Genomic DNA, 55,546 nt, shown 5'->3' on the forward strand with positions numbered 1-55,546 from the left:
CCGAAGCGGGTTGGGAGGGTTGTTGGGGCCGGAGGCGCGGATGTTCGCGGTGGGCTCCGGCATGGCGTACCTCGCGTTCGGGCACGCGCGCCCCGACGACCCCGGACGGGGGGCCGCGTTAGTCGCGGCCACCGGCAGCTTCGCCGCGATCAGCACCCTGCTCGGCACCCCGCTCGCCGGCGCCTTCCTGCTGCTCGAGGCCACCGGCGTCGGCGGGCTGCTGGCCACGGCCGTGCTGCTGCCCGGGCTGCTCGGCGCCGGGATCGGCGCGCTGATCTTCACCGGCCTCGACGAGCTGACCGCCTACGGCACCTTCTCCCTCGCCATCCCCGACCTGCCGGCGGCGGGCGCGCCGACCGTCGCCGAGTTCGGCTGGGCCGTCGTCATCGGGCTGGCGGGGGCGGTGCTCTGCGTGGCGCTGCGGTGGGCGGCGCTGCGGTTGCGCGACGGCGTCGGGCGGCGCCCGGTGCCGTCGACGGTCGTCCTGGGTCTGGCGATGGCCGGGCTGGCCATCCTCTACGCGAGCGCCACCGGCCACGAGGCCGCCGACGTCCTCTTCTCCGGGCAGGCGGCGCTGCCGGGCGTGGTCACCGACTCCGCCTCGTACTCGGTCGGGGCGCTGCTGCTGCTCCTGGTGTGCAAGGGGCTGGCCTACGTGGCCGCGCTGGGCGGCTTCCGCGGCGGCCCGACCTTCCCCGCCATGTTCCTCGGCGCCGTGGGCGGCGTCGCGCTCTCGCACCTGCCCGGGCTCTCGCTCGTGGCCGGGGTCGCGATGGGCCTGGGCGTGGTGACCGCGGGCATGCTGCGGCTGCCGATGACCGCCGTCCTGCTCACCGCGCTGTTCCTCGGCTCGGCCGGGTTCCCCGTCCTGCCGCTGGTGATCGTCGCCGTCGTCGTCTGCTACGTCACCGTGCTCCGGTACGTCACCGTGCTCCGGCTGGGCCCGTGAGATCTCGCCTCGGGTCGTGTCTGAGCTCCACGGCGCCGCCGTCCTCGGCACGACTCGACCCGTTCGTGCCTACCGTGTGCCCACGAGCCTGCGGTGGGCAGGCTCGATGGACTGCGCCTACCGGGGAAGCGCAGACGACAGCGGCCGCCCGGTCACGAGAACCGGACGGCCGCTGGAGCTGGAGCGCCGGCCCGACGTCGCCCCACGGCGAGTGGCCGCACGCAGCGGCGGCGCGTGGAGCCCCGGGGCAGCCCGGAACCGGCGGTGGGCGAGCCGCAACGGGGACGGATCGACCACCTCGGCCGAGGCCGGACAGCCCCGGCGACGCCGTCGCGCGGCCGCCCGCTCAGCTCTGGACGGCTGCGGCCATCACCTCGTCGAAGTCGTCGAGCTCGGACCCGGCGTCCCGGTCCCCGTTCGCCCTGTGCGCCGGCGACGTGCCGTTGCCACTCCCCGGGCGCAGGGCGAGCGGCCGCTCGCCCGGTGGTAGCGCGGCCGGATCGGCCTTGCCCCACTCGCTCTCGACGTCGCACAGCAGCGCCTCGAGATACGCCCGCAACTGCACCCGGCACGCCGTGGCGAACGTCTTCAGGTAGGCCACCTGCTCCTCGAGCTCCTCGGCGCTGCGGCGGGTGTCGGAGCCCGACGTGTCCCCGTCCCGACCCGCGGTGATCTTGGCGGCTGCCTCCTGGGCGGCCTGGATGATCGCGCCGGCGTTCTCCCGCGCCAGCCGCACCTGCTCCTCGTAGCGCACGCGGGCCTCGATGGTCATGTTCCGACTCAGGCCCTCGGCCTCGGCGACGTAGTTGTCCGCCGTCTGCTGAGCGACGGAGAGGATCCGCACCGCCTGTTCGCTGGGGGACACGGGCGTGGCCACGCCGTCGAGCTGCTGCCTCAGGGCGTTGACCTCGTCGCGCAGCTCGGCCTTCTCCGCGATGAGGCGGCCCACCTCGGCGGCCACCCGCCGCAGGAACCCGTCCACACTCGCCTCGTTGTAGCCGGGGCGGAGCACGGAGCCGCGCTCGAGGATCACGGTGTTGATGTCGTTGGGGGAGAGCCGCCGGCCGCTGTGCCCGGCAACCTGGGGATCGCTCATGCCGCCACCTTCTCGTCGTCGTCATCGATGCTGGGCCCCGGTCGGCTAGGGGCGAAGACCTCGGTACGGATGCGGTCGGGACGCAGACCGTGCCCGACGAGCCGGGACACGGTGTCCTCGACCATGGCGGGTCCGCCGGCGATGTAGGCCTCCCGGCTCAGCCACGGCCCCTGCCGCAGGACGACGTCGGCGATGTCGCCCTGCTCCAGGTCCGACTCCTTGTCCTCGGAGACCGCGAGCGTGACCGTCAGCCAGGCGTGCCGCTGGGCCAGTCGGGCGAGATCGGCCCGGTCGTAGAGGTCGCCCTCGGTCCGCGCCCCGACGAACAGGTCCACCCGTCGGGCGGGCCCCCGGCAGGCGATCTGGTCGATGATGGCCTTCAGCGGGGCCAGGCCGGTGCCGCCGGCGACGAGCAGCAAGTCGCGATCGGACTCGGCGCCCAGGGTGAGGTTGCCGACGGGCGGGCCGAGGCGCAGCACGTCCCCCACGCCGACGCCGTGCACGAGCGCGGAGCTGACCGGGCCGCCGGCCCGCGCCTTGACGTGGATCTCCAGCTGGCCGTCCGGGCGGGGCGCGCCGGCCGGCGAGAAGTAGCGCCACAGCCGCGGCCGCAGGTCGGACTCCACGGAGATCGACTGCCCTGGCAGGTAGCTGAACGGCGTCCGCGGCTGCAGCCGCACCACCGCCACGTCCACCGTGCGGCGCTCGTGCTCGACGACGTCCGCCTCCCACCAGGGCGGCTCGGACGCGGCCGCGTCGGCCGCCTCGGTCATCACCTTCGCGACCAGCTCGTAGGCCGCCGTCCAGTCCGCCGCGAGTTCGGCGTTCCACCCGTCGTCGAACCGCTCCAGGGTGGCCAGCAGGCTGGCTCCCACGGCCGGGTAGTGGTCGGCGACCGTGCCGAACTTGCGGTGGTCACGGCCGAGTTGCTGCAGGAGCGGCACCAGAGCATCGAGGTCGTCGACCCGGGCGACCACCTCGCCCAGCGCCGCGAAGAGCCGGTCGCGCTGGTGGGCCATCGAGACGGGGAAGAGCTTCCTCACCTCCGGGTGGCACAAGAATAGGTGAGAGTAGAAGTACAGCGGCACCTCGTCGCCGGCCGCTGCGGCCTTGGCGAAACTGGCGCGCATCGCGGGGATGTTCACGTGCCCTCCTCCCTGGGCGGGGTCCAACGCACGGCTCGGGTGGGACAGAGGCGGATTAATCCGTTAGCCGCGCGGTGGGGCAAGGTCCCGGGCCGCCGGATCCGGCCTGTCCACCATGTGCAGTAGTCCCGCTGGACCGGGCGGCGCGCCCGGCGCGCCCGGGGCGCCGCTGCCCCTGCGGTACGCCCCGCATCAGCGCGGACGGGTCGCATCCGCCCCGCCGTACCGGCGCTGACCGGCGCATCAGCGCGTTGCGGTGGACCGGGCGTCGCGTGACCGGCCCGTCTCCCGACCCGCTCGCCACAGCTCACGGCGGACGGCAACGCCCGGCCGGGCGCGCCACGCCGACGTGCCGCCCCGACGCCGCCTGCGCTCGGGCCGGTGCGCTCGGTTGCACGGCGAAGGGCCCGCGGGGCCGGCGGCTCGGCCCCTTGCAGGGAGGTCGCTCCGCACGGTGCTCTGACCTCCCGGTTCGCCGGTCCGATGTGCGCTCGGGCGCCGGTCGTAGGGAACTACTGCACATGCATGAGCCGGTTCGCGATGCCGGGGATCCGTGGGAGGAAAGGCCACGTCATGGCCTGGACGAGGGCTCGCGCAGGATCCCATGCGGTGGGTAGCGCCTCGGCCGTGGACCGTCGGCCGGGCCGATCCCACCGACGATGTCCATCTGCGCCGATCCCATCGGCGCGCCGCGCTCCCAGCGCTTCCGGAACTCCCGTCGCCGACGCGCGCCCGGCCCGCCGCAGCGCCCGGGACACCCCCGACCCGCTCGGCGCCGGCACCACCGCGCGGCGGGCCAGCTCCACCACGATCCGCCGCGGCCCCCAGGCCGGGTGCTGCCGGCGCTGCCGAGCACCACCGGGCCGGCCACTCGCGCACCGTCTGCCGGGCCACACCCCGGTGCTGGGCCACCGCGGTCCCCTCGTGCCCCTCGGCGATCACCGCCGCACGGCCAGATGCCGGTCCGCCACGCCCAGCTCCCGCACCGCGCGAGCGTCAGGATCAGCCGACACAGCTGTCAACCACCAACCGAGACACTGTCGCGCCTCACCCGATGCCCGCAGGCCGAGCACCAGGCGGACAACACATCGAGCGGGTGGGGCGGGTGGGGCTCGAACCCACGACCGGCGGATTATGAGTCCGCAGCTCTGACCGGCTGAGCTACCGCCCCGCGAGCACTGACGACGATGCCACAGCGGGCCCGCGTTCAGTCGCGCCGCCCCCGGCGCCGCCACCAGGCCCGCGCACCCCAGGTCACGGCGGCGAGCAGCGCCACCCCGGTGATCCAGCCGGCCGCCTCCGCCCGCTGCGGCCCGAGCGGGCTGAAGACCGCCGATCCGATCGCGTAGCCGACCACCACGACCGAAAATGCGGGCACGGCCAGGACGAGGAGGAACACAGTTCGCTCTTCGGCCCCGCCCCGGCCGCCGGATGCACCCCGTCCCGCACCATGGACCGGTGCGGGCGGCGGCGGAGCGGACCTGGGTCCGCGCGGGCGCCCTGCTGCTCGTCCTCGTCGCCGGCGGGGTGGCGGCCCTCGTCGTCGACCTGCCGTCGCTGGAGGTGGTGCGGGCGCGGCTCGACGCCGCCGGCAGCCTCGGCCTCGTCGTCCTGTCGCTGGCGCTCGGCGTCGCGCTGCTGGCGCCCGTGCCACGCACCGCCATCTCGGTGCTCATCGGTGTCGTCGCCGGGTTCTGGCCCGGCCTCGCCGTGGCGCTGGGTGGCGCGATGATCGGGGGCCTGGGCGCCTTCGCGCTGAGCCGGTGGCTGGGCCGCGACGCCGCCACCCGGCTCGCCGGCCGGTGGGTGGCGCGCGTCGACCGGCTGGTGGGGGAGCGGGGCTTCGTCCCCGTGCTCACCGCCCGGCTCATCCCCGTCGTGCCGTTCACGCCGCTGAGCTACGCGGCCGGTCTCACCATGATCCGCCCGGTGCCCTACGCGGCCGCGACGGCGCTCGGGGTCGTCCCGGGCACGGTCGTGCAGGTGGGCATCGGGGCCGCGGCGCCGCTGATGGTCGAGCAGGGCACCGTGTTCACCGTCGTCCCGGCGGTCGTCGCCGTCCTCGTCGCGGCCGGGCTGGTGTGGCGACGACGCCGCCGCCGGACCGCGCCCGACGAGGGCTAGCCGCGGCCGAACAGCCGGCCGAGCACCCCGCCGGCGCCGCCCATCGTCCGGGCCGCGAGCTGGAGGATCGGTCCGCCCGGGATCCCCGGCACGGCCTGAACGATCGGCGCCAGCCGCAGCAGCCCCGGGACGTCGTGCACCTTGAGCCGGCGGCGCGCCACGGCCGGGACCGGGTTGGCCCGCCCGGACGCCGCCTCCAGCAGCAGGTCGGCCGCGGCCTCGACCGCGGCGCCGTCGACCCGGCCGGCGGGCACGCGGGTGACCGTCCAGCCGTCCCGGTCGGCCGCGAACCGCCAGCCGCCGTCCGGGGTGGCCAGCGTCGCCCCGCCGGTGATGCCGCACGACGCGGCCAGCGCGCCGGTCACGTCGGCGAGCGCCGCGAGCCCGGCCTGCAGCACGTCCTCCGGCACGGGGGGAGCGCCGGCGTCGGCCAGGTCCAGGCCATGCACCGCCAGCTCGTAGGCCTGACCGAGGACGACGGAGAGCAGCGGGAGCCGCCCGACCACGGAGACCGTCGGTGCCGTGTCGAGCTCGACCGGCTCCTCGGTCAGGTAGCGCTCGGTGGCGTCGCGGTTGCGGCGCAGCCCGGCCAGGACCTCCGCGCGGGAGGCGGCGCGGTGGGCGGCGGTGACGCGGGCGTTCACCGCGTCGACGTCCGGTTGCTCCCCGGTGCCGCCGGACCGCGCGGACGCGATCAGGTCGGCCATGGCCGTGTTCTCCGGCCACAGGCCCAGGTGGACGCAGACCTCGTGCGCCCGCCAGCCCGGCAGCCGGCTCCGGCGGTCCAGGTCGACCTCCGCTGCCTGGGCCAGGAAGGCGTCCCACGCGGGCAGCACCAGCGCTGCCACCTGCTCGCGCCCGCTCCCGGCCATGCCCTGCCGGCGCGCGGCGTGCTCTGCAGCCATGGGTGCGGGCTACCCGCCGCCCGCGGGTGGCAGGCCTGTGAGCCTCGGCACGGCGCCGGCGTGCGGCGCCACCCCCCGACGGGTGAGACCGGTCAAGGACGGCGGCGCCCCTCCCGATCCTCCGCACGTGGCAGGACCGACAGGGGTACCGCAGGCGGGACCGGGGCGCAGCCGCGCCGTCCCGCGGCTGCTCGCCGCCCTGCGGACCGCGCTCTACCGGCGGCTGGCCGAGGACGACGACCGCGCCGCCTACTGGGTGCGTCATGTCAGGACCGGCATCGTGCTCAGCGAGGCCGGCGGCTGGGCGGTCATCGGCTACTGCCTGCTGACCGACTCCCCCGCGCGCGACTCCCTGGTCGTGTTCGGCATGGCGACCGCCGTCGTCGTCCTCACGCCCTGCCTGCTCCTGCTGCCGCTGGCCGCGATGATGCGCGACGCCCGCGGCCCGTTGCTCTTCTACTCCTGGAGCGTCGGTGTCACCGCCATGGTCGGCGTGGGCACGCGGATCGACGGCGGTGGCGCCAGCCCGCTGTTCGCCCTGCTGTTCCTGACCCTCGCCTACATGGCGTTCACCTACACCCCGGGCGGGGTGGTGCTGGTCGGGACCGCCATGGCCGCCAGCTACGTGCTGATCGCCCTGCCGGACATCACCCTCGCGGTGCTCTTCATCGCGGTGGTCATGGGTGCGTTCACCCTGGTGTGCGCCATGGCGTCGGCGAACTACTGGCGCGCCCACGACCGCCAGGTGGAGCTCATCCGCACCCAGCAGGCACTGGCCTCCACCGACCCGCTGACCGGGCTGTGCAACCGGCGCGCCTTCCTCCGCCGGCTCGAGCTGGCGCTGGACGAGACGTCGACGACGGTCATCTGCCTCGTGGACCTCGACGGCTTCAAGAGCGTCAACGACCGCGAGGGGCACGGCGCCGGTGACGCGGTGCTGCAGCAGGTGGCGCAGGCGCTGGCCGCGTCGGTCCGGGAGTCCGACACCGTGGCGCGGCTCGGCGGCGACGAGTTCGCCGTCCTGGCCGAGGTGAGCGCGGCGCTGCCGGCCGACTCCCTGGCCGAGCGGCTGCGCGACGCCGTGGCGCTCGCCGGCCGGTCCGTCGGCGTCACCGCCAGCGTGGGCGTCGCCGAGGTCTGCGCCGGGGACGACGTCCTCGACCTGCTGCACCGCGCCGATGCCGCGATGTACCGCGCCAAGACCGCCGGCGGCGACCGGGTCACCGTCCCCAGCGCCTGACCGCTTGCCGCCGGCCGCGCACCGGGTCAGCCTGGGGCCGTGGCGCGCAGCGGGAAGTCCCTCGGCACCGTCGTCCGGTGGGACGACGACGCCGGCCGTGGCTGGATCGACGTCCCCGACCTGCCGGGCGAGCAGTGCTGGGTGCCGGCGTCGGTCGTGCACCGCAGCACCGGGCGCGACGTCCTCCGGGCCGGGCAGGTGGTCGAGGTCGAGTGGGAGGAGACCCCGGACGACGGGATCCGTGCCGTCCGGGTGACGCCCCGGGAGGACCTGCTGATCCCCGGCGGCTGACTCAGCTCGGGCGCAGCTCGCCGGTCTCGACCATGCGCTCGGCCACGTCGCGGACCTTGGTGTTGCTCTCCATCGACACCCGGACGAGGGCCTGGAACGCCTGGTCCGCGGTGAGCTTGTAGCGCTCCATGAGGATGCCCTTGGCCTGGTCGATGACCGCCCGCGAGTCCAGCGCGACCCGCAGGTGCTCCACCCGCTCGACGGCGGTGGAGTAGAGGTACATGTTCGACACCGGGACGACGGCGTAGGAGGCGAAGCGCTCGGCCAGCGCCCGCGCGGCGTCGTCCGAGGGCGCGATCCCGCGCAGGTAGACGTTCAGGCCGCCGCCCACGTGCTCCTGCACCGGGAGGGGCACGGAGAGCACGCTGCGGCACCCCTGCTCGGCCGCGCGGGCGGCGAACTCCGGCCACCGGCCGTCGGCGCCGGTGTCGGGGCAGGCCGCCGGGCGGCCGGTGGACGCGGCCTCCAGGCACGGGCCGGCGCCGAGGGCGTACTGCACCTGGTCGAGGTCGAGGGCCAGGTCGTGGCTGGAGGCCACGGTGCGCGGCCGCTCCTGCGTGAGGATGGTCACCGAGGTGGCCGGGTCGGCGGGCAGCACCCGGGCGGCGACGTCGGCGACCTGCTGGACGAGCGACTGCAGCGAGTGGTCGGCGAAGGACAGGCGGCCGAGCTCTTCGAACGCGCGCTGGACGGCATCCGGGTTCGGGTCGGGGCGGGTCACGATCGTTCCTCGGGCGGGCAGGGGCGGACTCCCCACGACCTTGAAGGGAGCCCGGCGAGCGGGGATGTCCCCGCACCGCACGCCGGCTGTTGGACGCGCTGCGGACTGGACGTCACTCTAGCGGCCGGTACCGATCCGGTTCGGGCGGGTGGGGCGTCGACGCGTCGGCCCGTCGTCGGCGTGTCACCGGGGGGCAGGGGGCGCCGTCCGTTACGCTGCGTGAGCGCCGGGCGGCGTGGCTCGACACGCCGTCGAGACGCGTCGGCGGGTGGCTTGACACCGTTGCGTCGAGCGTCCACGGAACCAGATGGCTTGCTGGACGACGGGCCACCGGCCGTGGTATGGCCGCTGACCAGCGCTAAAGCGCATACCACGTCACCTTGCGTCACTTTCGCCGCTTCCGCCTCATCCGCACTGGCGCGACAGGGTCACCATCGTGCAGACTGTCTGCGGGAGCCCTGCTCCGTCATTGCCGAATACAGCGCGTCACCGAATCGATGGGTCCGTAGGGGAAGACGAGACCGATCGAGTCGATGGAGGTGCCTCGTGCAGCGACGGTCTACCCAGGGTGTCGTCTTCGTGCACGCGTGCCCGAAGGCGCTGTGCCAGCACGTCGAGTGGGCGCTCGAACGCGTCGTCGGCGCGCCGGTCTCCCTGTCGTGGGCCGAGCAGCCCGCGGCGCACGGGTCGTACCGTGCCGAGGTCGCCTGGACGGGCGCGCCCGGGACCGGTGCGAAGCTCGTCGCTGCCCTGCGCGCGTGGCCCATGCTGCGGTTCGAGGTGACCGAGGAAGCCAGCCACGGCAACGACGGCGAGCGCATGTCCTACGTGCCCGGTCACGGTGTGTACCGCGCGCCCACGAGTGCCAACGGCGACCTCGTGGTGACCGAGCAGCAGCTGCGCCACCTGGCCGCGACCGCCACCTCCATCGAGGCGTTCCGGCACGGGGTCGACGAGCTCCTCGGCGCCGCCTGGGACGCCGATCTGGAGGTCTACCGGCACGCCGGCGACGGCAGCCCGATCACCTGGCTGCACCAGGTCGTCTGAGGAGAACCTGCAGGTCACGATCCGACTACGACACACCCGCGGGGGGCGGGCAGCCGTCGTAAGGTGAGAACCCGGTCGTCCGGACGCCGTCGGGGAAGCGGCGTCCGGGCGACCGTTCCACGTCCGCGGCCGCCCACCCTCGCGGTGTGGTCGCCACCCTCGCCGCCTGCCGCGCGGGCCGCGACCACCCCGTGCGGGTCCACCGTGGCCGCCGCTGCTTGACCGTGCCGCCGTCCGTGAGGCCGGGGCATGACGCGGCTCAGGAGGCGACCGCCCGGCTCCACCCGGCGACCGACGTGGCCCGGCCCGCCGCAGTCATGCCCTCGGCACGTCCTCCCTCACGGCAACAGGTCCTCCCTCACGCTGCGACGCGAGGGAGGACCTGTCCGGATCAGGTGAGCTGATCGTGGCCGGGGCTACAGCGGGATGTTGCCGTGGGCGCCGCGGCCGGCGGGAGCCGACGCCAGTGCCTGCACCAGCCGGCGCTTGGTGTGCGACGGCTCCACCACCTCGTCGACGACGCCGATCTCGCGGGCCTTGTTCACCCCCCCGGCGATCCGCTCGTGCTCGGCGGCCAGCTGCTCGTGCAGCGCGTCGCGCTCCCCGGGCGGGGCGGCCGCCAGCTTCTTGCGGTGCAGGATGCCGACCGCGGCCTTGGCGCCCATGACGGCGACCTCCGCGCCCGGCCACGCGAACACCGCCGTCGCGCCCAGCGAGCGGGAGTTCATGGCGATGTAGGCGCCGCCGTAGGACTTGCGCGTCACCAGCGTCACCCGGGGGACGACGGCCTCGGCGAAGGCGTGCAGCAGCTTGGCGCCGCGCCGCACCACGCCGTCCCACTCCTGCCCGACGCCGGGCAGGTAGCCGGGGACGTCGACCAGCACCACGAGCGGGACGCCGAACGCGTCGCACATCCGCACGAACCGGGCCGCCTTCTCGGCCGATGCCGAGTCCAGGCAGCCGCCCAGCCGCAGCGGGTTGTTGGCGATGACGCCCACCGTCCGCCCGGCGATCCGGCCCAGCGTGGTCACGATGTTCGGCGCGAACCGCGGGTGCAGCTCCAGCCCGGGGGAGTCGAGGACGGCGGCGACCAGCGGCTTGACGTCGTAGGCCCGCTGCGGCTGCTCGGGCAGCAGCGCCCGCAGGTCGACGTCCGGCTCGTCCTCGGCCGGCGCGAAGGTGCCCTGGTCGGCCAGCAGCGACACCGCCTGGCGCGCGGTCTCCAGCGCGTCGGGCTCGGACTCGGTGACCACGTGGACGACGCCGGAGCGCCGGCCGTGGGTGTCGGGCCCGCCGAGCTGCTCCTGGTCGACCACCTCGCCGGTGACCGAGCGGACGACGTCCGGGCCGGTGACGAACACCCGCCCGGCCGGCCCCATGATCACCAGGTCGGTGAGCGCCGGGCCGTAGGCGGCGCCGCCGGCCGCGGGGCCGAGCACCACCGAGATCTGCGGGATCCGGCCCGACGCCCGCACCATCGCCTCGAAGACCTCGCCGACGGCGTGCAGCGCGACGACGCCCTCGGCCAGGCGGGCGCCGCCGGAGTGCCAGATGCCGACGACGGGCACGCGCTCGCGCAGCGCGGCGTCGATGGCGTCGACGATGTGCCGGCAGCCGTCGACGCCCATGGCGCCGCCCATGACGGTGGCGTCGGTGCAGAAGGCGACGGTCGGCGTCCCGGCCACGGTGCCGCGGCCGGCGACGACGCCGGAGGTGTCGCGGCCGACCAGCAGCTGCAGCGAGCCCTCGTCGAAGAACCGGCGCAGCCGGTCCTCGGGGTCGCGGGGATCGGGTGCGGTGGGCGGGGTCGGGGGAGCTGCCTGCAGGGTGGTCATGCGACCTCCACGGAACCGGGCTCGGGACGGGACTGCCGGGCGCTCACGCCGTCGTGAAGACCAGGGCGATGTTGTGGCCGCCGAAGCCGAAGGAGTCGTTCACGGCGGCGGTGAGCTGCGCCTTGCGCGGCTCGTGGCGCACGATGTCGAGGGCCTGGACGGCGGCGTCGTCGTCCGGGTCGTCGAGGTTGGCGGTGGCGGGCACGACCTGGTCGCGCAGCGCCAGGATGGTGAACACCGACTCGAGCGCGCCGGCGGCGCCGAGCAGGTGGCCGGTCTGGCTCTTGGTCGCCGTCACCAGCACGTGGTCGCCGATGGACGAGCGGATGGCGGCCGCCTCGGCGGTGTCGCCGACCGGCGTGGAGGTGGCGTGCGCGTTGACGTGCCCGATGTCGGCGGGGGAGAGCCCGGCGTCGCGCAGCGCCGCGCCGATCGCCCGCCCGGCGCCCTCGCCCTCGGGGTGCGGGGCGACCAGGTCGTAGCCGTCGGCGGTGGCCCCGGCGCCGGCCAGCCGGGCGTGCACGGTCGCGCCGCGCCCGCGGGCGGAGTCGGCCCGCTCGAGCACCAGCGCCGCGGCGCCCTCGCCCAGCACGAACCCGTCGCGGGCCTTGTCGAACGGCCGCGAGGCGCGGTGGGGCTCGTCGTTGCGGGTGCTCATCGCGCGCATCGCGGCGAAGCCGGCCATCGGCAGCGGGTGGATGCACGCCTCGGCGCCGCCGACCAGGACGACGTCGGCGCGGTCGAAGCGCAGCAGGTCCAGGCCCCAGCGGATCGCCTCGGCGCCGGAGGCGCAGGCGCTGACCGGCGCGTGCACGCCGCCCTTGGCGCCGATGGCGAGGCCCACCGCGGCGGCCGGGCCGTTGGGCATGAGCATCGGGATGGTGAAGGGGGAGACCCGCTTGGGGCCCTTCGCCTCCAGGACGTCGTCCTGGCCGAGCAGGGTCAGCGCGCCGCCGATGCCGGTGCCGAAGACGACGGCGATCCGCTCCGGCGCGACGTCGAGCTCGGCGGCGCCCGATTCGGCCCACGCCTGCTCGGCGGCGACCACCGCGGCCTGCTGGCTGCGGTCGAGCCGCCGGGCGCGGACCCGGTCGAGCTGCTCGGACGGGTCGGTCGCCATGCGGGCCACCAGCTGGGCCGGGTAGTCCTCGGCCCAGTCGTCGGTGATCCGCTCGACCCCCGACCGCCCGGCCAGCAGCGCCTCCCACGTGCTGGCCACGTCACCGCCGAGCGGCGTGGTGGCGCCGAGGCCGGTGACGACGACGTCACTGGTTGACGTGCTCATCGCTATGTCCTCTCAGATGGCCGGGCGATCGGGATGAGGCCTCAGCCTTGGTTCTTCTCGATGTAGCTGATGGCGTCGCCGACGGTCTTGATGTTGCCGAGCTCGTCGTCGGGGATCGCCACGCCGAACTTGTCCTCGACGGCGGTCGCGATCTCGACCATGGACAGGGAGTCCACGTCGAGGTCCTCGGTGAAGGACTTCTCGGGGGTGGCGTCGGCGGGGGTGACGCCGGCCACCTCCTCCAGGATCTCGCCGAGTCCGGCCTGGATCTCCTGGGTGCTGGCCACGCGGGGTCCTCTCTCTCGGATGGTGGCGGCGCGCCGCGGTGGCGCACCACCGTCGTCCGGGACGGGGTGTCCCGGCAGATCGATGGTTCAGGGCAGGCGCAGGACCTGCCCGGCGAAGGTCAGCCCGGCGCCGTAGCCGAGGACCAGGCACAGGTCGCCCGACTTGGCCTCGCCGGACTCCAGCAGCGCGGTCAGCGCCAGCGGGATCGACGCCGCCGAGGTGTTGCCGGACTGCACGATGTCGCGTGCGACGACGGTGCGCTCGGGCAGGCCGAGCTTCCTGGTCATCGACTCGACGATGCGCAGGTTGGCCTGGTGCGGGGCGAAGACGTCGATGTCCTGCGGGCCGACGCCGGCGGACTCCATCGCCTGGAACAGCGTCTCGGTGAGCTTGGTGGTCGCCCAGCGGTAGACGGCCTGGCCGGCCATGGTCATCGTCGACTTCCCGGCCGCGATCTCGATGGCGTTGTGCTGGTCGCCGTCGCTGCCCCACGCGACCGGGCCGATGCCCGGCTCGTCGGCGGCGCCCACCACGGCCGCGCCGGCGCCGTCGGCGAAGATCACCGCGGTGGACCGGTCGTTCGTGTCCGTGACGTCGGTCAGCCGCTCCACGCCGATGACCAGCGCGTTGCGCGCCGACCCGGCGCGGATGGCGTCGTTGACCAGGCCGAGGGCGTAGCAGAAGCCGGCGCACCCGGCGTTGAGGTCGAACGAGCCCGGCCGCGGCACCCCGAGCCGGTAGGCGATCTGCGGGCCGACCCCGGGGATGGGCGCCCGCAGGCTGGCGCTGGCGGCGACGACGAGGTCGATCTCGTCGGGGGCGAGGCCGCTGGCCGCGATCGCCTTGCCGCCGGCGGCGACGGCCATCTCGACGAGCGTCTCGTCCTCGCCGGCCCAGCGCCGCTCGGCGATGCCGACGCGGGTCTGGATCCACTCGTCGTTGGTGTCCATGACCTGGGCCAGCTCGTGGTTGGTCACCCGGCGGCGCGGCCGGTACCCGCCCAGGCCGAGGATCCGCGCGCCGACGGCGCCCTGGCTCTGCTGGATGCGAGCGGTCATGCCGAAACCTCCGGGTAGAGACGGGCCAGCGGGTCGCCTGCGTCGACCAGGTCGCCCTCGTGCACGAGCCACTCGGCCAGTACCCCGTCGTAGCCGGCCGAGACGTGGACCTCCTCGCGGCGGCTGCGGACGACGCCCAGCGGCGTGCCGGCCGGCAGCCGGCTGCCCTCGGCGACGTCGGCCGGGCTGACGGTCCCGCGCACGGGCGCGACGACGACCCGCCAGTCGGGCAGGTGGTCGGGCTCGGGCCGGCCGCGCTCGGCGGCGATCAGCTCGCGGGCGCGGTCGAGGTCGGCCGGGCTGCTGACGGCGAGGATCTCGATGTCGGCGCCCTTCCACTCGCGCTTGGCCAGCCCGGCCAGCGCGCCGGCCGGCGGCAGCTCGATCGCGGCGGTCACGCCCAGGTCGCGCATCGTGGCCAGGCAGGCGTCGAACCGCACCGGGCTGGTGACCTGGCTGACCAGGCGGGTGAGCGCCTCGGCGCCGCTCTCGACCGCCGCGCCGTCGGCGTTGGACAGCAGCAGCCTGCTCGGGTCGGCCGGCCGGAGCCCGTCGACCAGGCCCTCGAGCTCCTCGCGGGCCGAGCCCATGTAGGAGGTGTGGAAGGCGCCGGCCACGGACAGCGGCATGACCCGCGCCTTGGCCGGCGGTTCGGCCTTGAGGGCGGCCAGCCCGTCGAGCGGCCCGGCGACGACGACCTGGCCGCCGCCGTTGTAGTTGGCGGCCTGCAGCCCGTGCCGCTCCAGCGCCGCCGCCAGCTCCTCGGGGTCGCCGCCCAGGACGGCGGACATGCCGGTCGGCGTCTGCGCGCACGCGGCGGCCATCGCCCGGCCGCGGACGGCGGTCAGCGCGATCGCCGCCTCGACCGACAGCACGCCGGCCAGCGCCGCGGCGGTGAGCTCGCCGACGCTGTGCCCGGCGATGACGACGTCGCGCCCGGCGTGCGGGCTGTGCACGACCGGACCGGGCAGGCCGCCGAGCTCGCGGGCGATGAACAGGCTCATCGCGACCACCAGCGGCTGGGTGACCGCGGTGTCCTTGATCGCCTCGGCGTCACCGGTCGTGCCGAGGGTCAGCAGGTCGGCGTCGGCGATGGCCCCGGCCCAGCGGAAGAACGGCTCCGCGCCGGGGAGGTCGAGCCAATCGGTGAGCATCCCGGGCTTCTGGGCACCCTGTCCGGGGGCGAGGACGGCCAGCACGTCTTTCACCGTGCCAGGGATCACCGGCGTCCGCGCCGGGGAGCGGCACGAAAGCACACCGCTGATCTTTGGAAGGTTCCCACAAAGCACACTCGGCGGACGCGCGGATCCGGCCCGGATCGTGGTAGAGACCACACTGGTGTGACCAGCGGGACGAAAGGCACTCAGTGCCAGAGGGAGCTGTCCCGGCCCAGCTGCGCCAGCGCCAGGGCGACCTGCAGCGTCCAGCTGCCCCGCGGATCGGTCGCCGACACCCCGGTCAGCTCCGCCGCGCGCCGGAGCCGGTAGCGGACGGTGTTGGGGTGCACGAACAGCGCCCGCGCGCTGGCCTCCAGGTTGCCGCCGCCGGCGAGCACCGCCCGCACCGTCTCCAGCACCTCGCCGCCGGCGGTCTGCAGGGGTGCGGCGATCCGCTCGGCGAGCGCGGCGCGGGCCAGCGGGTCGCCGTCCAGGGCCCGCTCGGCGAGCAGCGCGTCGGCGGTGACCGGTCGGGGCGCCCCCGGCCAGGCCGGGGCGGCCCGCAGGCCGGCCAGGGCGGCCGCGGCCGACTCGGCCGCGCGGCCCAGCCCGTCGACCACCGGGCCGACCACCACCGGGCCGGGGCCGAACTCGTCGCTGACCCGCTCGGCCACCGACTCCAGGTCGCCCTGCCCGCCGAGGACGACGACGAGCTGGTCGGCGTGCACCCCGACCAGCACCTCCGCGCGCATCGAGCGGGCGGCCCGGCGCACCGCGGCGTGCGCGTCACCGGCCCCCGGCGCGGCCCCCACCAGGACGACGACCGGGCTCATCGTGGCCCAGCCGAGCGCCGCCGCCCGCCCGGGCAGCTCCTCGGACCGCTCGCCGCGGACCAGCGCATCGACGACGAGCGCCTCGAGGCGGGCGTCCCAGGCACCGCGGTTCTCGGCGAAGCTGGCGTAGACGTGCGCGGTGGCGAAGGCGACCTCGCGGCTGAACGTCAGGACGGCGATCCGCAGCGCCTCGGCGTCACCGGGCTCGGCCACCGAGGCGACGTGGTCGTCCATCACCTCGACGGTCACCTTGATCAGGTCGACGGTCTGCCGCAGCGGGACCGCCCGCACCAGCTCGCGCGGCGCGGCGCCGAACACCTCGCCGGTCAGCCTCGGCGGCCGGCCGGGGTTGCGGCACCACTCGACCAGCGAGGCGATGCCGTTCTGCGCGACCAGCATCACCCACGAGCGCTGGTCGGCCGGCATCGCCCGGAACCACGACAGCTGCTCGTCCATGCGCGCCACGGCCTGCGTGGCGAGGGCACCCGAGGCGCGCTCGAGCCGGCGCAGCGTGGCGTCGCTCGGCGGGCGGTTGCTCACCCGGCCGGTCACAGTGCGGTCCTCCCCGTCGAGTCGTCCCCGGTCAGCGTGTCACGCCGTCCCCCGTCGGGGAGAGTGGACCCGTGGACGTTCCCCCGGACGGTGCCTCGCCGGTCGCCCGGCGCCGTGCGCTGGTCGCGGCCGCCCTCGGCTACCTCGTGGTGGCCGTGCTGGGCGCGGGCGTGCTGGCCGGCTTCGCGCCGCAGGTGGACCTCGACGGCGTGGTGAGCGAGGCCGTCTACGCCGGCGACGACCGCGCGACGGGGCTGGACGGGCTGCTGCAGGTGCTGACCGCGCCCGGGCTCTCGGCCTTCCGGGTCCTCGTGCTGCTCCCGGTCGTCGTCTGGCTGGTCCTGCGGCGGGCCTGGTGGGTCGCCGCCTGGGTGCTCACCGCGACCGTCCTCGTCGGGCCGCTGACCACGCTGCTGAAGGAATTCTTCGGCCGGGTGCGGCCGGACTTCGACGAGGGGGGCGCGCGGCTGGACTCCCTCAGCTTCCCCAGCGGGCACTCCTCGGGGATCGCCACGCTGGTCACCGTGGTGCTCGTGCTCCTCTGGCCGCTGGTCGGCGTGGCCGCGCGGCGGGTGTGCCTGGCGGCGGGGGTCGCCCTGGTCGTCCTGGTGGGGCTGACCCGGCTGTGGCTGGGGGTGCACTTCTTCTCCGACGTCGTCGGCGGCTGGGCCTTCGGGCTGGCCTGGACGCTGACCGTCGCGCTGCTCTTCGGCGCCCTGCCCGGCGGCCGCGCGGCGCTGCCGGTCCGCCGCGACGCGGCGGTGGTCCCGTGAGCCTCGACCAGCACGTGGTCGCCGCGCCGGACGACGGCTCGCTCGGGCCGCTGCTCCGCCTGGCCGACGACCGGCTGGGCGCGGGGGAGGGCTACGGGCGGCACGAGCACCGGGCGGTCGACGTCGTCGCCGTCGTCCTGGCGGGGTCCCTGCGGCACGCGTGGGGGGACGGCGCCGAGGTCGCCACGGGCGACGTCGCCGTGCTGCGGTCCGGCGCCGGGCTGACCCACGACGAGGTGGCCGGCGACGCAGGCGTGCGGGTGCTGCAGGCCTACCTGCGCGCCGCCGACCCGGCGTCGCCGCCGTCGCACGCGGTGCACCGCGCGCCGCGGGGCTGGGTCGACCTCGGGCGGGACGACGCGCGGCTGTGGGTCGGGCCACCCGGCCGGGCGCCCGAGGGGCAGCTCACCGTCGACGGCGGCGGGCTGGCCGTCGTGTGGCGGCTGGCGACCACCCGGCCCGACTGGGCCGCGTTCTGAGGCGGCGGCGAGACTGGGGAGCATGCCGACCAGCGCCGCCGACCTCCTCGCCGCCGCCTACTCCGACGCCGACCGCACCATCGACCTGCGACGCCGGCTGCACCGCCGGCCCGAGATCGGGCTGCACCTGCCGAACACGCAGGCCACCGTGCTGGAGGCGCTGCGCGACCTGCCGATCGAGGTGACCACCGGCCGCTCGACCAGCTCGGTGGTCGGCGTGCTGCGGGGCGCGCGCCCGGGGCCGACCTTCCTGCTGCGCGGCGACATGGACGCGCTGCCGGTGCACGAGGACACCGGCCTGCCGTTCGCCTCGGAGGTCCCAGGGGCGATGCACGCCTGCGGTCACGACACCCACGTCGCCATGCTGCTCGGCGCCGCGCGGCTGCTCGCCGACCGCCGCGACGAGCTGGCCGGGCAGGTCGTGTTCATGGTCCAGCCGGGGGAGGAGGGCTTCCACGGCGCCCGCTACATGCTCGACGAGGGGCTGCTCGACGCCGTCCCCGAGGCGCCGGTGAGCGGGGCGTTCGCGCTGCACATCTCCTCCACGTTCGCCAGCGGCACGATCAACGTGCGGCCGGGGCCGATGATGGCCGCCGCCGACCAGTGGCGGATCACCGTCAAGGGCCGCGGCGGGCACGCCTCGATGCCCTACACCGCCAACGACCCGATCCCGGTCGCCGCCGAGATCGTGCTGGCGCTGCAGACGCTGGTCACCCGCCGTGTCGACGTCTTCGACCCGGCGGTGGTCACCGTGGCGCACCTGGAGGCCGGGTCGACGAGCAACGTCATCCCCGACTCGGCGTTCCTGGAGGGCACGATCCGCACGCTGTCGGCGGAGAACCGGCGGATGATCGTCGCCGCCGTCGAGCGGGTGGCGGCCACCATCGCCGCGGCGCACGAGATGACCGCCGAGTTCGAGCACGTCGAGGGCTACCCGGTGACCGTCAACGACGCCGGCGCCGCCGCGGTCGTGCTCGACACGGCCGCCGCGCTGCTCGGCCCGCAGGCCGCCGCGCCGATGGCCGCCCCGCTCATGGGCGCCGAGGACTTCTCCTACGTCCTCGAGCGGGTGCCGGGGGCGCTGGCCTTCCTCGGCGCCTGCCCGCCCGGGCTGGAGCCGGAGACCGCCCCGGCCAACCACTCCAACCTCGTGGTCTTCGACGAGGAACCGCTGCCCGCGGGCGTCGCCCTCTACGCCCGCATGGCCCTGGACGCGCTCGCCGGCTGACGGTCACGGAGTCCCAGGGCGCGGAGAACGCCGCCCCGGGACTCCGCACCAGCCGTCACGTCGCGGGGCTGGGGTCCGACCGCTCCTCCTGCGGGGCGGCCTGCACCTCGCGGACCTGGTACTTCTCCACCGCCTGCCGGACGACGTCGCGGTCCAGCCAGTTCCAGTCGGCCAGCGAGGCGAGCGTCCGGACGACGATCGACTCGGCGTCGACGTGGAAGTGCCGGCGCAGCGCCGGGCGGGTGTCGGACAGGCCGAACCCGTCGGTGCCCAGCGACCGCATGCCGTGCGGCGCGTACGGCGCGATGAGGTCGGGGACGGCGCGCATCCAGTCCGACACCGCGACGACGGGGCCCTCGGCCTCCTGCAGCCGCTGCGTGACGTACGGGACTCGGGCCTCCTCCTCGGGGTGCAGGAGGTTGTGCTCCTCGGCCTCGACCGCCTCGCGGCGCAGCTCGGTCCACGAGGTCACCGACCACACGTCGGCCGAGACCCCCCAGTCCTGCGCCAGCAGCTCCTGGGCCCGCAGCGCCCACGGCACGGCGACGCCGGAGGCGAGGATCTGCGCCTTCCTGCCGTTCTCGACCTGCGGCCCCTCGGCGTACCTGTACATGCCGGCCAGCAGGCCCCGCACGTCCAGGTCCTCCGGCTCGGCCGGCTGCGAGATCGGCTCGTTGTAGACGGTCAGGTAGTAGAAGACGTCGGGGCTGCGGTGGCCGCCGAGCGGGCCGCCCGGGTCGTTGCCGTACATCCGCAGCAGCGCGTCCTTCGTGATGTGCGCGACCTCGTAGGAGAACGCCGGGTCGTAGCTCACCACCGCGGGGTTGGTGTGCGCGAGCAGCAGCGAGTGCCCGTCCTCGTGCTGCAGCCCCTCGCCGTTGAGCGTCGTCCGCCCGGCGGTGGCGCCGAGCAGGAAGCCGCGGGCCATCTGGTCGCCGGCCGCCCAGAAGGCGTCGCCGGTCCGCTGGAACCCGAACATCGAGTAGAAGATGTAGATCGGGATCATGTGCTCGCCGTGCGTGGCGTAGGAGGTGCCGACGGCGGTGAACGACGCCGCGGAGCCGGCCTCGTTGATGCCCTCGTGCAGGATCTGCCCCTGCTGCGACTCCTTGTAGGCCAGCATCAGCTCGCGGTCGACCGAGGTGTAGCGCTGGCCGGCCGGGTTGTAGATCTTCTGCGTCGGGAACAGCGAGTCCATGCCGAAGGTGCGGGCCTCGTCGGGGATGACGGGCACGAACCGCGGGCCGAGCTCGGGGTCCTTCAGCATCTCCTTGAGCATGCGGACGAACGCCATCGTCGTCGCCACCTCCTGCTTGCCGGAGCCCCGGCGCAGGATGTCGACCGCCTTGTCGTCGGGCGCCTTGAGCGGCTTGGCGTCGGTGCGCCGGCGGGGGAGGGAGCCGCCCAGCTGCCGGCGGCGCTCGAGCATGTACCGCATCTCGTCGCCGTCCGGGTCGGGCTTGTAGTACGGCGGCAGGGTCTTGTCGAGCGCCTCGTCGGGGATGTCGAGGTAGAGCCGGTCGCGGAAGGCGGCGAGGTCCTCGGCGGTCAGCTTCTTCATCTGGTGGGTCGAGTTGCGGCCCTCGAAGTGGCTGCCGAGCGTCCAGCCCTTGATCGTCTTGGCGAGGATGACCGTCGGCTGGCCCTTGTGCTCCGCCGCCGCCTTGTAGGCCGCGTAGAGCTTGCGGTAGTCGTGCCCGCCGCGGGAGAGGTCCCAGATCTCCTTGTCGCTCATGTGCTCGACGAGCTTGCGGGTGCGCGGGTCGCGGCCGAAGAAGTGCTCGCGGACGAACGCGCCGTCCTCGGCCTTGTAGGTCTGGTAGTCGCCGTCGGGCGTCTGGTTCATCAGGTTGACCAGCGCGCCGTCGCGGTCGGCGGCGAGCAGCGGGTCCCACTCCCGACCCCAGATCACCTTGATCACGTTCCAGCCGGCGCCGCGGAAGAACGACTCGAGCTCCTGGATCACCTTGCCGTTGCCGCGGACCGGCCCGTCGAGGCGCTGCAGGTTGCAGTTGACGACGAAGGTGAGGTTGTCCAGCTCCTCGCGCGCGGCCAGGCCGATCGCGCCGAGCGACTCGGGCTCGTCCATCTCGCCGTCGCCCAGGAACGCCCAGACGTGCTGGTCGGAGGTGTCCTTGATGCCGCGGGAGTGCAGGTAGCGGTTGAACCGCGCCTGGTAGATCGCGTTGATCGGGCCGAGGCCCATCGACACGGTGGGGAACTCCCAGAAGTCGGGCATCAGCCGCGGGTGCGGGTAGCTCGACAGGCCGCCGCCGGGGTGGCTGACCTCCTGCCGGAAGCCGTCGAGCTGGTCCTCCGAGAGCCGGCCCTCGAGGAAGGCGCGGGCGTAGATGCCGGGGGAGGCGTGGCCCTGGAAGTAGATCTGGTCGCCGCCGCCGGGGTGGTCCTTGCCGCGGAAGAAGTGGTTGAAGCCGACCTCGTACAGCGACGCCGAGGACGCGTAGGAGGAGATGTGCCCGCCGACGGCGATCCCGGGCCGCTGGGCCCGGTGCACCATGATCGCCGCGTTCCAGCGGATGTAGGCGCGGATGCGCCGCTCGACGTGCTCGTCGCCGGGGAACCAGGGCTCGCGCTCCGGCGGGATCGTGTTGATGTAGTCGGTGCTGCGCAGGGAGGGGACACCGACCTGCTGCTCCCGGCTGCGCTCGAGCATCTTGAGCATCAGGTAGCGGGCGCGGCCGCGTCCGGCGTGGTCGACGACGGCGTCGAGGGACTCGACCCACTCCTGCGTCTCATCAGGGTCGGTGTCGACCAGCTGGCTGGGCAGCCCGTCGGTGATGACCGCGCGGGGGGTTACTGCGTCGCGGGCGGGGTCGCCGTCCGACTGCTGCGGTGCGCTCATGCCCCCATCGTCTCCCGTCAGGGGTTCCGCCGTCACGTGAGGCACCCGGGTCCTGCCGATACGCGGCCGTACCGGCGCGTCCGGCGGCGCGACGGGCGCGGCAGGAGGCTTGCGCCCGGGCTCCCATGGCCTACGCTTCCGCCCAACGCGCCCGACCGGTCGGGCCCGAGGCAGGAGCGAGAGGGGTGACATGACCAGCGTGCGGGCTCTCCTCCCGCCGGTCGTGTCCGCCGTCGCCGCCGGGCCCGCCGCCCCCCTGGTCCCCCCTTGCGGGTGCGCGTGATCCCAGGTCCGCGCGCGTCGGAGCGTCCGACCGTGCACCATGTCGCAGACAACCGGTCAGCAGGAGACCGTTCCGTGGAGGAGCAGCAGGGATGAGCGTCGACTCGGGCAGCGCCGGCATGGCGGCCCGGCTGGGCATCAAGCCGGGCATGGTCGTGCAGGAGCTCGGCTGGGACGAGGACGCCGACGAGGACCTGCGCGACGCCATCGTCGAGGCGGCCGGCAGCGAGATGGTCGACGAGGACACCGACGAGGTGGCCGACGTCGTCGTCCTCTGGTGGCGGGAGGACGACGGCGACCTCTTCGACGCGCTCACCGACGCGCTGACCTCCCTGGCCGACGACGGCGTCGTGTGGCTGCTGGTGCCCAAGTCGGGGCGGCCGGGGCACGTGGAGCCCGGCGACGTCACCGAGGTGGCGCCCACCGCGGGCCTGCAGCAGACCAGCAGCATCTCCGCCGCCAAGGACTGGTCCGGCATCCGCCTGGTCACCCCGAAGACCGCCCGCACGCGCCGCTAGGCCCTCGCTGCGGCGCTCCGCGGCGCATGGGGCACGATCGGGCGCATGACCCTCTCCGTCGGCGACACCGCGCCCGAGTTCAGCCTCCCCGACCAGGACAAGCAGGTCGTCGACCTGGCCGGCCTGCGGGGCGCCCCCGTCCTGCTGGTGTTCTACCCCTTCGCCTTCTCGGGCCTGTGCACCGGCGAGCTGTGCCAGCTGCGCGACGAGCTGGCGGTCTACACCGACGCGGGCGTGCAGGTGCTGGCCATCAGCACCGACCCGGTGTTCAGCCTCAAGGCCTTCCGGGAGAGGGAGGGGTTCGAGTTCCGGCTGCTGTCGGACTTCTGGCCGCACGGGGCCACCGCGCAGGCCTACGGCGTCTTCAACGAGAAGGCCGGCATGGCCCTGCGGGCGACCTTCCTGCTCGACGCCGAGGGCACGGTGACCTTCGCGGAGGTGAACAACCCGGGCGACGTGCGCGAGCAGTCCGGCTGGAAGGACGCCGTCGGGAAGCTCGCGGCCTGATCCTCTCGCCGCTCGGAGCCCCCCTACTCTGAGTGCGCGGGGCGCGTAGCTCAGCGGAAGAGCTCTCGCCTTACAAGCGAGCGGTCGCAGGTTCGAACCCTGCCGCGCCCACCTTCGTTCCTTCGCCCGCGGTTGAGCGCCACCTTCGCGGGTAACGCTCGTTGCGCCTGACAGCGGGGAACTCCAAGACACAGGTAACTCGGATCGTCGAGGAAGACGGTGCGACGGCGATGGCGCTCGCGTTCGACCAGTCCCAGCGGGACACCGACGGGCCGCGGCACGCGGCCCCGACCGGCCGGCCGGTGCAGCCGCCGCCCTGGCGGCGGCGGAGGTGGCCGTGGGTGGCCGCCGGGCTCGTCCTGGTCAGCGGGCTGCTCGCGCCCGCGGCCGGTGCGGACGACGAGCTGGAGGCCGTGGCCGAGGTGAACGACGCCTCCGTGCCGTGGGACGTGGCGCGCGAGTGGGCCGTCGCGGAGCTGTCGGCCGGCGCGCCCGAGGGGGCCACGACGCTCGCCGCCGCGCCCACCCAGGCGCCGCAGCCCGCGCCCGCCGCGGCACCGGTGATCACCGGCCTGGCCGCCAACGGCATCCCCAACGTGGCGCTCAACGCCTACCGGGTGGCCGCGGCGCGCATGGCCGACGCGCAGCCCTCCTGCGGCATCGACTGGTCGCTGCTGGCCGGCATCGGCCGCGTCGAGTCCAACCACGGCCGCTTCGGCGGCGCCACGCTGAACCCCGACGGCACGTCGACCCCGCAGATCATCGGCCCGGCGCTCGACGGCGGGCAGTTCGCCTACATCGGCGACTCCGACGGCGGCGCCTTCGACGGCGACACCCGCTTCGACCGCGCCGTCGGGCCGATGCAGTTCATCCCGACGACGTGGCGCTCCTACGCCGTCGACGGCGACGGCAACGGCGTGGCCGACCCGAAGAACATCAACGACGCCGCGCTGGCCGCCGCGCACTACCTCTGCGTGGCCGGGGGGAACCTGCGCACCGCCGCCGGGCAGCGGGAGGCGGTCTTCGCCTACAACCACTCCGACGCCTACGTCGCCCAGGTGCTGGCCCTCGCCGCGGCCTACGCGGGCGGCATCCCGGTCGCCGACCTGCCGATGCACGGGCCCACCAGCGGCCCGCTGCCGGCACCGACGCGCTGGTTCGCCGCCCCGGCCGCGCCCGGCCCGGCCATCGGCGCGAGCGACACGACGAGCTCCCCGCCGGAGGTCACCCGCGCCCCGGCCGCCGGACCCGCCGCGGCGCCGGCCCCGGGCGCGCCCGCGCCGGGCGCCGGCGGGGCCCCCGCACCCGGCACCCCGGCCGGCAGCGGCGGGAACGCCGGGACGCCGTCGTCCGGCGGCGGCACGGCCCCACCGGCCGGGTCCGGCGGCACCGGCGGCGGCTCGACCGGGGGAGGCACGTCCGGCGGCGCCCCGGCACCCGCCCCGGCCCCGGCGCCCGCGCCCGCCCCGGCACCCGCGCCGGCGCCCGCCCCGCTGCCCCTGCCGTCGGCGCCGCTGCCGGTGCCCGTCCCCGCGCCCGCCCCGGCGCCGGCCCCGCTGCCGCCGAACCCGGTGACCGACGCGGTCGAGCAACTGGTCCCCGGCGTCACCTGCGGCCTGCTGGGCCTGCCGGCCTGCCCGTGAGCCCGCCCGTGCCCGACGACGTCGCCCTGCGCCCGGGCCGGCCCGAGGACGCCGCCGTGCTGGCGCGCGTCCACCACGCCGCCCGCGCGGCCGGCATGCCCTGGCTGCCCGACCTGCACGAGGAGGCCGAGACGGTCGGGTGGATGCGCGGCGTCGTCCTCCCCGAGCAGCAGGTCTGGGTGGCCGAGCGGGCCGGCGTCGTCGTCGGCTTCGCCGCCGTCCACGAGGACTGGCTCGAGCAGCTCTACGTCGCTCCCGACGCGTGGGGCACGGGGGTGGGCCGGGCGCTGCTGGAGGCGGCCCGGGCCGCCCGGCCGGAGGGGCTGCGGCTGCACGTCTTCGCCCGCAACGAGCGGGCGCGGCGGATCTACGAGGCCGCCGGGTTCGTGCTCGTCGGCACCGGCGACGGGTCGGACAACGAGGAGGGCGAGCCCGACTGCACCTACGCCTGGCGGCCGTCCGGCCGGGTGTGCGGCTAGGCCGCGGCCTCGTCCGGGGTCGCCGGCCGCCCGTCGGCGGCGTCCGCCGGGCGCGGGAAGGCCGGGCGCAGGAACAGCGGCGGCCGGAACGGCGACCAGGTGCCCTCGGGCTGCGCGAGCCGGTCGGCGATCGCCCAGATGGCGGCGGGGTGGTGGCCGAGGCCGAGGTGGCTGGCCATGACGGCGATGTTCTCGCAGCGCTCGCCGGGCAGGTCGAGGCAGGTGCGCCAGTGCACGATGCCGTCGAAGTGCGAGTAGATCGACGTCGACGGCACCGGCAGCGGCTCGGCCTCGCTCTCCAGCGGCAGCGTGCGGTGCTCCACGTGCAGGTGCGCGTAGCGCGCGAAGACCTTCGTCGCGCGGCTCTGGCCGTCGTGCTGCAGCCGGAACGGGCTGCCCAGGGTGATCACCTGGCGCACCGACTCGGGGCTGCGGCGGGCCAGGTCGCGGGCGAAGATCCCGCCGAGGCTCCACCCGATCAGCGTCACCGGCCGGCCGTAGCGGTCGGAGAGCTCCTCCATGCGGTCGCGCAGGCCCGTGACGCAGGCCGCGGTCGGGCCGATGTTGCGACCGAGGCGCCAGCCGTGCACCCGGTAGTCCAGCCGGCGCAGCACCCGCCGCAGGATCCGGGTCGAGGCGTCGTCGGCGAGCAGACCGGGCAGCACCAGCACCGGGTGCCCGTCGCCCTTGGGCAGGCGGGGGAGCAGCGGTCGGGCGGCCAGGAACAGCCCGAAGTCGGCGGCCGCCCGGGTCGGCTCGCTCAGGTACAGCGGGAGCCCCGGGCTCCGGTCGTGCCGTCGCGCCACGTCGCCTCCCGTCGTCCGGCCCCTGGTACAGCCCTGTACCAAGATGGGGTCCGCGTCACACGCAGGACTCATCGGCGTCGTCCGGCCCCAGTGTGACCGGCGACACGTCCGCAGAGGAGGAAGATGGCCGCGCCGCTCGGAACCAGCCGCACCCTCGACTGGGACGGCCCGGTCCACGTCGTCGACTACGGCGGGGACGACGCCGGCCCGACGGTCGTCCTCGTGCACGGGCTCGGCGGCTCGCACCTCAACTGGGACCTGCTCGCGCCGCTGCTCACCCCGCACGCCCGGGTGCTGGCCCTCGACCTGCCCGGCTTCGGCCGCAGCGAGCCGGGCAGCCGACGGGCGACCGTGCGGGCCAGCGTCGCGGTCCTGCGCCGCTTCCTCACCGAGGTGACCGGCACCCCCGCGGTCCTGGTCGGCAACTCGATGGGCGGGATGATCTCGCTGTTCACCGCCGCCGCGGCACCGGCCGCGGTGCGCGGCGTCGTCCTCCTCGACCCCGCCCTGCCCGGGGGCCGCCGGCGCCTCGACCCGGTCGTCGCCGGGCAGTTCGCCCTCTACGGGCTGCCGTTCGCCGGCGAGCGCTTCCTCGCGCTGCGCCGGCAGCGGCAGACCCCACGGCGCCGCGTGCGGGAGATGCTCGAGCTGTGCGGGGTCGATCCCGACGCCGTCCCCGCCGAGCTGGTCGACCGCTCGGTGACCCTGCTCGAGGAGCGGCAGGACGTCGAGGGCATGGACCGGGCGTTCCTCGCCGCCGCCCGGTCGCTGCTGGGCATCCTGCTCGACCCGCGGGCCTACCGCGGGGCGATGGCCGCGATCACCGCGCCCGTGCTCCTGGTGCAGGGCGACCGCGACCGGCTGGTCCCGGTGTCCGCCGCCCGCGAGGTGGCCGCCGAGCACCCGCACTGGCGCTACGTGGAGCTGGCCGGCGTCGGCCACGTGCCGCAGCTGCAGGTCCCCGAGGTCGTGGCGGGCGAGGTGCGGGCCTTCCTCGCTCAGCTGCCGAGCGTCGCGCGCAGCGCCTCGAGCCCGGTGTAGCGAGGGCGCCAGCCCAGCTGCTGCCTGGCGCGCGTGGTGTCCATGAGCACCGGCCGGCTGGCCGCCTCGACCCACTCGCCGGCCGGCGGCAGGAACGGCAGCCGGGCCACCGCCCGCGCGGCCAGCTGGGCCGGTCCCGGCGGCACCCCGATCGGCAGCGCGCCGAACTCGCGCGCCACGTCGGCCGCGGTGAGGATCCCGTCGCCGGCGATGTTGTACGCCCCCGGGGGACCGGCGCCCAGCACGCACAGCAGCAGCGCCCGGCCGACGTCGTCCTCGTGGACGAACTGCAGCTGCAGCTCCGGGACGACGACCGGCACGGGCACCGGCAGCCGCCGCGGGCGGGCGAACAGCCGGCGGCCGAGCGGCGCCAGCGGGCCGGGCAGCAGGTCCTTGCCGCCGACGGCGTTGGGGCCGAGCACCACCGGCGGCCGCAGCAGGTAGAGGGCCAGCTGCGGCGCGGCCGCGGCCTCGCCCTCGAGCAGGTCCTCCAGCTCGGCCTTCTCCTGGGCGTAGAAGAGCCGGTCGGCGGGGCGCACCGGCCAGTCCTCCGAGATCCGCTCGGGGTTGTCGCGGTGCCAGCCGTACGCGGCCACCGACGAGGCGTACACGAACCGGCGGGCGCCGGCGTCGGTGGCGGCGCGGAACGTGTTGAGCGTGCCCTCCACGTTGATCGCGCGGGTCGTCCGCCGGGACGCGGTGCCGGTGATCAGGAAGGCCAGGTGCACGACGACGTCGGCGCCGCGGAACGCCTCGGCGAGGCTGTCCGGGTCGCGGACGTCGCCGCGCCGGTACTCCATCTTCGTCCAGCCGCGCTCGGCCGGGTCGAACGGACGGCGGGCCAGCCCGATCACCCGCCGGACCCGCGGCTCGGCCTCGAGCAGCGGCACCAGCCCGGCGCCGAAGGTGCCGGTGGGCCCGGTGACGGCGACGGTGAGCGCCCGGTCGCCGGCGCTCACTGCTGGGCCGCGGCGGCCGGTTCGCGCGCGGCGATCTGCTTCAGCTCGTCGACGCCGCGGCGGATGCCGGTGGCCAGCACGTCGACGTCGGGGAAGGCGTCGAAGTCGGCGTTGATCCCGAAGGTCATGGTGTTCAGGTAGGAGAAGATGCCGATCGAGAGCCGGGTGCCGCCGGCGATGGGCACGTAGGCGTGCGCCGAGCACATCCGCTTGCCGAGCACGTACAGCGGCACCCGCGGGCCCGGCACGTTGGTGGTCACCGCCTGGCACCAGAACTGGCCGGCCTGCATCGCGGCGCGCACACCCATCGACAGCAGGGTCGGGAACACGAAGTCGCCCATCGCGATGATCGAGCGGGCGTCGACCGCCTGCATCGTCTTCTTGTACTCGTCCATCTGCCGGCGGACCTTGTCCAGCCGCTTCGCGGCGTCCGGCTCGCCGACCGGCAGGTCGACGAAGACGGCGGAGATCCGGTTGTCCAGCGATCCGCGTTCGCCGGGGCGGCGCACCGACACCGGCACCATCGACCGGACGACGGCCTTGTCGGTGAGCGCGCCCCGGCCCTGCAGCAGATCGCGGAAGCCCCGGGTGATCGCGCTGAGGACGACGTCGTTCACCGTGCCGCCCAGCGCCGTCCGGACGCTCTTGAACTCCTCGAACTGCGCGTCGGTCCACGCCCAGCGGCGGTGCGGGCCGATCGGCCCGGTGAGCGTCCGGGCCAGCGGGGTGGTGGCCTGCCTGGCCAGCGCGGGCAGGCTGGAGGCCAGGGTGCGGCCGGAGCCCAGCAGCCCCTTGGCCGAGCGCGAGACGCCGCCGGCGCCGGGGAGGGAGGCCAGCTGGCGCAGCGGGTGGGTGAGGGTGTCGGACACCGCGCCGGCCATCAGCTCCGCCGACGACGGGCTGCGCTGCGCCGTCCAGTCCTTGGGCTCGCCGTGCCGGGCGTTCGGGTCGAGGTCGAAGATGACCTGCATCAGGTCGGTGCCGGCGATGCCGTCGACCATGCAGTGGTGGACCTTGGAGATCAGCGCCCAGCGGTCGTCCTCCAGGCCCTCGACCAGCCACACCTCCCACAGGGGCTTGGCCATGTCCAGCCGCTGCCCGAGCACCCGCCCGGCCAGGTTGCGCAGCTGCTCGTCGCTGCCCGGCTTCGGCACCGCGGTGTGCCGCACGTGGTAGAGGATCTGGAAGTGCGGGTCGTCGACCCACATCGGCCGGCCGAGGTTGAGCGGCACCTCGCGCACCCGCTGCCGGTAGCGCGGTACGAGCGGCAGCTTCGACAGCAGCAGGCGCACCACGTCGCCGTACGACGGTGCCGGGCCCTCGAACACCGCCACCGACCCCACGTGCAGAGGCGTGTTCTCGCTCTCCGCGTAGTAGAAACCGGCGTCGGTCGGGCTCATGCGGTCCACGATCAGCTCCTCGCCGCCCCGCCCGGCCAGGACGGGGGCTCGTCGTCGAGTTCTCGGCTGGCCGCCGAAGCCATGGTCCGCCGACGACCGGTGCACCGCGATTCTGTACTGGCGGGTAACACCTCTCAACTCGCGGCGCGGAGCCGGCCCTCGACCCGGTCGAGCAGGTCGAGGAACGCCCGGTCGACCTCGGCCGTCCGGGTCAGGTTGACGCTGTGCCCCGCCCCGGGGACGACCACGAGCTCCGCGGCGTCGCCGATCTGCCCGGCCATCCGCCGGGCGTGCGCAGCCGGGGTGAGCCGGTCGTCGGAGGCCGCCACGATCGTGACCGGCACCCGGGCCAGGACGGCCAGCGAGGCGGTCTCGTCGTGGTCGAGGAAGGTGGCGTAGAAGGCCGCGGTCACCGGGAACGGCGTCTCCTCGAGCAGCTGCTGCACGGTGCGCACCCGCGCCGGGTCGGCGTCCTGGCGGCCGAAGAGGTAGCGGCGGGTGAACCAGCGGCCGATCCGGGTGCCGCGGCGGCGGAACCGCTCGAGCAGCGGCGCCCAGAACTGCAGGAGCCACAGGTACAGCGGCAGCAGCCCGAGCCACCGCACGAGCTTCACCGCCCGGCCGAGCAGGCCGCTCTCGACCAGCCCGCCGGCCGAGGTGGCCAGCAGGAACACGCCCACCACGCGGGTGCCGAACAGCTCGGGTCGCTGCCGGGCCAGCGCCATCACGCTCATCCCGCCCATCGAGTGGCCGGCCAGCACCACCGGCCCGTCCGGCGTCGTCGCGTCGAGCACCTCGCCGAGGTCGCGGCCGGTGCGGTCGATCGTCGCCTCCGGGAGCGGCGTCCAGCTCGAACGGCCGTGGCCGCGCTGGTCGAAGAGCACCAGCCGGGCCCGGCCGCGCAGCGCCTCCCGCTGCAGCTGCCACTCGGCCAGCCGGGCGGTGAACCCGTGGGCGAGGACGACGGTGAGCGGGCCGTCGGTCTCACCCTCGACCTCCACGTGCAGGTCGACGCCGTCGTCGGTGCGGACGGTCCGCGAGCCCGGGGGTGGCGGGTCGGTCAGCGGCGGCAGGACCAGGTCGGAGGGCACGTCTCATTCGACGGGCGGTCCGGCGTCGCCGCAACCGCGGCTCCACTCGTGGAGCAATCACGATCCGCGATCGTCGTGTTGCAGCCGGTATCCGGACGTATCAGTCTCGGAGCATGGGGGAGCGGCGGTGACGTGGTGGGGGTGGCTCCTCGTCGGCTGGGTGCTGGTGTCCCTGCCGCTCGCGGCGCTGGTCGGCCGCACCATCGCCCGCGGGCGACGCGGGCCGCGGCTGCCGGAGCGGCGGGACCGCCGGGGCCGCACCCCGGACGACGTGCCGGACGTGCCGCGCCCCCGCGACGGGCAGGAGTCGGCCTGACGCCCCGCTGTCACCGGCCGGGCGCCGCCTCGCGCACCAGGCGTCGGGCCGCGTCCACCTCGCGGGCCACCGGGGCCAGCACGCCCTCGGCGAGGATCTCGGCGTCGTCGGGCGCCCGGTGCGCGCGGACGTCCTCCTCGAGCTGCCGGATCGCCCGCCGGAGCACCGCGACCTGGGCCAGGTCGGGCACCGGCTCGCCGGACCGGACGGCGATGACGGCCTCGGTGACGGCGTCCGACGTCCGCTCCAGCTGCACGATCACCGGCCACCACGCCGCGGCGCGGGTGCTGATCGGCGGCGGCTCGGCGAGCCGGCGCTGCAGCTGGGTCTGCAGCTCGGTGAGCGCCCGGTAGCTGCGGCGGCGGGCCCGCCGGGTGTCGGTGGCGTCGCCGGTGAACGCGGCGTCGACGAAGCCGTCGAGGGCGAGGGCGGCGTCGCGCAGCGCCTCGTCGAGCGGGGCCCGCCAGGTCTGCGGCCACAGCAGGTAACCGAAGACCAGCACGATCGCGCACCCCACCAGCGTGTCCAGCAGCCGCGCGCCGACCACCCCGGGCCCGCCCGGCTGGGCGAGGTCGAGCAGCAGGATCACCAGCGGGGTCTGGAAGACGGAGAACAGGCCGAAGTTGGCCGCCCGGCCCCACGGCATCAGCGCCGCGGCGCCGGCCATGGCCAGCAGCAGCCACGGGCTGCGCGGGATGACGGCCAGCAGCAGCGACCCGATGAGGACGCCGAGCAGCGTGCCGACCCCGCGCTGCACCGCGCGGGTGAACACCGACCCGAAGTCGGGCTTGAGCACGATCGCGACGGTGAGCAGCACCCAGTAGGGCCGGTCGAGGGGCAGCCGCTGACGGGCGATCTCGGCGATCGTCATGCACAGGACCAGGCGGAGGGCGAACGCGCGGCTGTCCGGGCTGGCGACCGTCGCGTCGGCCAGGTCGCGCACGCGGGTGCGCCAGTCGAGATCGGGCGGGACGACAGCGACCTCCGAGCGCTCCTCGGGGTCCCCGACGACGTTCCACGCCAGCCGGATGCCGTGGCGCACCGCGCGCCGGGCCGCCGGGCCGTCCTCGAGCGCCTCGGGGCGTTCCTCGGGCAGCTCGCGGTCGCCGCGGACGGCGGCGCCCAGCGCGTGCACCGCCGTGACGTCCTGCGGATCGGCCGGCAGGCCGGCGCGGGCGGCGGCGACGACGCCCTCGACCAGGGGGGCCGCGGTGTTGAGCACCCCGGCCAGCTCGGAGAGCTCCCTGGTGCGCCCGGGCATGCGGCTGCGGCTGCGGATCACCCGGTCGTAGGCGGCGTTGAGCGCCGTCGTCAGGGCCCGGCGGGCCTCGTCGCTGCCCTCCGTGCCGCTGGCGACGAGCAGGTCGGCGATCGCGGTGAAGACGTCGGCGACGGCGGTCCGGTCGGGGTCCTGCGGCTCCGCGCGCGCCTGCACGAGCGTGGTCAGCGCGGCCCAGACCGCCCCGGCGAAGAAGAAGCCGATCTCGGCCGCCGCCGGCAGGGACGTGACCAGCCCCGAGGCGAGGGCGGTGTATACCAGCAGTTGCAGGGCGCCGAGGGAGAGCGCGGAGTTGACCGCGCTGATCAGCCCAGCGACCGCGGAGAGCACCGCGACCACGACCACCGGCTGCCAGCCGCCGCCGGTCGCGTACTGCCCGGCGAGCAGGCCCAGCGCGCCGAAGCAGACCGCGGCCACGATCCGCCGCACCTGGTCGCGCAGCGGGCCGCCCTGCGGCGCGAGGGTCGCGGCGAGCGCGCCCATCGTCGCGAAGATGCCGGCCCCGAGCTCGGGACCGGGATCGACGCCGCCGGCCACCAGCACCGCCACCGCCAGCGGCGCGGGCACGGTGACCGCGAAGCGCACCACGTCGCGCCAGGGGACCGGTGGGCGCTCGGTGCGGAGGAGCTCCTCGAGCCAGGCCGGCGCCCGGAGCCCCCGTTCCGCCACGCCCCGGAGCTTCCCACCCGGCTACCCCTCCCGTCGGGACAGGCCCAGGGCGAGCCCGGCGGCGACCACGCCGACGCCGAGCCAGACCGTGGTGCTCGGCAGCGGGCCGCCGAGCACGACGCCGGCGGCCGCAGCGGCGATCGGCGCGATGCCGGTGAGCAGTCCGGCCCGGCCGGCGCCGAGCCGGCGCACCGCGCCGTACCAGAGCACGAAGGCCAGGGCGGTGACGACGACGGCGAGGTAGGCCAGCGCCGCCACGTCGCCGGCGTCGAGGCGGAGCACCGCCGCCGGCCCCTCGCGCACCATCCCGAGGACGCCGAAGGCCACCGCGGCCAGCCAGGTGGTGTGCACCGAGACGCCCTCGGGGCCGTGCCGGCCGAGCACCGGCAGCGCCAGCAGGGTGAACCCCGCCTCGCAGGCCAGGACGACGACGGCCCAGCCCAGCCCGGTGCCGTCGGTGCGGCCGAACCCCTCCACCAGCGCGGCGCCCGCGGTGACCGTGGCCGCGGCCAGCAGCACCCGCCGCGCCGGGCGCCGGCCCTCGGCCAGCGGCCCGGCGACGGCCAGCAGCAGCGGGACGCAGGCCACCGCCACCCCGAGCACCGCCGGCTCCGCGTGCCGTGACCCGGCGACCAGCGCCAGGTTGAACAGCACCAGCCCCGCGCCGGTCACGCCGGCCAGCCAGAGCCACTCGGCGCCGACCGGGCGGCGGACCCGCCGGCCGGAGAGCCGGACGACGGCGAGCAGCAGCAGGCAGGCGACCGCGTAGCGCACCGCCTGGCCGGTGAGCACCGGCCCGCCGGCCAGGAGCCCGGTGACGGCGACGCTGCCGCCGACGGCGGTCATCCCCGCCGCGCCGGCGAGGACGGCGCCGGTCGGGCGGGTGCGGGGGAGGGGCGGGGCGAGGTCGAGCGCGGTCACGGATGGCACGCTAGGGAGCCATTGGTCCGACGTTGAGGACCAATCCCGATGCGGAGGAGTGGACCAATGCCGGGCGCCGACTTCCTCGCCCTCGACCCGTCGGGCGTACCGCGCGGCGCCCTCACCGACTGGCTGGTCGGCCGGGTGCGGGCGGCCGTGACCGAGGGCCGGCTGGTCGCGGGCGCGCCGCTGCCGGCCACCCGGACGCTGGCCGCCGACCTCGGCGTCTCCCGCGGCGTGGTCGTCGAGGCCTACCGGCGGCTGGCCGACGAGGGCCTGGTCGGCGGCCGCCCCGGCGCCGGCACGGTGGTGACCCGCACCCCGGCACCGGCCCCCGCCGGCCCGCCGGCGCCACCGCCCGTGGGCGGGGGACCGCCCGCCCTGCCGCCGCCGGCCGGCGCGGAGTTCGACCTGTCGCCCGGCCTGCCCGACCTGGCCGCGTTCCCCCGGGCGGCGTGGCTGCGGGCCGAGCGGGCGGCGCTGCGCGACGCCGGCGCGGCGGACCTGCGCTACGGCGACCCCCGGGGCCACCCCGCCCTGCGCGCCGAGCTGGCCCGGTGGCTCGCCCGCTTCCGCGGCATCCGGGCCGACGCCGACGACGTGCTGGTGGTGGGCGGCGTGGCCCAGTCGCTGGCGCTCCTGGCGCGGGTGCTGCACGCCCGCGGCGCGCGGTCGATCGCGGTGGAGGACCCCGGTTCGCGCGGCGCCCGCGACCAGCTGGCGTACTGGGGCCTGGCGTCGAGCGCGGTGCCGGTGGACGCGGAGGGCCTCGACGTCGCCGCGCTCGCCGCGACGGGGGAGTCGACGGTCCTCGTCACGCCGGCGCACCAGTTCCCGACCGGCGTCGTCCTCTCCGCCGCGCGCCGGCGCGCGCTGCTCGACTGGGCCGCCGACGGGCGGCTGGTGGTGGAGGACGACTACGACGCCGAGCACCGCTACGACCGCGCGCCCGTGCCGGCGCTGCACGCCTCGGCGCCGGCGGCGGTGGCGCACACGGGCAGCACCTCGAAGACGCTGGCGCCGGGCCTGCGGCTGGGCTGGCTGCTCGCCCCGCCGGCGCTGCGCGCCGACCTGGTGGCCGCCCGGCACGCGACCGACCTGGGCAGCCCGGTGCTGCCGCAGCTCGTGCTCGCCCGCCTGCTGGCCACCGGCGAGCTCGACCGCCACCTGCGCGCGGTGCGCACCCGCCAGCGCGCCCGGCGCGACGCCCTGCTCGCCGCGCTGCGCCGCGAGCTGGGCGCCGACCTCGGCGGCGCCGTCGTCCACGGGGTGGCGGCCGGCCTGCAGCTGACCCTCACCTGGCCGGGGCGGGACCTCTCCGACGTCGAGCTCGCCGGGCGGGCGGCGCGGGACGGCGTCGCCGTCCAGCCGCTGTCCTGGCACCGGCTGCGGCCCGGTCCGCCCGGCCTGGTGCTGGGCTACGCCGCGCTCACCCCCGACCGGCTGGCCGAGGCGGCCCGCCGCCTGGCGGCTGTCCTAGGGTCCGCCGGGTGACCGTGACCCTCGGCGAGGCGATCGCCGCCCTGGAGGCCCGCTACGACCCGGCCCTGGCCGAGGGCTGGGACGCCGTCGGCCTGGTCTGCGGCGACCGGTCGGAGCCGGTGTCGCGAGTGCTGTTCGCCGTCGACCCGGTCGCGGAGGTCGTCGACGAGGCGCTCGCGCTCGGCGTGCAGCTCGTGGTCACCCACCACCCGCTACTGCTCACCGCCGTCCACGGGGTGCCCGCCGACGACCCCAAGGGCCGGGTGGTGCACCGGCTGGTCCGGGCCGGCGCGGCCCTGTTCGTGGCGCACACCAACGCCGACCGCGCCGCCGACGTCGGGGTCAACGACGCCCTCGCCGCCGCGCTGGGCCTGGTCGACTGCGTCCCCCTCGAGCCGGTCGCCCCCGGCAGCCGGGAGGGCCTGGGCCGGATCGGCCGGCTCGCCGACGGCCTCACCCTGGCCCGGTTCGCCGAGCGGGCCGCCGCGGCGCTCCCGCCCACCGCCGGCGGGATCCGCGTGGCCGGCGACCCGGGCCGGCCGGTGCGCACCGTCGCGGTCTGCGGCGGCAGCGGCGGCTCGCTGCACGCCGCCGCCACGGCCGCCGGCGCCGACGTCCTGCTGACCAGCGACCTCAGGCACCACCCGGTCTCGGAAGCGCTCGCCTCGACAGGCGCCGCGCTCTGCGATGCAGCACACTTCGCCACGGAGTGGCCCTGGTTGCCGGTCGCCGCGGAGGCCCTCGCCCGCGACCTCAACGGTCGCGTGGAGGTGATCGTCTCCTCCCGGCGGACCGACCCGTGGACCGCGCACGTGGGTCAGGAGAGGAGCTGACGAGTGGCCACCGCTTCGACACCGCCGGCCGGGCCCGGAGCGCAGAACGTCGCCCCGCGCCGCAGCGACCGCAGCCCGTGGAACTGGCTGCTGCTGGTCCCGATCGTCGTCCCGCTGCTGGTGCCGCTGTACAACCGCGACGAGCCGCGGCTGTTCGGCTGGCCGTTCTTCTACTGGTTCCAGCTGCTGCTCGTGGGCCTCGGCGTGCTCACCACCGTGGTCGTCTACCGGATGACCCGGCGCAGCCCCGAGGAGCGGGCCGCCGCCCAGCGCGCCGCGCGCGGGGAGGGCTGAGCCGTGGACGGCGTCAACGTCGTCGAGCTGACGATCGTCATCGTGCTGTTCCTGCTGGTCACCGTGCTCGGCTTCGTCGCCGCGCGGTGGCGGCGGGCCGAGAACCTCATGCACCTCGACGAGTGGGGCCTGGGCGGGCGCAGCTTCGGCTCGTGGATCACCTGGTTCCTGCTCGGCGGTGACCTCTACACCGCGTACACGTTCGTGGCGGTGCCGGCGCTGGTCTTCGGCGCGGGCGCGGCCGGGTTCTTCGCCGTCCCGTACACAATCGTCATCTACCCGCTGGTGTTCCTGGTGGTCATCCGGCTCTGGTCGGTCAGCCACGTGCGCGGCTTCGTGACCCCCGCCGACTTCGTCCGGTCGCGCTTCGACTCCCCGACGATGGCGCTGCTGGTCGCGATCACCGGCATCGTCGCGACGATGCCCTACATCGCGCTGCAGCTCGTCGGCATCGAGGCCGTGCTCAAGGCGATGGGGGTCGAGGGCGAGCTGCCGCTGATCGTCGCCTTCGTCATCCTGGCGCTGTACACGTACAACTCCGGGCTGCGGGCGCCGGCGCTGATCGCGTTCGTCAAGGACACGCTCATCTACCTGACGATCATCGTGGCGGTCATCGTCATCCCGGTGAAGCTGGGCGGCTGGGAGGCGATCTTCGGCGCCGCGGAGGAGAAGTTCACCGCGGCCGGCACCGGCGGGGTGCTGCTCGGCGGCCCGGCGCAGCTGAACTACGCCACCCTGGCCCTGGGCTCGGCGCTGGCGCTGTTCCTCTACCCGCACTCGATCACCGGGGTGCTCGCGGCGGCCAACCGCGACGTGCTCAAGCGCAACATGAGCGCGCTGCCGCTCTACAGCCTGGCGCTGGGCCTGATCGCGCTGCTCGGCTTCATGGCCATCGCCGCCGGGGTGACGCCGATCGGCGAGGACAGCAACACCGTCGTCCCGGTGCTGTTCCAGGAGATGTTCCCGAGCTGGTTCGCCGGCGTGGCGTTCGCCGCCATCGGCATCGGTGCGCTGGTGCCGGCGGCGGTGATGTCGATCGCCGCGGCCAACCTGTTCACCCGCAACATCTACAAGGAGTTCCTGCGCAAGGACGCCTCGCCGCGCGAGGAAGCCCAGGTCGCCAAGGTGACGTCGCTGGTGGTCAAGGTCGGCGCGGTGGCCGCGATCCTGTTCATCGCGCCGCAGTTCTCGATCGACCTGCAGCTGATCGGCGGCGTGATCATCCTGCAGACGCTGCCGGCCGTGGCGATCGGCCTGTTCACCCGGTGGCTGCACCGCGGCGGGCTGATCGCGGGCTGGGTGGCCGGCATGGGCGCCGGCATGCTGATGCTCTACAACATCCAGCGCGTCGGTCCCGACGGCGAGGTCGTCCGGGAGCACTTCGGCGGCTCGGCCTTCCCGCTGTCGAAGCTCGGGTTCGACACCGAGGCCACCGTCTACGCCGGCTTCATCGCCCTCCTGGTCAACCTGCTCGTCGCCGCCGTGGTGACCCTGGTGCTGCGGGCGATGCGGGTCGCCGACGGCGTCGACGGGACGGCGGAGACCGACTACACCGCCGAGCGCGAGGACCCGACGGTGCGGGACCTGCCAGACCCGCTGGCGTCCGCCCCGCCGGGGGTGGCGGAGGGGGCGGCGCACCGCCGATAGGTTGGGCGGTGTGAAGGCCGACCACTTCGACCAGCAGAAGCTGCTGACCCTCGCCGCCGAGGACGTCGCGCTGACCCAGCTGGCCCACCGGAAGCGGACGCTGCCCGAGGCGGCCGCGGTCGAGACGGCGGCCGAGGCCGAGCGCGAGCTCTCGGCCCAGCTGGTGCGCGCCGAGACCGAGGCCCGCGACCTCGAGCGCGAGGTCGGGCGGCTGGAGGGCGACGTCGAGGTGGTCCGCACGCGAGCGGCGCGCGATCAGCAGCGGCTGGAGGCCGGCGGCCTGCCCGCGCGCGAGGTGACCGCGCTGCAGCACGAGCTGGAGTCGCTGGCCCGGCGGCAGGGCGACCTGGAGGACCAGGAGCTCGAGCTCATGGAGCGCCAGGAGACCGCCGACGCCGCGCTGGCCTCCGCCCGCGAGGGCGTGGAGCGGGCCCGCGCGGAGCGGGAGCGGGCCGAGCAGCTGCGCGACGAGGCGCTGGCCGACATCGCCGACGCCACCGCCCGGCACGAGGCGGCCCGCGCCGAGGTGGCCGGCGGCATCCCCGCTCCGCTGCTGTCGCTGTACGACCGGATCCGCACCCAGACCGGCACCACCGGCGCGGCGCTGCTGCGGGCCCGGCAGTGCCAGGGCTGCCGGATCGAGCTGTTCGGCAAGGAGCTCGCCGCCGTCCGCGCCGCCGACCCGCACGAGGTCGTCCGGTGCGACAACTGCGGCCGGATCCTGGTGCGCACCGGCGAGTCCGGTCTGTGAGCGGCCGTCGTCTCGTCGTCGAGGCGGACGGCGGCTCGCGGGGCAACCCCGGCCCGGCCGGCTACGGCGCGCTGGTCCGCGACGCCGACAGCGGCCGCGTGCTCGCCGAGCGGGCGGCCGCGGTGGGCGTGGCCACCAACAACGTCGCCGAGTACGGCGGACTGGTGGCGGGGCTGCAGGCCGCGCTCGACCTCTGTGGTGGGCCAGACCCTTCAGCTGAGGTCGAGGTCCGCATGGACTCCAAGCTCGTCGTCGAGCAGATGAGCGGGCGCTGGAAGATCAAGCACCCCGACATGCAGAAGCTGGCGCTGCAGGCCCGCCAGATCGCCCGGCAGCTCGGTGCGGTCCGCTACACGTGGGTGCCGCGTGCGCAGAACAGCGCGGCCGACGCGCTCGCCAACAGCGCCATGGACGGCAAGCCGGTGCACCGCGACGCCGGCCTCGAGCCCGTCGTCGTCGAGGACGACGTCCAGCCGGCCCCCGAGCCGAAGCCCGTCGTCACCACGCTGACCCACCTGCTGCGGCACGGGCAGACCGAGCACACCCCTGAGCGCCGGTTCAGCGGCAGCAGCGACCTGCCGCTGTCGGACCTCGGCCGGGCCGAGGCGACCGCGGCCGCTCGGCAGCTGGCCGGCCGGGGCATCGACGCGATCGTCGCCTCGCCGCTGCAGCGCTGCCGCGAGACCGCGCAGGCCGCCGCCGAGGTGCTGCGGCTGTCCGTGGCGGTCGACCAGGACCTGCGCGAGCTCGACTTCGGCGAGTGGGAGGGGCTGACCGGCGACGAGGCCCGCGCCCGCAACCCGCTGGCCCTGCGGCGGTTCTTCGGCGGCACCGACGTGCGGGCCCCGGGCGGGGAGTCGATCGCCGACGTCAGCGCCCGGGTGGCGCGGGCGCGGGAGCGGATCCTGCGGGAGCACGCCGGGGAGACGGTGCTCGTCGTCAGCCACGTGACCCCGATCAAGCTCATGCTCGCGGCCGGCCTCGGCGCCGGCGACCAGGTCGTGCACCGGGTGTTCCTGGAGGCGGCCTCGCTGTCGACCGTGGCCTGGTCGTCCGACGGGCGGGCGTCGGTGCGCCTGGTCAACGACACGAGCCACCTGCGGTCATAGCCGCCCGGCGTCGATCACCCGGCCGAGGAACTGCCGGGTGCGGGGGTGCTGGGGCTCGCCGAGCACCTGCGCCGGCGGGCCGGACTCCAGCAGCACGCCGCCGTCGAGGAACGCCACCGTGTCGGCGACCTGCCGGGCGAAGCCCATCTCGTGCGTCGCCATCAGGATCGTCATGCCCTGCGCCGCCACCTCCCGGACGACGGCCAGCACCTCGCCGACCAGCTCGGGGTCCAGGGCGCTGGTGATCTCGTCGAGCAGCAGCACCCGGGGGCGGACGGCGAGCGCGCGGACGATCGCCACCCGCTGCTGCTGGCCGCCGGAGAGCCGGTCGGGGAACTCGGCGGCCTTGTCGGCCAGGCCGATGCGCTCCAGCAGCGCCAGCGCCTCCTCCCGCACGTCGGCCTTCGACCGGCCGTGGACGACGGTGGGCGCCAGCGTCACGTTGTCCAGCACGGACAGGTGCGGGAAGAGGTTGTAGGCCTGGAAGACCACCCCCATCCTCCGGCGCACCCGGTCGGCGTCGACCCGTGGGTCGGTGACGTCCTCGCCGTCGAGGAACACCTGCCCGTCGTCGACGGTCTCCAGCAGGCTGGCGCAGCGCAGCAGCGTCGACTTGCCCGAGCCCGAGCCGCCGATCAGCGCGACCACCCGGTGCTCGTCGACGGCGAGGTCGACGCCGCGCAGCACGACGTTCGCGCCGAACGCCTTCACCACGTTCCTCAGCTCCAGGACGCTCACAGCAACGACCCCGACTGCTGACGTCGCCGGGCCCGCGCCGACACGTGGTCGGCCAGCCGCGCGGAGGGGACGGCGAGCAGCACGAACAGCAGCCCGGCGACCACGTACGGCGTGAAGTTGAACGTCTGCCCGACGATGATCTGCGCCGACCGGACGGCGTCGACGGCGCCCAGCACCGAGATCAGCCCGACGTCCTTCTGCAGCGCGACGAAGTCGTTGAGCAGCGCCGGCGTCACCGTGCGCAGCGCCTGGGGCAGGACGACGAGGCGCATCGTCTGCCGGTGGGTGAGGCCCAGCGACCGCGCGGCGGCGCGCTGGCTCGGGTGCACCGACTCGATGCCGGCCCGGAAGACCTCGGCCACGTAGGCGGAGTAGACGAGCACGATCGCCGCCGTCCCCAGGACGAAGGGCGACGTCGGCACCCCCTGCAGGCCGAGCGCCGGGAACCCGAACCCGACCAGGTAGAGCACGATGATCAGCGGCATGCCGCGGAACAGGTCGACGTAGGCCGTCGCGACGATCCGCAGCGGCGCGAACGCCGGCCCGCGCAGCGTGCGCACGGTCGCGAGCAGCAGGCCGACGAGCACCACCAGCACGCCGCCGACGACGAGCACCTGCAGGTTCAGCCACAGCCCCTCGAGGATCTCGGGGAACGCGTCGACCGCCACCGACCACGAGAAGAACGTCGCCCGCACCCGCGGCCAGCCCGGCGCCCGGGTGACGGCGAGGTACGCCGCCACCGCGAACAGCAGGGTGGAGAGCAGCGCGATGCCCGTGGACCGCCGGGCCCGGCGCGCACGCCAGGCCCGGCGGGAGAGCTCGAGGTCGCTGGGCGCCGGGAGGGCGCCGTGCATCAGTTCAGGACGGGCGCGTCGGCGACGTCGGACAGCCACTGCTGCTCGAGCTCGTCGAGCGTGCCGTCCTCGCGCAGGGCGTCCACGGCCTGGCTGACGCAGTCGGTGAGCGGGCTGTCCTTCTCCAGCAGCAGGCCGAACTCGTCGCCGCCGGCGCCCGAGTCCTCGATCTGGCCGACGATCACGCCGTTCTCCAGCTCGGCGGCGGTGATGAAGAACGCCGTCGGCAGGTCGACGACGATCCCGTCGACCTGGCCGTTCTGCAGGGCCAGCTTGGCGTCGTCGTTGGTGTTGAACACGACCGGGTCGCTCTCCGGCGCGATGGTCTCGGTGAGGACGTCGAGGCTGGTCGTGGCAACCTGGGCGCCCAGGCGCAGGCCGCGCAGCTCCTCGAGGCTGGTGGCGCCGTCGGCCGCCGAGCCGGCGGTGGTGATGACCGCCTGGCTGACCGTGTAGTACGGCGAGGAGAAGTCGACCGCCTGCCGGCGCTCCTCGGTGATCGAGAACTGGTTGATGTCGAAGTCGAACGGCCGGTCGCCGGGCTGGATCGCGGCGTTGAACGGCACGCGCGTCCAGGTGACGTCCTCCTCGGCGTAGCCCAGCTGCTCGGCGACCGCGTAGGCGACGGCGGACTCGAAGCCCTCGCCGTTCTCGGGGGTGTCGTCGACCATCCACGGCTCGTAGGCGGGCTGGTCGGTGGCGATGGTCAGCGTCCCGGGCTCGAGGGTCTCGAGCTCCTCCGGCGTGCAGGAACCGCCGGCCGCCGATCCCGAGGTCGCCGAGCTGTCGCTCGACGACTCCTGCGGGGCGCAGGCGGTCGCCAGCAGGGCGGCGGCGGCGAGCGCGGTGAGCGGGGCGAGGCGGCGCATGTCAGGTCCTTGAGGGTTGAACGGTCGTGCGGACGTCCGGAATCCTAGGGCGCGCTCCCGACGGGGCCGACGGCCCGCCGCACCGTTGCGGGAAGATGACAGGCCGGCGCGGGCGTTCCCGGTGTGACGGCCCGCACGAGACCCCTGGAGCCCGCGTGACCGCGACCATCGCGCCCGCCACCCCCGCCGTCGTCGGCGACGAGCGGACGTTGTCGCCCGAGGAGTACCGGGCCTGGGCGCGCGAGGTGCGCGCCCTGGCCGAGGAGCGCGGAGCGGTGATCCTCGCGCACAACTACCAGGTCCCCGAGATCCAGGACGTCGCCCACTACACCGGCGACTCGCTGTACCTCTCCCGCGTCGCGGCGCAGACCGACGCCCGCGAGATCGTCTTCTGCGGCGTCCACTTCATGGCCGAGACGGCGAAGATCCTCTCGCCGGGCAAGACCGTGCTGCTGCCCGACCACGCGGCCGGCTGCTCGCTGGCCGACAGCATCACCGCCGAGCAGCTGCGCGAGTGGAAGGCCGAGCACCCCGGCGCCGTCGTCGTCAGCTACGTGAACACGACCGCCGCGGTCAAGGCCGAGACCGACATCTGCTGCACGTCGTCCAACGCCGCCGACGTCGTCCGGTCGATCCCCGAGGACCGGGAGATCCTGTTCTGCCCCGACCAGTTCCTCGGCGCCCACGTCAAGCGGGTCACCGGCCGGGAGAACATCCACGTGTGGGCGGGGGAGTGCCACGTGCACGCCGGGATCAGCCCCTCCGACGTGCGCGCCCAGGTGGCCGCGCACCCCGACGCCGAGATCCTGGTGCACCCCGAGTGCGGCTGCACGACCTCGGTGCTGGACCTGGTCAGCCACGGCGACCTGCCCGCCGACCGGACCCGCGTGCTCTCCACCGGCGGCATGGTCGAGGAGGCCGCCCGGACGTCGTCGCGGGAGGTGCTGGTGGCGACCGAGGTCGGCATCCTGCACCAGCTGCGGGCGCTCAACGCCGGCACGTCGTTCATCCCGATGAACGACCGCGCCGCATGCCGCTACATGAAGATGATCACCCCGGCCAAGCTGCTGAACACGCTGCGCACCGGGGAGGGCGCCGTCGACGTCGACCCGGAGACCGCCACCCGCGCCCGGGCCGCCGTCGAGGCGATGATCGCGATCGGCGAGCCCGGGCGGGGCGGGGAGTAGCGCTCACACCCCCTGGAGCGCCGGCGGCTCGACGGGCACGAGGTCGGAGGGCTCGGGCAGCTCCTCCTCGGTGACCACGGCCCGGTTGGGCCTCGCGTTGAACAGCAGCCGGAAGACGTCGGGCCGCGAGTAGTGGCCGACCGGGTCGGCGGCGGACTTGGCGATCGCGAGCAGCGCCGGGTCGAGGTCGGCGTAGAGGATGCCCTCCTCGTCCTCGGCCAGCGGCGCGGCGAGCTCGGTGCCCTCCGGCCCGTAGATGCGGGTGAACCCGCCGCCCTGCAGCAGCAGCTGCTTCTTGACCTCGGTGTCGGCGAACACGTCGTGCGCCGCCTGGCCCACCACCGAGCAGGGGGCGACGACGAACGTCTGCCCCTCGACGGCGTACACGCGGCTGGCGGCGGTGTTGACCTCCGGGCCGAGCGCGGTGGCCGCGCCGCGGTAGACCGAGAAGCTCGGCCACGAGGCCACGTGGATCTGCTCGCCCTTGCTGTACATCGCGTACTTGGTCAGCGGCTGGAAGTGCTCCCAGCAGTTGAGACCGCCGAGCCGGCCGAGCCGGGTCTCGTGCACCTGGATGTCGCTGCCGTCGCCCTCGCCGAACACGCTGCGCTCCACGTGGGTGGGCTTCAGCTTGCGGCGCACGGCGATCACCGCCCCGGTGTCGTCGAGGAAGGCCTGCGACATGTACAGCGAGCCGCCGGCCTTCTCCGCGAACCCGAGGACGACGTGCACCCGGTGCCGGCCGGCCGCGGCGGCGATCCGCTGCATGTGCTCGCCGTCGCGGGTCATCGCGTTGTCCGCGTACCGCGGCACGAACTGCATGCCCCACGCGGGGCTGTCCAGCCAGATCCACCACGGGTAGCCGGGGACGAACGTCTCGCCGAAGGCGACGAGCTGCGCGCCGTTCCCGGCGGCCTCGGCGATCAGGTCGCACACCTGCGTCACGCCCGCCTCCAGGTCGAGCCACCGGGGCTCGGCCTGGACGGCGGCGACGCGGACGGGCGGTGCTGGGCGCGTGGCGGAGCTCATGACGGACCTCCTGGATCGGGCCGCCGTCCGGAGCGGCGGCATGCTGCGACGGTGGCGCCGCCGACTCCGGCCGGACTCGCCGTGCGTGCCGCGTTCCTGACGATCGGTGCCAGCTCAGGGCGCGCCGAGCGCCGCCCGCCGGTAGGCCGCGGGGGTGCTGCCGGTGACCGCCCGGAAGGCGCGGTGGAACTGCGCCTCGCCGGCGAAGCCGCAGCGCCCGGCGACGGCGGCCAGCGGCATCCGGGGCTGCGTGCGCAGCAGGTCCTGGGCGGCGGTCACCCGCAGCCGGCGCAGCACGTCGCCCAGGCCCTCGGGCTCGCCCTCGAACAGCCGGAACAGCGTGCGGCGGGAGAGGTGGCACGCCGCGGCGACCCGGTCGGCGTCCAGCCGCGGGTCGGCGTAGCGGGCGGCCAGGTGGGCCAGCACCCGCTCGCGGTCCACCGCCGTCGCCCCGTCACCGCGCGGCGCCGTCGTCCCGGCGGCCAGGGTGAGGGCGGAGGTGAGCAGGCCCAGCGCGTGCGGGGCGAGGGCCGCGCTGCCGGCCGGGTCGGTCGCCCGCGCGCGGGCGAGCCCGCGGAAGAAGTCGGCCACCAGGCGGGCGCTGCTGCTGGCGCCCAGCGCCACCCCGGTCGCGTGCAGCACCGGCCCCTCGGGCAGCAGCCGGCGGGGCACCTGCACGACCAGCTGCTCGAACGAGCCGGGGAAGTGCAGCGCGTAGGGGCGGGTGCTGTCGTAGAAGGCCATCGCCCCGGGGCGCAGCGGCGCCGTCCGGCCGTCCTGGGCGACCGTCCCGCGCCCGGCCACCTGGATGCTGGCCAGCACGTACTCCTCGGAACTGCGCGCGATCAGCCGCGGGGTGCGGCGCACGTGCTGGCCGCTGGCCCGCACGGTGGTGAGCTCGACCGCGCCCACGTCGGTGTGCGCGATCCGGCCGCGGAACGGCGCCTCTGTCGTGGGCGCGGCGGACAGCTGCACGAACGTGTCGCAGATGAGGTCCTGCCAGTACTCGAACGCGCGGCCCGGCGGCACCTCGTCGGTGCTGGCGGTCAGCGCGCTCACGCGGGCGATGATGAACCGTCAGGCGGCCCGCAGGAAGAGGTAGATCGAGACGGCGACGCCGAACGTCACGATGAGCACGCGCAGCGGGGTGGACGGGATCCGGCTGGCCAGGCGCGCGCCGAGGAACCCACCGAGCAGGCTGGCGGGGGCGGCGACGGCGACGACGCCCCAGTGCACCGGGCCGAAGAGGCCGAAGACGACCACCGTGACCGTGGCGGTCACCGCGGAGAGCGCGGACTTCAGCGCGTTGGCGAGCTTCAGCCGGTGCAGCGCCAGGCCGAGGACGCCGACGAGGATCACGCCGAGCGCGCCGCCGAAGTAGCCGCCGTAGGTGGTGGCGAGGAAGAGGGCGACGTAGAGCCAGACGGGGTCGCGGGTCCGGCCCACCTCCTCGGCGCGGCGGAGCCTCTGGTTGAGCAGCGGCTGGACGGCCAGCAGGAGGCTGGCCAGCAGGACGAGGACCGGGACGACCAGGTCGAAGGCCTCGGTCGGGGTGGTCAGCAGCAGCACGGACCCGGCGATGCCGCCCAGGACGGCGACCAGGCCGAAGCGCAGCAGGCGGCTGCGCTGGCCGACGTACTCCTGGCGGAAGCCGGCGACGCCGCCGAGGTAGCCGGGCCACTGCGCGACCGAGTTGGTGACGTTGGCCTCGACCGTGCCGAGGCCGAGCGCGACCAGCGTGGGGAAGAGGATCAGCGAGCCGCCGCCGGCGATGGAGTTGACGCCCCCGGCGAGGAAGGCCACGGCCGCGGCGATGACCAGGTCGAGGGCGGACACGGGCGCCGAGCCTACGGTGGCGGTCGTGGGCACGCCCTGGCGAACGGCCGGACTCGCCGCCCTGCTGGGCGGCTCCGGCGTCCTGCACCTGGTCCGGCCCGCCGTCTACGAGTGGCTGGTGCCCCCGGAGCTGGGCGACGCGCGCACGTGGGTCACGCTCACCGGGGTGGCGGAGATCGGGACGGCGGCGCTGCTCGCCCTGCCCGTGACCCGGCGCTCCAGCGGCTGGGCGGCGGCCGGGCTGCTGACCGCGTTCCTGCCGGCCCACCTGCACACGTTCCGGGTGGTCCCGCGGCGACCGCTGCCGCTCGCGGTGGCCGCGGTGCGGCTGCCGCTGCAGGCGCCGCTCGTCGCGGCCGCGCTGCGAGCCGCCCGGCGGGGGTGATCACCCCGGCAGACTGCGCGGCATGCCTTCAGCACCCATGCCCGACGACTGGCAGCGCGCGCTCGTCGTCGCGGCCCACCCCGACGACATCGAGTACGGCACGGCCGCCGCGGTGGCCGTGTGGACGGCGGCCGGCAAGGAGGTGCACTACCTGCTGGCCACCCGCGGCGAGGCGGGGATCGCGGGGATGCCGCCCGCCGAGGCCGGCCCGCTGCGCGAGGAGGAGGAGCGGCGCTCGGCCGCCGTCGTCGGCGTCCGGGAGGTGGAGTTCCTCGACCACCGGGACGGCGTCCTGGAGTACGGGCCGGCCCTGCGCCGCGACCTCGCCGGTGCGATCCGCCGCCACCGGCCCGAGCTGGTGGTCACGATGCACGGCGGGGACACGTGGACCCCGCCCGGCGTCTCGCCGGCCGCGCTGAACTCGGCCGACCACCGCGCGCTGACCCGGTCGGTGCTCGACGCGGTGGCCGACGCCGCCAACGAGTGGATCTTCCCCGACCTGGCGGAGGAGCCGTGGTCGGGCGTGCAGTACATCGCCGTGCAGGTCTTCGGCGGCGAGGCGCCGCACGTCGTCGACGTGACCGACGGGGTCGAGCCGGCCGTGGCGTCGCTGAGCGAGCACCGGCGGTACCTCGAGGTGCTCTCGGACGTGCCGGTCGACGAGCAGGCGAGGCAGCAGATCGACATGGCGACCCTGGGCGAGGACGGCGGCCGTCGGGTGGGGTTCACGCTGTACTGGGGATGACAGGCCCGACACGCTGACCAGCGTTTTCGTCGTCCACAGGCCTTGCCGCGGCACCCCGGTCGAACGTACGATCGAACGCGTGGACCAGCCTCCCGCCTACGCACCGCAGACCGGCCTCGCCGCCGGTCCGCTGGGGGTGGTGCAGGCCGCGGACCGCGAGATCGCCCGGCAGACCGCGGTGCGGGCGCGGGCCCTGGCGGAGTTCGCCGCCTCCCGGCCGGCGTCCGCCGACCGGGCCCAGGGGGAGCCGGGCGCGATGAGCGCCGCGCGGTGGGCGGCCCGGCCGGACGAGCTGAAGCCGGTGAGCGAGTGGGCGACCCCGGAGCTCTCGATCGGGCTCACCTGCACGCGGTCGCGGGCGGACGCCCTGCTGTCCGAGTCGCTGCTCCTCGTCGAGCGCCTCCCGGGCACCCTGGCGGCGCTGGAGGCCGGGATGCTCACCGAGGCCCACCGGTGGCCGCTCCTCGAGCACGTCGCGACCATCGCCGACGACCGGGTGCGGGCCGAGGTCGAGGCGGAGGTGCTGGGCTGGGTGGCCGATCGCGCCGCCCGGCGGACCATCACCACGCCGCCGCAGCTGCGCGACAAGGTGCTGCGCGTGCTGGTCCGGCGCAACCTGCGCGACGTCGCCGACGAGCTGGCCAGGGCGGTGAAGCGCCGCGGGGTGCACCTGCAGCCGGAGAGGACCGCCGGCATGGCGGCGGTGTTCGCCAGGCTCACCGTGCCCGAGGCGCAGGCGCTGGTCGCCACCCTGGAGGCTCTCGCCGATGCGCTGCCGGCCGATCCGGCCGACACCCGGTCGCGCGGGGAGAAGACGGCCGACGTCCTGCTCGACCTGGTGCTGCGCCGGGGGGCGTCGGACCTCCCCCCGGTGCAGGTGGCCCTCACCCTCGTCGCGCCGGTGAGCACGGTCCTGGGCGGGGACGCCCCGGCCGAGCTCGGTGGCCAGGTGGTCCCCGCCGAGGTGGCCCGCCGGCTGCTGGACGCCCTCGCCGGCGCCGGGCTCGGTGCGCCGCCGGCCGACGAGCGACCGGCGGCGCACCTGGATGAGGACGAGCAGTTCCCCGATCTCGGCCTCGACGACTCCGGCTGGACCGAGCGGATGCGGGCCGCGCACGCCGAGTGGGAGGCCGACTGGGAGCGCCGCCTGGAGGCCGGCGAGTTCGACGACCCCGACCCGCTGACCGCCGATGAGGTCGTGGCCGCCGCCGAGCGCACGCTCGACGAGGGCTGGCTGGAGCTGCAGCGCGAGATGGCCGACGCCGACGACCGCTGGTGGGCGGAGTTCCAGGCGGGGCTGCACCCCGACCCCGACCCGCCGCCGGCCGAGGGGCCGGCCGGGACGGACCCGCCCGCGGACGGGACGTGGTGGAGGTCGGCCGATCGAGCGGTGCAGGAGGCGGGACGGATCCTCGGCGACGCCGAGGCGGCGCTGGTGCGCGCCCGCGACCTGGTGCACACCGCCGAGCTCGCCGATCGCGCCGACGAGGCGGCCTGGCAGCGCTCGCCGGCGGGACGGGTGACCGCCGCGGTCGACGCCCTGGGGGCACTGCGCGCCGCGGCCGCGGCTGACCGGGCCGCGCTCGGCGACCTGCTGGTGCGCACCGGTGGGGGAGGGCTGCTCGAGCGCCCGCGGATCGCCCTGGTCGACGCCCTCTCCGGCACGCTCGTGTCGCTCACCGACCTGCCGGGCCTCCGCCGCGCGGCCGTGACCGGGGAGCCGCTCGCTGCACCGCCGCCGACCGACGGCTACCGTCCGGGCGCGGAACTCGACCGCTTCGTCCGGCGCCGCGACCGCCGCTGCCGGTTCCCGGGGTGCCGCCGTCCGGTCGCGGCGGGCGAGCTCGACCACCGCATCCGCTGGCCCGACGGGCCGACCGACGTCGGCAACCTGGTGGGCTTCTGCACCGGTGACCACCGCGGCAAGCACCAGGCCCCCGGCCTCGACCACGCGCTCGACGCCGCAGGCACGCTCACCGTCACCACGCCGTCCGGCCTCGTCGCCACCACGGACGCTCCGCCGTTCTGAGCGCCGAACTAGACTGGTCACCACGACGGACGAGTCGGCTGGGCGGTCGCGTCGGCGGGGGAGACCCCGTCGCCGAGGAACGTCCGGGCTCCACAGGGCAGGGTGGTCGCTAACGGCGACCCGGGGTGACCCGCGGGACAGTGCCACAGAGAACAGACCGCCAGCGGTTCGCCGCTGGTAAGGGTGAAACGGCGGTGTAAGAGACCACCGCACACCGGGTGACCGGTGTGGCTCGGTAAACCCCACCCGGAGCAAGGTCGAGAGGGACGGCGGCTCGCCGCCGTCCTGCGCAGGCGCTCGAGGGCTGCCCGCCTGAGCCTGCGGGTGGACCGCTCGAGCCTGCCGGCAACGGCAGGCCTAGATGGATGACCGCCCATCGGGAGGCCGCGAGGCGCCCGAGGACAGAACCCGGCGTACAGGCCGACTCGTCCGTCGCCCCTCTGGCCGGCACGCCTCCGGTCAGGGGCGGGCGCCGTGGGCTCCCCGGCTCACCGCTCCCGGACGGCGTAGGTCAGGTGGGTCACCCGCTGCGTCGGCTCGGCGCGGACCGGCTCGAGGGCCACGCGGCCCGCGTCCACGCCCTCGAACAGGCGGATCCCCGTGCCGAACAGCACGGGAGACAGCGCGATCGTGAACTCGTCGACCAGGCCGGCGTTCACGTGCTGCAGGATCGTCGCGCCGCCGCCCGCGATGCGGACGTCCCGGTCCCCGGCGGCCGCGCGGGCCCGGTCCAGCGCGGCCTCGATGCCGTCGTTCACGAAGTGGAAGGTGGTCCCGCCCGGCCGCTCCCAGGGGTCGCGCTCCTCGTGCGTCACGACGAACACCGGCGTGTGGAACGGCGCCTCCTCCGGCCACGCCTGCTCGCCGGCGTCGAACATGCGCTTGCCCATCACGCTCGCGCCGGTGCGCTCGAACGTCTCCCGCAGGATGTCGTTGTCGCGCCCCTCCTCGCCGCCCTCACCGAGCTCCAGGTTCTGCCGGAAGAACCGCTGCGGGAAGACCCACCGCTGCAGCTCCACCCACTGCCGCCCCATCAGCTCCTCGGGGGACTCGGGCGCGATGAACCCGTCCAGGGACATCGACACGCTGAAGAACACCTTGCCGGCCATCAGCCGTCGGCTCCGGTCCGAACCGTCTCGGCCAGGTAGGCGGCCAGGTTGCCCAGGGTCTGCCGGCCGCCCTCGATCGCGTGGTACTTCTCGACCGCCTCGTCGCGCAGCTCCTTCGTCGGGAACACCGTGCGCATCTCGAGCCGGGTCGCCGCTCCCTCGGGCGCGAACGTGAGGACCGACTCGAAGGCGTTCGGGTCGCCGCGGAACTCACCGTGCAGCAGCGCGATCACCTCCGGCGGGACGATCTCGGTCCAGGAGATCCACTCCTGGTAGTCCGTCCCGTCCGGCCCGTGCATCACGAAGACCCACTCCCCGCCGACGCGGAACTCGAAGGACCGCGTGGTGGTGGTGAACCCCTCCGGCCCCCACCAGCGCGACAGGTGGCGCACCTCGGTGAACGCCTCGAACACCAGCTCCCGCGGGGCGTCGATGACCCGGGAGATCACGATCTCCCGGTCGGCCTCCGCGGACGGCACCGCCGCTCCTCGTCCGTTCGTGCTCATCCGCTAGTCCTCCTGCCTCTCCTGCTCGAGGTCCTGCACGTACGCGTCCAGCCGGTCGAAGCCGGCGTTCCAGAACCGCTCGAACCCGCCGGTCCACTCGTGCACCGGTCGAAGCCCACGGGCGTCGAGGCCGTACAGCCGCTGCTTGCCGGCCCTGCGGTCCCGCACCAGCCCGACCTCCCGGAGCACCCGCAGGTGCTTGGACGCCCCGGGCTGGGCCATCCCCAGCTCCCGGGCCACCTCGGTCACCGGCCGCTCACCCGCCCGCAGCAGCGCCAGGATCTCCCGGCGCTGCGGCTCGGCGATCGCGTTGAAGACGTCCGACGTCGTGGCGGCTCGTGCCATGACGGACAACGTATACCCATATCGGTATGCGTCAAGGTCCCGCCGGCCGCCCGGCCGATGAGTTCGACCGAGATCCCGGGTCTGTGCCGGCAGACCGGTCCGCCGCACCCGGGAGCGCACCATGACCGCCGCCTACACGTTCGACGTCGTCTCCACCCTGGACGGGTTCGGCTCCTACGACGGCGGCGACTGGGGCGGCTTCTGGGGCAAGGCGGGCCCGGAGTACCTCGACCACCGCCTCGCCGTGTACGGCGAGCAGCAGCGGCTGGTCCTGGGGGCCGGCACGTTCCGGGAGTTCGTGCAGCTGCTGGGCCCCGGCACCGAGCCGGACCCGGTCAACGCCCGGATGGTCGCCCTGCCGACGACGGTGGTGTCGACGACCCTCGAGGGACCCCTCGACCGGCCGGACGCGACCCTCGAGCGCGGCGACGCCGTCGACGTCGTCGCCCGGCTCAAGGAGGAGTCAGAGCTGCCGCTGCTCTCGCACGGGAGCCTGTCGATGAACCGGGCGCTGATGGCCGCCGGCCTGGTCGACCGCGTCCGGCTGACGCTCTTCCCCGTGATCACCGGCCGGACCGGCGCCGAGCCCGTCTTCCGGGGCGCGGCCGACTTCGACCTCGAGCTGCTCGGGAGCCGGACGTTCGACGGCCACGTCCAGGTGCTCACCTACCGCCCCACGCTGCACGCCTGAGGCCCCGTCAGGGCACCACCTCGTAGGTGGACTGCACGAACCCGGCCCCGAGCACCGTGGTGACCTGGTGCACCAGGGACACCTCGCGCGGCAGCCGGCCGAACAGCGGCAGCCCGTCCCCGAGCAGCACCGGCGCGGTGGTGATGGTCAGCTCGTGCACCAGCCCGGCGGCCAGCAGGCTCTGCACCACCCGTCCCCCGTCGACGTACACGCGTCGGGCGCCGGCTGCTACCAGGTGGTCGACGAGGTCCCCGACGGTGCCGTGCACGCTGATCCTCGGGTCCGCGTCGTCCGTCAGGGTGCTGCTCAGCACCGCGACCGGCCTGCCCGCGTAGGGCCACTCGTCGAAGGAGAGCGCCTTCTCGTAGGTCCCCCGGCCCATGACGAGGTGGTCGATACCGGCCAGGAAGGCGTCGTAGCCGGTCTCGCCCGCCCCCTCCGCGCGGCTGGTGAGCCAGTCGATGTCGCCGTCGGGCCGGGCGATGTAGCCGTCGAGGCTCGTGGCGATGAAGACGGCGCCGGTGAAGGGACGCGGACGGCTCGTCGAGCTGGTCCTCGGGCTGGTCGTCGTGGACACGGGCAGATCACTCCTCGGTGGATCGGTGGGGTGAGAGAACGGCGTCGACCGCCGCGCGCAGCGCGTCGGGGAGCGACCCCTCCCCGGTCAGCGGCCACAGGACCAGAGCGCCGTTGTAGGCCGTGTGGACCGCGCCCGCCAGCCGGTCGACGTCGACGTCCTCGCGGAGCTCGGCGGCCTCCACCGCGGCCCGCAGCAGGGAGGCGATCCCGGCCTCTGTGCAGCGCGCGTGGGTCACCGCGTGCGTCCGGAACTCGTCGTCCCGCAGGTCCAGCTGCAAGAAGGCGAGGTCGTTGGCGAGCTCCGCCGGCCCGTCCAACCCCTCCACCAGAGCGGCCAGCACCGCCTGCAACGCCGCCAGGGGGGACTCGTGCCGCCGGCGCGCCTCCTCGAAGCAGTTCCGCGTCGACGCCGCGGCCGTCCCGGCCAGCGCCAGGAGCAGACCGCGCTTGGACCCGAACCGCTGCACCAGCGTGGCGGGGGAGAGGCCCGCCTCGGCGGCGACGGCGGCGAGCGTGGTGGCCGCGGGACCGTGCCGGCGGATCGTGCGCGCGGCGGCCTGCAGGACCGCTGCGTCACTCGTCGTGCGGGGACGCGGCACCGGTGCCTCCTCGTGGGCCTTCAGACATAAACAAACGTACATTTATAAACCGGGTGGCGTCAAGCGGTCCCGTGCCGGGCCCCGAGGGCGGGATGACACCATCCTCTGGACGGCGCCACGCCCCAGGGGACGGAGTACGAGTGAGCAAGGTCCTGACCGCCCTCCCGGTCGGCGAGCGCGTCGGCATCGCCTTCTCCGGGGGTCTCGACACCTCGGTGGCGGTGGCCTGGATGCGTGCCAAGGGCGCCGTCCCCTGCACGTACACGGCCGACCTGGGCCAGTACGACGAGACCGACATCTCCGGCGTCCCCGGCCGCGCCATGCAGTACGGCGCCGAGATCGCCCGCGCCGTCGACTGCCGGCGGGAGCTGGTCGAGGAGGGCCTGGCCGCCCTGGCCTGCGGCGCCTTCCACATCAGGTCGGCCGGCCGGGTCTACTTCAACACCACGCCGCTCGGCCGCGCCGTGACCGGCACGATGCTCGTCCGCGCGATGCAGGCCGACGACGTCCACATCTGGGGCGACGGCTCGACCTTCAAGGGCAACGACATCGAGCGCTTCTACCGGTACGGCCTCCTGGCCAACCCGGGCCTGCGCATCTACAAGCCCTGGCTCGACGCCGACTTCGTCCGCGAGCTCGGCGGCCGCGCCGAGATGAGCCAGTGGCTCGTGGAGCACGACCTGCCCTACCGGGACAGCAAGGAGAAGGCGTACTCCACCGACGCCAACATCTGGGGCGCCACCCACGAGGCGAAGACCCTCGAGCACCTCGACGTCCCGCTGGAGACCGTCGAGCCGATCATGGGCGTCCGCTTCTGGGACCCGACCGTCGTCATCGAGCCCGAGGACGTCACCCTCCGCTTCGAGGCCGGCCGCCCGGTCGCGGTCAACGGCGGCACCTACGACGACCCGGTCGCGCTGGTCGACGAGGTCAACGCCATCGGCGGCCGGCACGGGCTCGGCATGTCCGACCAGATCGAGAACCGGATCATCGAGGCCAAGTCCCGCGGGATCTACGAGGCACCCGGCATGGCCCTGCTGTGGATCGGCTACGAGCGCCTGCTCAACGCCGTCCACAACGAGGACACGATCGCCAACTACCACGCCGAGGGCCGCCGGCTGGGCCGCCTGCTCTACGAGGGCCGCTGGCTGGACCCGCAGTCGCTCATGCTGCGCGAGTCCATCCAGCGCTGGGTCGCCTCCCTGGTCACCGGCGAGGTCACGGTGCGGCTGCGGCGCGGGGAGGACTACTCCGTGCTGGCCACCCGCGGCCCGGCGCTGTCCTACCACCCCGACAAGCTGTCGATGGAGCGCGTCGAGCACGCCGCGTTCGGCCCCGTCGACCGCATCGGCCAGCTGACCATGCGCAACCTCGACATCGCCGACTCCCGCGCCAAGCTCGAGCAGTACGCCGCCCGGGCCGGGGTCCCGGTCGGCCGGGCCTACCTGTTCGGCGAGCTCGAGTCCGGCCTGGTCGCCGGCGGCGCCGAGCTCATCGCCGCCAACCCGCAGGCCGAGGCGCAGCCGGCCGACGAGACCCTCGACAACGCCGCGATGGAGTCCGGCACGGACTGACCGATGAGTTCTCTGCGGATCCCCGGTCCACCGGTCATGCAGACCACGACCTCGGCCGACGGCACGGCGATCGCCTACGAGACCTGGGGCGAGGGCCCCGCGGTGGTGGTCGTCGGCGGTGCCTTCAACGACCGCGGCACCTGGGCCGAGCTGGCCCGGGCGCTCGCCGGCCAGGGGTTCACGGGGGTCTCGTACGACCGGCGCGGCCGGGGCGACAGCGGCGACACGCAGCCGTACGCGATCGAGCGCGAGTTCGAGGACCTCGCCGCCGTCGTCGCGGCCGTCCAGCCGGACGCGCCGGTCTTCGCCCACGGGGTCTCCTCGGGCGGCGGGCTCCTGCTGCGCGCCGTCGCGGCCGGCGCCCCGGTCGCCCGCGCCTCCGTGCTCGAGCCGCCCTACCGGATCGCGGGCGCGCCGCCCGCCCCGGAGAGCTACCTGGCGACCCTGCAGCGGTTCGTGGACGCCGGCGACCGCACCGGTCTCGTCGAGTACTTCCAGACCCGGGTCGTCGGGCTGCCCCCGGAGATGGTCCAGTCCTTCCGTGGGACGGCGATGTGGCAGGCGCTGGAGGCCCT

Annotated in this window: 56 protein-coding genes, 2 tRNA genes, 1 other RNA gene and 1 pseudogene (1 of these 60 cut by a window edge); 29 read left to right on the forward strand and 31 right to left on the reverse strand. The window is 75.2% G+C overall.

All coding sequences use genetic code 11. The features are described 5' to 3' along the window. On the forward strand, window positions 1–949 hold a 949-nt coding region (locus ACI8AF_RS19330; protein ID WP_456541371.1), incomplete at its 5' end, for a chloride channel protein. Window positions 950–1,295: 346 nt separating this feature from the next. Here the strand turns inward: ACI8AF_RS19330 and ACI8AF_RS19335 are convergent. The 5 genes and pseudogenes from ACI8AF_RS19335 to ACI8AF_RS19355 all read right to left on the reverse strand — a co-directional run bounded on the left by ACI8AF_RS19335 (window position 1,296) and on the right by ACI8AF_RS19355 (window position 4,589). Then, entirely contained in the window at window positions 1,296–2,045 is a 750-nt protein-coding gene (locus tag ACI8AF_RS19335) for a DivIVA domain-containing protein (protein WP_456541372.1), read from the reverse strand. Next, complete coding sequence (locus ACI8AF_RS19340; RefSeq protein ID WP_456541373.1) at window positions 2,042–3,190, reverse strand: globin domain-containing protein; 1,149 nt, start codon at window positions 3,188–3,190, stop codon at window positions 2,042–2,044. The genes ACI8AF_RS19335 and ACI8AF_RS19340 overlap by 4 nt, the downstream gene beginning before the upstream one ends. A gap of 631 nt (window positions 3,191–3,821) precedes the next feature. Further along, window positions 3,822–4,035: pseudogene (locus tag ACI8AF_RS19345) on the reverse strand (IS481 family transposase); the annotation flags it as partial. 252 nt (window positions 4,036–4,287) lie between these two features. Beyond that, window positions 4,288–4,361, reverse strand: a tRNA-Ile gene (locus ACI8AF_RS19350). Between the two features lie 36 nt (window positions 4,362–4,397). Then, a complete protein-coding gene (locus tag ACI8AF_RS19355; protein ID WP_456541374.1) occupies window positions 4,398–4,589 on the reverse strand; it encodes a hypothetical protein in 192 nt (63 codons plus the stop codon). 59 nt (window positions 4,590–4,648) lie between these two features. Between ACI8AF_RS19355 and ACI8AF_RS19360 the strand changes: the two genes are divergently transcribed. Next, a complete protein-coding gene (locus ACI8AF_RS19360; protein ID WP_456541375.1) occupies window positions 4,649–5,314 on the forward strand; it encodes a TVP38/TMEM64 family protein in 666 nt (221 codons plus the stop codon). Here the strand turns inward: ACI8AF_RS19360 and ACI8AF_RS19365 are convergent. Then, window positions 5,311–6,219, reverse strand: a complete 909-nt coding sequence (locus tag ACI8AF_RS19365) for a maleylpyruvate isomerase N-terminal domain-containing protein (RefSeq protein ID WP_456541376.1) — start codon at window positions 6,217–6,219, stop codon at window positions 5,311–5,313. The two genes, ACI8AF_RS19360 and ACI8AF_RS19365, sit on opposite strands and share 4 nt — an antisense overlap. Window positions 6,220–6,346: 127 nt before the next feature. Between ACI8AF_RS19365 and ACI8AF_RS19370 the strand changes: the two genes are divergently transcribed. Both ACI8AF_RS19370 and ACI8AF_RS19375 read left to right on the forward strand, forming a co-directional pair. Next, on the forward strand, window positions 6,347–7,459 hold the full coding sequence (locus tag ACI8AF_RS19370; protein ID WP_456541377.1) for a diguanylate cyclase domain-containing protein: 1,113 nt from the start codon (window positions 6,347–6,349) through the stop codon (window positions 7,457–7,459). Window positions 7,460–7,498: 39 nt separating this feature from the next. Further along, the gene (locus ACI8AF_RS19375) at window positions 7,499–7,750 is read left to right on the forward strand and encodes a hypothetical protein (protein ID WP_456541378.1); all 252 of its coding nucleotides are present in this window, start codon (window positions 7,499–7,501) and stop codon (window positions 7,748–7,750) included. Between the two features lies 1 nt (window position 7,751). Here the strand turns inward: ACI8AF_RS19375 and ACI8AF_RS19380 are convergent, their stop codons facing one another. Further along, window positions 7,752–8,471 carry an ANTAR domain-containing protein gene (locus ACI8AF_RS19380; RefSeq protein WP_456541379.1) on the reverse strand — a complete coding sequence of 240 codons (720 nt, stop codon included), beginning with the start codon at window positions 8,469–8,471 and terminating at the stop codon, window positions 7,752–7,754. 546 nt (window positions 8,472–9,017) lie between these two features. On the opposite strand from ACI8AF_RS19380, the gene ACI8AF_RS19385 reads away from it, so the two are divergent. After that, window positions 9,018–9,518 carry a DUF3145 domain-containing protein gene (locus ACI8AF_RS19385; RefSeq protein ID WP_456541380.1) on the forward strand — a complete coding sequence of 167 codons (501 nt, stop codon included), beginning with the start codon at window positions 9,018–9,020 and terminating at the stop codon, window positions 9,516–9,518. A 416-nt stretch (window positions 9,519–9,934) separates the two neighbouring features. Here the strand turns inward: ACI8AF_RS19385 and ACI8AF_RS19390 are convergent, their stop codons facing one another. From ACI8AF_RS19390 to ACI8AF_RS19415, 6 genes are all read right to left on the reverse strand, one after another. Then, window positions 9,935–11,353, reverse strand: coding sequence for an acyl-CoA carboxylase subunit beta (locus tag ACI8AF_RS19390; RefSeq protein ID WP_456541381.1), 1,419 nt, complete (start codon window positions 11,351–11,353; stop codon window positions 9,935–9,937). Between the two features lie 43 nt (window positions 11,354–11,396). Next, window positions 11,397–12,638 carry a beta-ketoacyl-[acyl-carrier-protein] synthase family protein gene (locus tag ACI8AF_RS19395; RefSeq protein ID WP_456541382.1) on the reverse strand — a complete coding sequence of 414 codons (1,242 nt, stop codon included), beginning with the start codon at window positions 12,636–12,638 and terminating at the stop codon, window positions 11,397–11,399. A gap of 41 nt (window positions 12,639–12,679) precedes the next feature. Then, entirely contained in the window at window positions 12,680–12,925 is a 246-nt protein-coding gene (locus ACI8AF_RS19400; protein ID WP_456541383.1) for an acyl carrier protein, read from the reverse strand. 87 nt (window positions 12,926–13,012) lie between these two features. Next, the gene (locus tag ACI8AF_RS19405; protein ID WP_456541384.1) at window positions 13,013–13,984 is read right to left on the reverse strand and encodes a beta-ketoacyl-ACP synthase III; all 972 of its coding nucleotides are present in this window, start codon (window positions 13,982–13,984) and stop codon (window positions 13,013–13,015) included. Next, complete coding sequence (locus ACI8AF_RS19410; protein ID WP_456541385.1) at window positions 13,981–15,183, reverse strand: acyltransferase domain-containing protein; 1,203 nt, start codon at window positions 15,181–15,183, stop codon at window positions 13,981–13,983. Before ACI8AF_RS19410 ends, ACI8AF_RS19405 begins: the two co-directional genes overlap by 4 nt. Before the next feature lie 164 nt (window positions 15,184–15,347). Then, the gene (locus ACI8AF_RS19415) at window positions 15,348–16,526 is read right to left on the reverse strand and encodes a PucR family transcriptional regulator (protein ID WP_456541386.1); all 1,179 of its coding nucleotides are present in this window, start codon (window positions 16,524–16,526) and stop codon (window positions 15,348–15,350) included. A gap of 71 nt (window positions 16,527–16,597) precedes the next feature. On the opposite strand from ACI8AF_RS19415, the gene ACI8AF_RS19420 reads away from it, so the two are divergent. From ACI8AF_RS19420 to ACI8AF_RS19430, 3 genes are read left to right on the forward strand one after another with little or no spacing between them, the layout of a single operon-like run. Further along, window positions 16,598–17,299, forward strand: a complete 702-nt coding sequence (locus ACI8AF_RS19420) for a phosphatase PAP2 family protein (protein ID WP_456541387.1) — start codon at window positions 16,598–16,600, stop codon at window positions 17,297–17,299. After that, a complete protein-coding gene (locus tag ACI8AF_RS19425) occupies window positions 17,296–17,778 on the forward strand; it encodes a pirin family protein (protein ID WP_456541388.1) in 483 nt (160 codons plus the stop codon). Before ACI8AF_RS19420 ends, ACI8AF_RS19425 begins: the two co-directional genes overlap by 4 nt. Window positions 17,779–17,800: 22 nt before the next feature. After that, on the forward strand, window positions 17,801–19,006 hold the full coding sequence (locus ACI8AF_RS19430) for a M20 metallopeptidase family protein (protein ID WP_456541389.1): 1,206 nt from the start codon (window positions 17,801–17,803) through the stop codon (window positions 19,004–19,006). A 55-nt stretch (window positions 19,007–19,061) separates the two neighbouring features. Here the strand turns inward: ACI8AF_RS19430 and aceE are convergent, their stop codons facing one another. After that, complete coding sequence (aceE, locus tag ACI8AF_RS19435) at window positions 19,062–21,869, reverse strand: pyruvate dehydrogenase (acetyl-transferring), homodimeric type (RefSeq protein WP_456541390.1); 2,808 nt, start codon at window positions 21,867–21,869, stop codon at window positions 19,062–19,064. A 374-nt stretch (window positions 21,870–22,243) separates the two neighbouring features. Between aceE and ACI8AF_RS19440 the strand changes: the two genes are divergently transcribed. The 5 genes from ACI8AF_RS19440 (at window position 22,244) to ACI8AF_RS19460 (ending at window position 25,298) form a co-directional block, all read left to right on the forward strand. Further along, window positions 22,244–22,669, forward strand: coding sequence for a DUF3052 domain-containing protein (locus ACI8AF_RS19440; RefSeq protein WP_456541391.1), 426 nt, complete (start codon window positions 22,244–22,246; stop codon window positions 22,667–22,669). Window positions 22,670–22,714: 45 nt separating this feature from the next. Beyond that, entirely contained in the window at window positions 22,715–23,176 is a 462-nt protein-coding gene (locus ACI8AF_RS19445) for a peroxiredoxin (RefSeq protein ID WP_456541392.1), read from the forward strand. Between the two features lie 39 nt (window positions 23,177–23,215). Continuing rightward, window positions 23,216–23,287 (forward strand) — tRNA-Val (locus ACI8AF_RS19450). A gap of 119 nt (window positions 23,288–23,406) precedes the next feature. Continuing rightward, window positions 23,407–24,819 carry a lytic transglycosylase domain-containing protein gene (locus tag ACI8AF_RS19455; RefSeq protein ID WP_456541393.1) on the forward strand — a complete coding sequence of 471 codons (1,413 nt, stop codon included), beginning with the start codon at window positions 23,407–23,409 and terminating at the stop codon, window positions 24,817–24,819. Then, complete coding sequence (locus ACI8AF_RS19460; RefSeq protein WP_456541394.1) at window positions 24,816–25,298, forward strand: N-acetyltransferase family protein; 483 nt, start codon at window positions 24,816–24,818, stop codon at window positions 25,296–25,298. Before ACI8AF_RS19455 ends, ACI8AF_RS19460 begins: the two co-directional genes overlap by 4 nt. Here the strand turns inward: ACI8AF_RS19460 and ACI8AF_RS19465 are convergent. After that, window positions 25,295–26,104 (reverse strand): alpha/beta hydrolase, encoded by an 810-nt coding sequence (locus ACI8AF_RS19465; RefSeq protein ID WP_456541395.1) that lies wholly within the window; start codon window positions 26,102–26,104, stop codon window positions 25,295–25,297. The genes ACI8AF_RS19460 and ACI8AF_RS19465 overlap by 4 nt on opposite strands. Before the next feature lie 123 nt (window positions 26,105–26,227). On the opposite strand from ACI8AF_RS19465, the gene ACI8AF_RS19470 reads away from it, so the two are divergent. Next, window positions 26,228–27,145 (forward strand): alpha/beta fold hydrolase, encoded by a 918-nt coding sequence (locus tag ACI8AF_RS19470; protein WP_456541396.1) that lies wholly within the window; start codon window positions 26,228–26,230, stop codon window positions 27,143–27,145. Here ACI8AF_RS19470 and ACI8AF_RS19475 read toward each other — a convergent pair. The 3 genes from ACI8AF_RS19475 to ACI8AF_RS19485 all read right to left on the reverse strand — a co-directional run bounded on the left by ACI8AF_RS19475 (window position 27,103) and on the right by ACI8AF_RS19485 (window position 30,595). Continuing rightward, on the reverse strand, window positions 27,103–28,104 hold the full coding sequence (locus ACI8AF_RS19475) for an NAD-dependent epimerase/dehydratase family protein (protein WP_456541397.1): 1,002 nt from the start codon (window positions 28,102–28,104) through the stop codon (window positions 27,103–27,105). The two genes, ACI8AF_RS19470 and ACI8AF_RS19475, sit on opposite strands and share 43 nt — an antisense overlap. Next, complete coding sequence (locus ACI8AF_RS19480) at window positions 28,101–29,504, reverse strand: WS/DGAT/MGAT family O-acyltransferase (protein WP_456541398.1); 1,404 nt, start codon at window positions 29,502–29,504, stop codon at window positions 28,101–28,103. The genes ACI8AF_RS19475 and ACI8AF_RS19480 overlap by 4 nt, the downstream gene beginning before the upstream one ends. A 134-nt stretch (window positions 29,505–29,638) precedes the next feature. Next, the gene (locus ACI8AF_RS19485) at window positions 29,639–30,595 is read right to left on the reverse strand and encodes an alpha/beta fold hydrolase (protein WP_456541399.1); all 957 of its coding nucleotides are present in this window, start codon (window positions 30,593–30,595) and stop codon (window positions 29,639–29,641) included. Window positions 30,596–30,722: 127 nt separating this feature from the next. Between ACI8AF_RS19485 and ACI8AF_RS19490 the strand changes: the two genes are divergently transcribed. Beyond that, complete coding sequence (locus tag ACI8AF_RS19490) at window positions 30,723–30,911, forward strand: hypothetical protein (protein WP_456541400.1); 189 nt, start codon at window positions 30,723–30,725, stop codon at window positions 30,909–30,911. A gap of 10 nt (window positions 30,912–30,921) precedes the next feature. Here ACI8AF_RS19490 and ACI8AF_RS19495 read toward each other — a convergent pair whose 3' ends face one another. Both ACI8AF_RS19495 and ACI8AF_RS19500 read right to left on the reverse strand, forming a co-directional pair. Beyond that, on the reverse strand, window positions 30,922–32,859 hold the full coding sequence (locus tag ACI8AF_RS19495) for an FUSC family protein (protein WP_456541401.1): 1,938 nt from the start codon (window positions 32,857–32,859) through the stop codon (window positions 30,922–30,924). 21 nt (window positions 32,860–32,880) lie between these two features. Beyond that, entirely contained in the window at window positions 32,881–33,780 is a 900-nt protein-coding gene (locus ACI8AF_RS19500; protein ID WP_456541402.1) for a DMT family transporter, read from the reverse strand. A 66-nt stretch (window positions 33,781–33,846) separates the two neighbouring features. On the opposite strand from ACI8AF_RS19500, the gene pdxR reads away from it, so the two are divergent. From pdxR to ACI8AF_RS19530, 6 genes are read left to right on the forward strand one after another with little or no spacing between them, the layout of a single operon-like run. Then, window positions 33,847–35,274 (forward strand): MocR-like pyridoxine biosynthesis transcription factor PdxR, encoded by a 1,428-nt coding sequence (pdxR, locus tag ACI8AF_RS19505; protein WP_456541403.1) that lies wholly within the window; start codon window positions 33,847–33,849, stop codon window positions 35,272–35,274. After that, window positions 35,271–36,095, forward strand: a complete 825-nt coding sequence (locus ACI8AF_RS19510; RefSeq protein ID WP_456541404.1) for a Nif3-like dinuclear metal center hexameric protein — start codon at window positions 35,271–35,273, stop codon at window positions 36,093–36,095. The genes pdxR and ACI8AF_RS19510 overlap by 4 nt, the downstream gene beginning before the upstream one ends. Window positions 36,096–36,098: 3 nt before the next feature. After that, on the forward strand, window positions 36,099–36,389 hold the full coding sequence (locus tag ACI8AF_RS19515; protein ID WP_456541405.1) for a DUF3311 domain-containing protein: 291 nt from the start codon (window positions 36,099–36,101) through the stop codon (window positions 36,387–36,389). A 3-nt stretch (window positions 36,390–36,392) separates the two neighbouring features. Then, window positions 36,393–38,036, forward strand: coding sequence for a monocarboxylate uptake permease MctP (gene mctP, locus ACI8AF_RS19520; RefSeq protein WP_456541406.1), 1,644 nt, complete (start codon window positions 36,393–36,395; stop codon window positions 38,034–38,036). A 10-nt stretch (window positions 38,037–38,046) separates the two neighbouring features. After that, on the forward strand, window positions 38,047–38,787 hold the full coding sequence (locus ACI8AF_RS19525) for a zinc ribbon domain-containing protein (protein WP_456541407.1): 741 nt from the start codon (window positions 38,047–38,049) through the stop codon (window positions 38,785–38,787). After that, entirely contained in the window at window positions 38,784–39,896 is a 1,113-nt protein-coding gene (locus ACI8AF_RS19530; protein ID WP_456541408.1) for a bifunctional RNase H/acid phosphatase, read from the forward strand. The genes ACI8AF_RS19525 and ACI8AF_RS19530 overlap by 4 nt, the downstream gene beginning before the upstream one ends. On the opposite strand, the gene ACI8AF_RS19535 is transcribed toward ACI8AF_RS19530, so the two are convergent. The 3 genes from ACI8AF_RS19535 to ACI8AF_RS19545 are packed head-to-tail and all read right to left on the reverse strand — an operon-like array spanning window position 39,891 to window position 42,357. Further along, window positions 39,891–40,634: an amino acid ABC transporter ATP-binding protein gene (locus ACI8AF_RS19535; RefSeq protein ID WP_456541409.1), complete on the reverse strand. Its 744-nt coding sequence runs from the start codon at window positions 40,632–40,634 to the stop codon at window positions 39,891–39,893. The genes ACI8AF_RS19530 and ACI8AF_RS19535 overlap by 6 nt on opposite strands. Beyond that, window positions 40,631–41,488, reverse strand: coding sequence for an amino acid ABC transporter permease (locus tag ACI8AF_RS19540; protein WP_456541410.1), 858 nt, complete (start codon window positions 41,486–41,488; stop codon window positions 40,631–40,633). Before ACI8AF_RS19540 ends, ACI8AF_RS19535 begins: the two co-directional genes overlap by 4 nt. Continuing rightward, entirely contained in the window at window positions 41,488–42,357 is an 870-nt protein-coding gene (locus tag ACI8AF_RS19545) for an ABC transporter substrate-binding protein (RefSeq protein WP_456541411.1), read from the reverse strand. The genes ACI8AF_RS19540 and ACI8AF_RS19545 overlap by 1 nt, the downstream gene beginning before the upstream one ends. Window positions 42,358–42,512: 155 nt before the next feature. On the opposite strand from ACI8AF_RS19545, the gene nadA reads away from it, so the two are divergent. Continuing rightward, on the forward strand, window positions 42,513–43,544 hold the full coding sequence (gene nadA / locus ACI8AF_RS19550; RefSeq protein ID WP_456541412.1) for a quinolinate synthase NadA: 1,032 nt from the start codon (window positions 42,513–42,515) through the stop codon (window positions 43,542–43,544). Between the two features lie 3 nt (window positions 43,545–43,547). On the opposite strand, the gene ACI8AF_RS19555 is transcribed toward nadA, so the two are convergent. The 3 genes from ACI8AF_RS19555 to ACI8AF_RS19565 form a co-directional block, all read right to left on the reverse strand. Beyond that, a complete protein-coding gene (locus tag ACI8AF_RS19555) occupies window positions 43,548–44,573 on the reverse strand; it encodes a carbon-nitrogen hydrolase family protein (protein WP_456541413.1) in 1,026 nt (341 codons plus the stop codon). A gap of 114 nt (window positions 44,574–44,687) precedes the next feature. Further along, complete coding sequence (locus ACI8AF_RS19560; protein WP_456541414.1) at window positions 44,688–45,632, reverse strand: AraC-like ligand-binding domain-containing protein; 945 nt, start codon at window positions 45,630–45,632, stop codon at window positions 44,688–44,690. An 18-nt stretch (window positions 45,633–45,650) separates the two neighbouring features. Then, window positions 45,651–46,409: a sulfite exporter TauE/SafE family protein gene (locus tag ACI8AF_RS19565; protein ID WP_456541415.1), complete on the reverse strand. Its 759-nt coding sequence runs from the start codon at window positions 46,407–46,409 to the stop codon at window positions 45,651–45,653. 25 nt (window positions 46,410–46,434) lie between these two features. On the opposite strand from ACI8AF_RS19565, the gene ACI8AF_RS19570 reads away from it, so the two are divergent. The 4 genes from ACI8AF_RS19570 (at window position 46,435) to rnpB (ending at window position 50,000) form a co-directional block, all read left to right on the forward strand. Continuing rightward, window positions 46,435–46,794: a DoxX family protein gene (locus tag ACI8AF_RS19570; protein ID WP_456541416.1), complete on the forward strand. Its 360-nt coding sequence runs from the start codon at window positions 46,435–46,437 to the stop codon at window positions 46,792–46,794. 22 nt (window positions 46,795–46,816) lie between these two features. Next, entirely contained in the window at window positions 46,817–47,539 is a 723-nt protein-coding gene (locus tag ACI8AF_RS19575) for a PIG-L deacetylase family protein (protein ID WP_456541417.1), read from the forward strand. Between the two features lie 79 nt (window positions 47,540–47,618). Beyond that, complete coding sequence (locus ACI8AF_RS19580) at window positions 47,619–49,568, forward strand: DUF222 domain-containing protein (RefSeq protein WP_456541418.1); 1,950 nt, start codon at window positions 47,619–47,621, stop codon at window positions 49,566–49,568. 30 nt (window positions 49,569–49,598) lie between these two features. Further along, window positions 49,599–50,000: RNase P RNA component class A (gene rnpB / locus ACI8AF_RS19585), an RNA gene on the forward strand. A 56-nt stretch (window positions 50,001–50,056) separates the two neighbouring features. Here the strand turns inward: rnpB and ACI8AF_RS19590 are convergent. Genes ACI8AF_RS19590 through ACI8AF_RS19600 form a run of 3 tightly spaced genes read right to left on the reverse strand, consistent with a single transcriptional unit; the run spans window position 50,057 to window position 51,528 of the window. Then, window positions 50,057–50,677 carry a dihydrofolate reductase family protein gene (locus ACI8AF_RS19590; RefSeq protein WP_456541419.1) on the reverse strand — a complete coding sequence of 207 codons (621 nt, stop codon included), beginning with the start codon at window positions 50,675–50,677 and terminating at the stop codon, window positions 50,057–50,059. Beyond that, window positions 50,677–51,183, reverse strand: coding sequence for an SRPBCC family protein (locus tag ACI8AF_RS19595; RefSeq protein ID WP_456541420.1), 507 nt, complete (start codon window positions 51,181–51,183; stop codon window positions 50,677–50,679). The genes ACI8AF_RS19590 and ACI8AF_RS19595 overlap by 1 nt, the downstream gene beginning before the upstream one ends. A 3-nt stretch (window positions 51,184–51,186) precedes the next feature. After that, on the reverse strand, window positions 51,187–51,528 hold the full coding sequence (locus tag ACI8AF_RS19600; protein WP_456541421.1) for an ArsR/SmtB family transcription factor: 342 nt from the start codon (window positions 51,526–51,528) through the stop codon (window positions 51,187–51,189). 121 nt (window positions 51,529–51,649) lie between these two features. Here ACI8AF_RS19600 and ACI8AF_RS19605 point away from each other — a divergent pair, with 121 nt between their 5' ends. Continuing rightward, window positions 51,650–52,219 (forward strand): dihydrofolate reductase family protein, encoded by a 570-nt coding sequence (locus ACI8AF_RS19605; RefSeq protein ID WP_456541422.1) that lies wholly within the window; start codon window positions 51,650–51,652, stop codon window positions 52,217–52,219. 7 nt (window positions 52,220–52,226) lie between these two features. Here ACI8AF_RS19605 and ACI8AF_RS19610 read toward each other — a convergent pair whose 3' ends face one another. After that, complete coding sequence (locus ACI8AF_RS19610) at window positions 52,227–52,796, reverse strand: dihydrofolate reductase family protein (RefSeq protein ID WP_456541423.1); 570 nt, start codon at window positions 52,794–52,796, stop codon at window positions 52,227–52,229. Window positions 52,797–52,803: 7 nt separating this feature from the next. Continuing rightward, window positions 52,804–53,397, reverse strand: coding sequence for a TetR family transcriptional regulator (locus ACI8AF_RS19615; RefSeq protein ID WP_456541424.1), 594 nt, complete (start codon window positions 53,395–53,397; stop codon window positions 52,804–52,806). Window positions 53,398–53,537: 140 nt separating this feature from the next. Between ACI8AF_RS19615 and argG the strand changes: the two genes are divergently transcribed. Together argG and ACI8AF_RS19625 are read left to right on the forward strand one after the other, a co-directional pair. Beyond that, window positions 53,538–54,971: an argininosuccinate synthase gene (gene argG / locus ACI8AF_RS19620; protein WP_456541425.1), complete on the forward strand. Its 1,434-nt coding sequence runs from the start codon at window positions 53,538–53,540 to the stop codon at window positions 54,969–54,971. A 3-nt stretch (window positions 54,972–54,974) separates the two neighbouring features. Beyond that, a protein-coding gene (locus ACI8AF_RS19625; RefSeq protein WP_456541426.1) for an alpha/beta fold hydrolase crosses the window boundary here: on the forward strand, window positions 54,975–55,546 show its 5' portion. The gene runs 256 nt beyond the window's last position; the window shows 572 of its 828 coding nt (coding positions 1–572); its start codon is at window positions 54,975–54,977; its stop codon lies beyond the right edge, outside the window.

The sequence above is a fragment of the Blastococcus sp. SYSU D00669 genome, from assembly GCF_054050715.1.

Excerpts from the sequence above, each read along its gene's own strand:
- ACI8AF_RS19600 (WP_456541421.1), bottom strand. The coding sequence starts at position 51,528 with ATGGCACGAGCCGCCACGACGTCGGACGTCTTCAACGCGATCGCCGAG.
- ACI8AF_RS19365 (WP_456541376.1), bottom strand. The coding sequence starts at position 6,219 with ATGGCTGCAGAGCACGCCGCGCGCCGGCAGGGCATGGCCGGGAGCGGG.
- ACI8AF_RS19590 (WP_456541419.1), bottom strand. The coding sequence starts at position 50,677 with ATGGCCGGCAAGGTGTTCTTCAGCGTGTCGATGTCCCTGGACGGGTTC.
- ACI8AF_RS19575 (WP_456541417.1), top strand. The coding sequence starts at position 46,817 with ATGCCTTCAGCACCCATGCCCGACGACTGGCAGCGCGCGCTCGTCGTC.
- ACI8AF_RS19440 (WP_456541391.1), top strand. The coding sequence starts at position 22,244 with ATGAGCGTCGACTCGGGCAGCGCCGGCATGGCGGCCCGGCTGGGCATC.
- ACI8AF_RS19480 (WP_456541398.1), bottom strand. The coding sequence starts at position 29,504 with ATGAGCCCGACCGACGCCGGTTTCTACTACGCGGAGAGCGAGAACACG.
- ACI8AF_RS19405 (WP_456541384.1), bottom strand. The coding sequence starts at position 13,984 with ATGACCGCTCGCATCCAGCAGAGCCAGGGCGCCGTCGGCGCGCGGATC.
- ACI8AF_RS19455 (WP_456541393.1), top strand. The coding sequence starts at position 23,407 with ATGGCGCTCGCGTTCGACCAGTCCCAGCGGGACACCGACGGGCCGCGG.
- ACI8AF_RS19335 (WP_456541372.1), bottom strand. The coding sequence starts at position 2,045 with ATGAGCGATCCCCAGGTTGCCGGGCACAGCGGCCGGCGGCTCTCCCCC.
- ACI8AF_RS19545 (WP_456541411.1), bottom strand. The coding sequence starts at position 42,357 with ATGCGCCGCCTCGCCCCGCTCACCGCGCTCGCCGCCGCCGCCCTGCTG.
- pdxR (WP_456541403.1), top strand. The coding sequence starts at position 33,847 with ATGCCGGGCGCCGACTTCCTCGCCCTCGACCCGTCGGGCGTACCGCGC.
- ACI8AF_RS19555 (WP_456541413.1), bottom strand. The coding sequence starts at position 44,573 with ATGAGCTCCGCCACGCGCCCAGCACCGCCCGTCCGCGTCGCCGCCGTC.
- ACI8AF_RS19540 (WP_456541410.1), bottom strand. The coding sequence starts at position 41,488 with ATGCACGGCGCCCTCCCGGCGCCCAGCGACCTCGAGCTCTCCCGCCGG.
- ACI8AF_RS19445 (WP_456541392.1), top strand. The coding sequence starts at position 22,715 with ATGACCCTCTCCGTCGGCGACACCGCGCCCGAGTTCAGCCTCCCCGAC.
- ACI8AF_RS19390 (WP_456541381.1), bottom strand. The coding sequence starts at position 11,353 with ATGACCACCCTGCAGGCAGCTCCCCCGACCCCGCCCACCGCACCCGAT.
- ACI8AF_RS19595 (WP_456541420.1), bottom strand. The coding sequence starts at position 51,183 with ATGAGCACGAACGGACGAGGAGCGGCGGTGCCGTCCGCGGAGGCCGAC.
- ACI8AF_RS19470 (WP_456541396.1), top strand. The coding sequence starts at position 26,228 with ATGGCCGCGCCGCTCGGAACCAGCCGCACCCTCGACTGGGACGGCCCG.
- ACI8AF_RS19605 (WP_456541422.1), top strand. The coding sequence starts at position 51,650 with ATGACCGCCGCCTACACGTTCGACGTCGTCTCCACCCTGGACGGGTTC.
- ACI8AF_RS19395 (WP_456541382.1), bottom strand. The coding sequence starts at position 12,638 with ATGAGCACGTCAACCAGTGACGTCGTCGTCACCGGCCTCGGCGCCACC.
- ACI8AF_RS19430 (WP_456541389.1), top strand. The coding sequence starts at position 17,801 with ATGCCGACCAGCGCCGCCGACCTCCTCGCCGCCGCCTACTCCGACGCC.
- aceE (WP_456541390.1), bottom strand. The coding sequence starts at position 21,869 with ATGAGCGCACCGCAGCAGTCGGACGGCGACCCCGCCCGCGACGCAGTA.